At 56.8% G+C, this 55438-nt stretch carries 59 protein-coding genes (2 of these 59 cut by a window edge); 14 read left to right on the forward strand and 45 right to left on the reverse strand.

The genetic code is table 11. The annotated features are described in order from the left end of the window. The 15 genes from rplW to fkpA all read right to left on the reverse strand — a co-directional run. Nucleotides 1-146 carry the 5' portion of a 50S ribosomal protein L23 gene (gene rplW, locus ACLI4M_RS07830; RefSeq protein ID WP_048917637.1) on the reverse strand. It extends 157 nt beyond the left edge of the window, so only the first 146 of its 303 coding nucleotides appear in the window; the start codon lies at nt 144-146; its stop codon lies beyond the left edge, outside the window. Continuing rightward, the gene (gene rplD, locus ACLI4M_RS07835) at nt 143-748 is read right to left on the reverse strand and encodes a 50S ribosomal protein L4 (RefSeq protein WP_023656564.1); all 606 of its coding nucleotides are present in this window, start codon (nt 746-748) and stop codon (nt 143-145) included. Before rplD ends, rplW begins: the two co-directional genes overlap by 4 nt. 10 nt (nt 749-758) lie before the next feature. Then, nucleotides 759-1388 (reverse strand): 50S ribosomal protein L3, encoded by a 630-nt coding sequence (gene rplC / locus ACLI4M_RS07840; protein WP_048917638.1) that lies wholly within the window; start codon nt 1386-1388, stop codon nt 759-761. Nucleotides 1389-1420: 32 nt separating this feature from the next. Continuing rightward, on the reverse strand, nt 1421-1732 hold the full coding sequence (rpsJ, locus tag ACLI4M_RS07845; RefSeq protein ID WP_001181005.1) for a 30S ribosomal protein S10: 312 nt from the start codon (nt 1730-1732) through the stop codon (nt 1421-1423). Nucleotides 1733-2064: 332 nt separating this feature from the next. Next, nucleotides 2065-2547, reverse strand: coding sequence for a bacterioferritin (bfr, locus tag ACLI4M_RS07850; RefSeq protein ID WP_048917639.1), 483 nt, complete (start codon nt 2545-2547; stop codon nt 2065-2067). Nucleotides 2548-2633: 86 nt separating this feature from the next. Continuing rightward, nucleotides 2634-2828, reverse strand: coding sequence for a bacterioferritin-associated ferredoxin (gene bfd / locus ACLI4M_RS07855; RefSeq protein WP_048917640.1), 195 nt, complete (start codon nt 2826-2828; stop codon nt 2634-2636). Nucleotides 2829-2995: 167 nt separating this feature from the next. Then, nucleotides 2996-4180, reverse strand: a complete 1185-nt coding sequence (gene tuf, locus ACLI4M_RS07860; RefSeq protein ID WP_133622231.1) for an elongation factor Tu — start codon at nt 4178-4180, stop codon at nt 2996-2998. A 68-nt stretch (nt 4181-4248) separates the two neighbouring features. Beyond that, the gene (gene fusA, locus ACLI4M_RS07865; RefSeq protein ID WP_048917641.1) at nt 4249-6363 is read right to left on the reverse strand and encodes an elongation factor G; all 2115 of its coding nucleotides are present in this window, start codon (nt 6361-6363) and stop codon (nt 4249-4251) included. Between the two features lie 93 nt (nt 6364-6456). After that, complete coding sequence (gene rpsG, locus ACLI4M_RS07870) at nt 6457-6927, reverse strand: 30S ribosomal protein S7 (RefSeq protein WP_004160604.1); 471 nt, start codon at nt 6925-6927, stop codon at nt 6457-6459. Between the two features lie 96 nt (nt 6928-7023). Beyond that, a complete protein-coding gene (rpsL, locus tag ACLI4M_RS07875) occupies nt 7024-7398 on the reverse strand; it encodes a 30S ribosomal protein S12 (RefSeq protein WP_003852912.1) in 375 nt (124 codons plus the stop codon). A 126-nt stretch (nt 7399-7524) separates the two neighbouring features. Then, complete coding sequence (tusB, locus tag ACLI4M_RS07880) at nt 7525-7812, reverse strand: sulfurtransferase complex subunit TusB (protein WP_048917642.1); 288 nt, start codon at nt 7810-7812, stop codon at nt 7525-7527. Nucleotides 7813-7819: 7 nt separating this feature from the next. Next, nucleotides 7820-8179 carry a sulfurtransferase complex subunit TusC gene (gene tusC / locus ACLI4M_RS07885; protein WP_048917643.1) on the reverse strand — a complete coding sequence of 120 codons (360 nt, stop codon included), beginning with the start codon at nt 8177-8179 and terminating at the stop codon, nt 7820-7822. Then, nucleotides 8179-8565: a sulfurtransferase complex subunit TusD gene (tusD, locus tag ACLI4M_RS07890; protein ID WP_133622566.1), complete on the reverse strand. Its 387-nt coding sequence runs from the start codon at nt 8563-8565 to the stop codon at nt 8179-8181. Before tusD ends, tusC begins: the two co-directional genes overlap by 1 nt. After that, the gene (locus ACLI4M_RS07895; RefSeq protein ID WP_048917645.1) at nt 8565-9287 is read right to left on the reverse strand and encodes a helix-turn-helix transcriptional regulator; all 723 of its coding nucleotides are present in this window, start codon (nt 9285-9287) and stop codon (nt 8565-8567) included. Before ACLI4M_RS07895 ends, tusD begins: the two co-directional genes overlap by 1 nt. Nucleotides 9288-9491: 204 nt before the next feature. Beyond that, entirely contained in the window at nt 9492-10325 is an 834-nt protein-coding gene (gene fkpA, locus ACLI4M_RS07900) for an FKBP-type peptidyl-prolyl cis-trans isomerase (protein WP_048917646.1), read from the reverse strand. Nucleotides 10326-10615: 290 nt separating this feature from the next. On the opposite strand from fkpA, the gene ACLI4M_RS07905 reads away from it, so the two are divergent. Beyond that, a complete protein-coding gene (locus ACLI4M_RS07905; RefSeq protein WP_048917647.1) occupies nt 10616-10834 on the forward strand; it encodes a protein SlyX in 219 nt (72 codons plus the stop codon). Nucleotides 10835-10982: 148 nt separating this feature from the next. Here the strand turns inward: ACLI4M_RS07905 and slyD are convergent, their stop codons facing one another. The 4 genes from slyD to kefG form a co-directional block, all read right to left on the reverse strand. Beyond that, nucleotides 10983-11531, reverse strand: coding sequence for a peptidylprolyl isomerase (gene slyD / locus ACLI4M_RS07910; protein ID WP_048917648.1), 549 nt, complete (start codon nt 11529-11531; stop codon nt 10983-10985). Nucleotides 11532-11670: 139 nt separating this feature from the next. Then, nucleotides 11671-11871 (reverse strand): YheV family putative zinc ribbon protein, encoded by a 201-nt coding sequence (locus ACLI4M_RS07915; RefSeq protein ID WP_166643205.1) that lies wholly within the window; start codon nt 11869-11871, stop codon nt 11671-11673. Between the two features lie 106 nt (nt 11872-11977). Beyond that, the gene (gene kefB / locus ACLI4M_RS07920) at nt 11978-13783 is read right to left on the reverse strand and encodes a glutathione-regulated potassium-efflux system protein KefB (RefSeq protein ID WP_133622565.1); all 1806 of its coding nucleotides are present in this window, start codon (nt 13781-13783) and stop codon (nt 11978-11980) included. Continuing rightward, nucleotides 13784-14335, reverse strand: a complete 552-nt coding sequence (kefG, locus tag ACLI4M_RS07925) for a glutathione-regulated potassium-efflux system ancillary protein KefG (protein WP_133624996.1) — start codon at nt 14333-14335, stop codon at nt 13784-13786. Nucleotides 14336-14460: 125 nt separating this feature from the next. Between kefG and ACLI4M_RS07930 the strand changes: the two genes are divergently transcribed. Further along, nucleotides 14461-16362 (forward strand): ABC transporter ATP-binding protein, encoded by a 1902-nt coding sequence (locus ACLI4M_RS07930; RefSeq protein ID WP_133622564.1) that lies wholly within the window; start codon nt 14461-14463, stop codon nt 16360-16362. A 230-nt stretch (nt 16363-16592) separates the two neighbouring features. Here ACLI4M_RS07930 and ACLI4M_RS07935 read toward each other — a convergent pair whose 3' ends face one another. Together ACLI4M_RS07935 and prs are read right to left on the reverse strand one after the other, a co-directional pair. Next, on the reverse strand, nt 16593-18080 hold the full coding sequence (locus ACLI4M_RS07935) for a nicotinate phosphoribosyltransferase (RefSeq protein WP_133622563.1): 1488 nt from the start codon (nt 18078-18080) through the stop codon (nt 16593-16595). Beyond that, the gene (gene prs / locus ACLI4M_RS07940; protein WP_133622562.1) at nt 18070-18945 is read right to left on the reverse strand and encodes a ribose-phosphate diphosphokinase; all 876 of its coding nucleotides are present in this window, start codon (nt 18943-18945) and stop codon (nt 18070-18072) included. Before prs ends, ACLI4M_RS07935 begins: the two co-directional genes overlap by 11 nt. A gap of 213 nt (nt 18946-19158) precedes the next feature. Between prs and ACLI4M_RS07945 the strand changes: the two genes are divergently transcribed. Next, a complete protein-coding gene (locus tag ACLI4M_RS07945; protein WP_099754844.1) occupies nt 19159-19884 on the forward strand; it encodes an NUDIX hydrolase in 726 nt (241 codons plus the stop codon). Here ACLI4M_RS07945 and tauD read toward each other — a convergent pair. From tauD to ACLI4M_RS07970, 5 genes are all read right to left on the reverse strand, one after another. After that, nucleotides 19881-20720 (reverse strand): taurine dioxygenase, encoded by an 840-nt coding sequence (gene tauD, locus ACLI4M_RS07950; protein WP_133622561.1) that lies wholly within the window; start codon nt 20718-20720, stop codon nt 19881-19883. The genes ACLI4M_RS07945 and tauD overlap by 4 nt on opposite strands. Beyond that, complete coding sequence (gene tauC / locus ACLI4M_RS07955; protein WP_048917656.1) at nt 20717-21544, reverse strand: taurine ABC transporter permease TauC; 828 nt, start codon at nt 21542-21544, stop codon at nt 20717-20719. The genes tauD and tauC overlap by 4 nt, the downstream gene beginning before the upstream one ends. Beyond that, nucleotides 21541-22308, reverse strand: a complete 768-nt coding sequence (tauB, locus tag ACLI4M_RS07960; protein WP_048917657.1) for a taurine ABC transporter ATP-binding subunit — start codon at nt 22306-22308, stop codon at nt 21541-21543. Before tauB ends, tauC begins: the two co-directional genes overlap by 4 nt. A gap of 10 nt (nt 22309-22318) precedes the next feature. Further along, on the reverse strand, nt 22319-23296 hold the full coding sequence (tauA, locus tag ACLI4M_RS07965) for a taurine ABC transporter substrate-binding protein (RefSeq protein ID WP_048917658.1): 978 nt from the start codon (nt 23294-23296) through the stop codon (nt 22319-22321). Between the two features lie 259 nt (nt 23297-23555). Further along, on the reverse strand, nt 23556-24158 hold the full coding sequence (locus ACLI4M_RS07970) for a LysE family transporter (RefSeq protein ID WP_133622560.1): 603 nt from the start codon (nt 24156-24158) through the stop codon (nt 23556-23558). Nucleotides 24159-24216: 58 nt separating this feature from the next. On the opposite strand from ACLI4M_RS07970, the gene ACLI4M_RS07975 reads away from it, so the two are divergent. From ACLI4M_RS07975 to ACLI4M_RS07985, 3 genes are all read left to right on the forward strand, one after another. Beyond that, complete coding sequence (locus ACLI4M_RS07975) at nt 24217-25233, forward strand: hydrolase (protein WP_133622559.1); 1017 nt, start codon at nt 24217-24219, stop codon at nt 25231-25233. Beyond that, nucleotides 25233-25466: a YheU family protein gene (locus ACLI4M_RS07980; RefSeq protein WP_048917661.1), complete on the forward strand. Its 234-nt coding sequence runs from the start codon at nt 25233-25235 to the stop codon at nt 25464-25466. Before ACLI4M_RS07975 ends, ACLI4M_RS07980 begins: the two co-directional genes overlap by 1 nt. Nucleotides 25467-25594: 128 nt before the next feature. Continuing rightward, a complete protein-coding gene (locus ACLI4M_RS07985) occupies nt 25595-26464 on the forward strand; it encodes a phosphoribulokinase (RefSeq protein WP_048917662.1) in 870 nt (289 codons plus the stop codon). Nucleotides 26465-26480: 16 nt separating this feature from the next. On the opposite strand, the gene ACLI4M_RS07990 is transcribed toward ACLI4M_RS07985, so the two are convergent. Both ACLI4M_RS07990 and ACLI4M_RS07995 read right to left on the reverse strand, forming a co-directional pair. Then, nucleotides 26481-27653 carry an amidohydrolase gene (locus ACLI4M_RS07990; RefSeq protein ID WP_133622558.1) on the reverse strand — a complete coding sequence of 391 codons (1173 nt, stop codon included), beginning with the start codon at nt 27651-27653 and terminating at the stop codon, nt 26481-26483. Then, nucleotides 27650-28852, reverse strand: coding sequence for an MFS transporter (locus ACLI4M_RS07995; RefSeq protein WP_413449786.1), 1203 nt, complete (start codon nt 28850-28852; stop codon nt 27650-27652). Before ACLI4M_RS07995 ends, ACLI4M_RS07990 begins: the two co-directional genes overlap by 4 nt. A gap of 500 nt (nt 28853-29352) precedes the next feature. On the opposite strand from ACLI4M_RS07995, the gene crp reads away from it, so the two are divergent. Both crp and ACLI4M_RS08005 read left to right on the forward strand, forming a co-directional pair. After that, a complete protein-coding gene (crp, locus tag ACLI4M_RS08000) occupies nt 29353-29985 on the forward strand; it encodes a cAMP-activated global transcriptional regulator CRP (protein ID WP_048917664.1) in 633 nt (210 codons plus the stop codon). A gap of 58 nt (nt 29986-30043) precedes the next feature. Continuing rightward, nucleotides 30044-32125, forward strand: coding sequence for a YccS/YhfK family putative transporter (locus tag ACLI4M_RS08005; protein WP_133622557.1), 2082 nt, complete (start codon nt 30044-30046; stop codon nt 32123-32125). Between the two features lie 98 nt (nt 32126-32223). Here the strand turns inward: ACLI4M_RS08005 and argD are convergent, their stop codons facing one another. The 3 genes from argD to ppiA form a co-directional block, all read right to left on the reverse strand. After that, the gene (gene argD, locus ACLI4M_RS08010) at nt 32224-33441 is read right to left on the reverse strand and encodes a bifunctional acetylornithine/succinyldiaminopimelate transaminase (protein WP_133622556.1); all 1218 of its coding nucleotides are present in this window, start codon (nt 33439-33441) and stop codon (nt 32224-32226) included. A gap of 86 nt (nt 33442-33527) precedes the next feature. Beyond that, the gene (locus ACLI4M_RS08015; protein ID WP_048917666.1) at nt 33528-34097 is read right to left on the reverse strand and encodes an aminodeoxychorismate synthase component II; all 570 of its coding nucleotides are present in this window, start codon (nt 34095-34097) and stop codon (nt 33528-33530) included. Between the two features lie 82 nt (nt 34098-34179). After that, the gene (gene ppiA, locus ACLI4M_RS08020; RefSeq protein ID WP_048917667.1) at nt 34180-34752 is read right to left on the reverse strand and encodes a peptidylprolyl isomerase A; all 573 of its coding nucleotides are present in this window, start codon (nt 34750-34752) and stop codon (nt 34180-34182) included. A gap of 274 nt (nt 34753-35026) precedes the next feature. On the opposite strand from ppiA, the gene tsgA reads away from it, so the two are divergent. Then, nucleotides 35027-36211: an MFS transporter TsgA gene (tsgA, locus tag ACLI4M_RS08025; RefSeq protein ID WP_048917668.1), complete on the forward strand. Its 1185-nt coding sequence runs from the start codon at nt 35027-35029 to the stop codon at nt 36209-36211. 60 nt (nt 36212-36271) lie between these two features. Here tsgA and ACLI4M_RS08030 read toward each other — a convergent pair whose 3' ends face one another. The 13 genes from ACLI4M_RS08030 to pilM all read right to left on the reverse strand — a co-directional run bounded on the left by ACLI4M_RS08030 (nt 36272) and on the right by pilM (nt 47613). Continuing rightward, nucleotides 36272-37549 (reverse strand): cytosine deaminase, encoded by a 1278-nt coding sequence (locus ACLI4M_RS08030; protein WP_133622555.1) that lies wholly within the window; start codon nt 37547-37549, stop codon nt 36272-36274. A gap of 136 nt (nt 37550-37685) precedes the next feature. Further along, on the reverse strand, nt 37686-38690 hold the full coding sequence (gene trpS, locus ACLI4M_RS08035) for a tryptophan--tRNA ligase (protein ID WP_048917670.1): 1005 nt from the start codon (nt 38688-38690) through the stop codon (nt 37686-37688). 17 nt (nt 38691-38707) lie between these two features. Next, entirely contained in the window at nt 38708-39385 is a 678-nt protein-coding gene (locus tag ACLI4M_RS08040; protein ID WP_048917671.1) for a phosphoglycolate phosphatase, read from the reverse strand. Then, entirely contained in the window at nt 39369-40055 is a 687-nt protein-coding gene (gene rpe / locus ACLI4M_RS08045; RefSeq protein WP_048917672.1) for a ribulose-phosphate 3-epimerase, read from the reverse strand. Before rpe ends, ACLI4M_RS08040 begins: the two co-directional genes overlap by 17 nt. 37 nt (nt 40056-40092) lie before the next feature. Then, nucleotides 40093-40914, reverse strand: a complete 822-nt coding sequence (dam, locus tag ACLI4M_RS08050; protein ID WP_048917696.1) for an adenine-specific DNA-methyltransferase — start codon at nt 40912-40914, stop codon at nt 40093-40095. 126 nt (nt 40915-41040) lie between these two features. Then, nucleotides 41041-42042, reverse strand: a complete 1002-nt coding sequence (locus ACLI4M_RS08055; protein ID WP_133622554.1) for an SPOR domain-containing protein — start codon at nt 42040-42042, stop codon at nt 41041-41043. 93 nt (nt 42043-42135) lie between these two features. Continuing rightward, entirely contained in the window at nt 42136-43224 is a 1089-nt protein-coding gene (gene aroB / locus ACLI4M_RS08060) for a 3-dehydroquinate synthase (RefSeq protein ID WP_048917674.1), read from the reverse strand. Between the two features lie 52 nt (nt 43225-43276). Further along, nucleotides 43277-43798: a shikimate kinase AroK gene (aroK, locus tag ACLI4M_RS08065; RefSeq protein WP_048917675.1), complete on the reverse strand. Its 522-nt coding sequence runs from the start codon at nt 43796-43798 to the stop codon at nt 43277-43279. 393 nt (nt 43799-44191) lie between these two features. Beyond that, complete coding sequence (hofQ, locus tag ACLI4M_RS08070) at nt 44192-45436, reverse strand: DNA uptake porin HofQ (protein WP_133622553.1); 1245 nt, start codon at nt 45434-45436, stop codon at nt 44192-44194. After that, nucleotides 45354-45758 (reverse strand): DNA utilization family protein, encoded by a 405-nt coding sequence (locus ACLI4M_RS08075; protein ID WP_133622552.1) that lies wholly within the window; start codon nt 45756-45758, stop codon nt 45354-45356. Before ACLI4M_RS08075 ends, hofQ begins: the two co-directional genes overlap by 83 nt. Then, entirely contained in the window at nt 45748-46245 is a 498-nt protein-coding gene (locus ACLI4M_RS08080) for a hypothetical protein (protein WP_133622551.1), read from the reverse strand. Before ACLI4M_RS08080 ends, ACLI4M_RS08075 begins: the two co-directional genes overlap by 11 nt. Next, a complete protein-coding gene (locus ACLI4M_RS08085) occupies nt 46238-46786 on the reverse strand; it encodes a PilN domain-containing protein (RefSeq protein ID WP_133622550.1) in 549 nt (182 codons plus the stop codon). Before ACLI4M_RS08085 ends, ACLI4M_RS08080 begins: the two co-directional genes overlap by 8 nt. Next, nucleotides 46786-47613 carry a type IV pilus biogenesis protein PilM gene (gene pilM / locus ACLI4M_RS08090; protein ID WP_133622549.1) on the reverse strand — a complete coding sequence of 276 codons (828 nt, stop codon included), beginning with the start codon at nt 47611-47613 and terminating at the stop codon, nt 46786-46788. Before pilM ends, ACLI4M_RS08085 begins: the two co-directional genes overlap by 1 nt. Nucleotides 47614-47730: 117 nt before the next feature. Here pilM and mrcA point away from each other — a divergent pair, with 117 nt between their 5' ends. Next, nucleotides 47731-50280: a peptidoglycan glycosyltransferase/peptidoglycan DD-transpeptidase MrcA gene (mrcA, locus tag ACLI4M_RS08095; RefSeq protein ID WP_048917681.1), complete on the forward strand. Its 2550-nt coding sequence runs from the start codon at nt 47731-47733 to the stop codon at nt 50278-50280. Nucleotides 50281-50314: 34 nt separating this feature from the next. Here the strand turns inward: mrcA and nudE are convergent, their stop codons facing one another. After that, nucleotides 50315-50881: an ADP compounds hydrolase NudE gene (nudE, locus tag ACLI4M_RS08100; protein ID WP_099753502.1), complete on the reverse strand. Its 567-nt coding sequence runs from the start codon at nt 50879-50881 to the stop codon at nt 50315-50317. A 403-nt stretch (nt 50882-51284) separates the two neighbouring features. On the opposite strand from nudE, the gene ACLI4M_RS08105 reads away from it, so the two are divergent. The 4 genes from ACLI4M_RS08105 to pckA form a co-directional block, all read left to right on the forward strand. Next, complete coding sequence (locus tag ACLI4M_RS08105) at nt 51285-53420, forward strand: intracellular growth attenuator family protein (protein ID WP_133622548.1); 2136 nt, start codon at nt 51285-51287, stop codon at nt 53418-53420. 144 nt (nt 53421-53564) lie between these two features. Further along, nucleotides 53565-53966, forward strand: a complete 402-nt coding sequence (gene hslR, locus ACLI4M_RS08110) for a ribosome-associated heat shock protein Hsp15 (RefSeq protein ID WP_133622547.1) — start codon at nt 53565-53567, stop codon at nt 53964-53966. A gap of 25 nt (nt 53967-53991) precedes the next feature. Continuing rightward, on the forward strand, nt 53992-54870 hold the full coding sequence (gene hslO, locus ACLI4M_RS08115) for an Hsp33 family molecular chaperone HslO (protein WP_048917685.1): 879 nt from the start codon (nt 53992-53994) through the stop codon (nt 54868-54870). Nucleotides 54871-55243: 373 nt separating this feature from the next. Next, a protein-coding gene (gene pckA / locus ACLI4M_RS08120) for a phosphoenolpyruvate carboxykinase (ATP) (RefSeq protein WP_133622546.1) crosses the window boundary here: on the forward strand, nt 55244-55438 show its 5' portion. Its footprint extends 1425 nt past the window's final position; only the first 195 of its 1620 coding nucleotides appear in the window; the start codon lies at nt 55244-55246; the stop codon falls past the right edge of the window.

The raw sequence follows: 55438 nt of genomic DNA on the forward strand, positions 1-55438 counted from the left end.
TTCTGTACAGCGGCTTTGATTTCTGCTTTGGTCGCGTCAGTCGCAACTTTGAGAACGATGGTGTTAGTTTTTTCCATCGCAGCAGATGCTTTTTCAGATACGTGCGGCGCGCGCAGTACTTTCAGCAGACGTTCTTCACGGATCATGCCAGCATCTCCTCAACTTGCTTAACTGCATCAGCAGTCATAACGACTTTGTCGAAGGCGATCAGGCTAACTGGGTCGATACCCGCTGCATCACGTACGTCAACCTTGTACAGGTTGCGAGCGGCCAGGAACAGGTTCTCTTCCAGTTCGCCAGTGATGATCAGCACGTCTTCCAGAGCCATGTCTTTCAGTTTTTCTACCAGCAGCTTCGTTTTAGGAGCTTCCAGAGAGAACTGCTCGACAACGATCAGACGATCTTGACGTACCAGTTCGGACAGGATGCTTTTCAGCGCGCCGCGGTACATCTTTTTGTTAACTTTTTGACTGTGGTCCTGTGGCTTCGCAGCGAAGGTCACACCACCTGAACGCCAGATTGGGCTCTTTACAGAACCTGCACGCGCACGGCCGGTGCCTTTCTGGCGCCATGGCTTTTTGCCTGAACCAGTTACTTCAGCACGAGTCTTCTGAGCACGAGTACCCTGACGAGCACCTGCTGCATAAGCAACAACAACCTGGTGTACCAGCGCTTCGTTGAAATCACGACCGAAGGTAGTTTCGGAAACAGTCAGCGCGCTTTGCGCGTCTTTCAATACTAATTCCATTGCTATCCCCTTACGCCTTCACAGCTGGTTTAACGATAAGGTCGCAACCGGTAGCACCGGGTACTGCACCTTTAACCAGCAGCAGGTTGCGCTCAGCGTCAACACGTACAACGTCCAGACTCTGAACAGTTACACGCTCGTTGCCCATCTGGCCTGCCATTTTCTTGCCTTTGAACACTTTGCCCGGAGTCTGGTTCTGACCGATAGAACCCGGTACGCGGTGTGACAAGGAGTTACCGTGAGTAGCATCCTGAGTACGGAAGTTCCAGCGCTTTACAGTACCGGCAAAACCTTTACCTTTAGATGTTCCAGTCACGTCAACTTTTTTCACGTCAGCGAAAATGTCAACATTAATGCTCTGACCTACAGTGAACTCTGCGCCTTCAACGGTGCGGAATTCCCACAGACCACGGCCAGCTTCAACGCCAGCTTTAGCAAAATGACCTGCTTCAGGCTTAGTTACACGGTTTGCTTTTTTAGCACCGGTAGTTACCTGGATAGCAGTGTAACCGTCGTTTTCCAGGCCTTTGACCTGAGTAACGCGGTTTGCTTCAATTTCGATCACGGTTACAGGGATAGAAACGCCATCTTCTGTGAAGATACGGGTCATACCCACTTTTTTACCGACTAAACCAATCATTGTTTCAACCTCTCAATCGCTCAATGACCTGATTAACCCAGGCTGATCTGCACGTCAACACCTGCAGCCAGATCCAGACGCATCAGAGCATCAACCGTTTTTTCGGTTGGCTCAACGATGTCAACCAGACGCTTGTGAGTGCGAATCTCATACTGATCGCGCGCGTCTTTGTTGACGTGCGGGGAGATCAGAACGGTAAAGCGCTCTTTGCGGGTCGGCAGCGGGATAGGACCACGTACCTGCGCACCAGTGCGCTTGGCAGTCTCTACGATTTCCGCAGTTGATTGATCGATCAGACGATGATCAAACGCTTTAAGACGGATACGGATTCTTTGGTTCTGCATGAGACCAGAGCTCCAATTATTTATAAACGAAAAGAATTACTACTCGCATCCATTACGATTGATGGAGGAGTGTAATCGTTGAGCACATAACCCGCATATCGCGAGTATTGTTGGCGAGCACTTTCGCACTTGCCTGCGACTCATATTGAATCGCGCCTGACCATATTGGCAGGCCCGCGTATTATACGTACATCAGGGGGGAAAGCAACAGCGTTGTCGCTTTTGTTAGCGGAAGGAGAAAACGGGAGAAGAGATCGCAACCACCCTGCCCTGCCAGTCCAGGTGCTTTATGGCCAGGGTGACTGCGTGCCACTGCTTAAAATAACCACAAATTACGCCTGCGCCTGCTCTTTGAGCTGGCTTTGCAGATAGTTCTGGATGCCCAGCTTTTTCACCAGCTCTAATTCAGTTTCTAACCAGTCGATGTGGTGTTCTTCATCGGCAAGAATTTCAATCATCATATCGCGGCTAACATAGTCGTGGACTTTATCGGCGTAAGCGATAGCTTCACGCAGATCCTTTGCCCCTTCCAGTTCCAGCGCGAGGTCGGATGCCAGCATCTCTTCGACATCCTCTCCAATACGTAACCGTCCCAGATCCTGCAGGTTCGGTAGCCCTTCGAGAAACAGAATGCGCTCAATGTACTTATCAGCGTGCTTCATCTCATCAATGGACTCGTGGTATTCCACATTGTTCAGCCGCTGCAGGCCCCAGTTTTTAAACATGCGTGCATGCAGGAAATACTGATTGATGGCCACCAGTTCATTTCCGAGCAGTTTGTTGAGATGAGTTATGATCTTACTATCGCCCTTCATGTTGTATCCTCCGCTTCCAGGTTATAAAAGCGTAAGGTTAGTAAGGGCATTAGTCAAAAAAGTGGCGAAGAAATGCGCACTAAATGTCAGGCTATTTCTTTATACTGCGGCACGTGCTGCAATTCGCTTTCCATAATCTCGCGCGCGGCACGAATACACTTCCCGCACTGTTTGCCGACCGGTACCAGCTGGCGTAGCTGCTGAAGAGATTTGGGCTGATAGCGACGGACGACTTCGCGCAGAGTTTTATCACTGACTGCATTACACAAACAAACGTACATACACCAACCTCAGAACATTTTCCGACCAATAGTGTAAATACGAATCGTTATTATTACAATGGTTATTAGCTCACCACGCCCACTCTTTCACCCATAAAAAAAGAGCGCCGAAGCGCTCTTTTCTCTTGCTCTGGCAGAGCGAACTCCGCCAGTTCAAATCATCACAATTAAGCGATAACTTTAGCAACAACACCAGCACCAACGGTACGGCCGCCTTCGCGAATTGCGAAACGCAGACCGTCGTCCATTGCGATTGGTTTGATCAGTTCAACAACCAGTTTGATGTTGTCGCCTGGCATTACCATCTCAACGCCTTCTGGCAGTTCGATGGTACCGGTCACGTCAGTTGTACGGAAGTAGAACTGTGGACGGTAACCTTTGAAGAATGGGCTATGACGGCCGCCTTCTTCTTTAGACAGAATATAAACTTCTGACTCGAACTTGGTGTGTGGCTTGATTGAGCCTGGCTTAGCCAGAACCTGGCCGCGCTCAACGTCTTCACGCTTAATACCGCGCAGCAGGATACCACAGTTCTCGCCTGCACGACCTTCGTCCAGCAGCTTACGGAACATTTCAACGCCGGTACAGGTAGATTTCACGGTGTCTTTCAGACCCACGATCTCAACTTCTTCACCTACTTTAACGATACCGCGCTCTACACGACCGGTCACAACAGTACCACGGCCGGAGATGGAGAATACGTCTTCGATAGGCAGCAGGAATGGCTTGTCAATCGCACGCTCTGGCTCTGGGATGTAGCTATCCAGGTAACCAGCCAGTTCGATGATTTTCTCTTCCCACTGAGCTTCGCCCTGCAGGGCTTTCAGTGCAGAACCGCGCACGATTGGCAGGTCATCACCAGGGAAATCGTAAGCAGACAGCAGCTCACGCACTTCCATTTCTACCAGCTCCAGCAGCTCTTCGTCATCAACCATGTCACATTTGTTCATGAACACGATGATGAAAGGAACGCCAACCTGACGACCCAGCAGGATGTGCTCACGAGTCTGTGGCATTGGGCCATCAGTCGCAGCAACAACCAGGATCGCGCCGTCCATCTGAGCAGCACCGGTGATCATGTTTTTCACATAGTCGGCGTGGCCTGGGCAGTCAACGTGCGCGTAGTGGCGAGTTGGGGTGTCATATTCAACGTGAGAAGTGTTGATGGTGATACCACGTGCTTTTTCTTCTGGCGCGTTATCGATCTGGTCGAACGCACGAGCAGAACCGCCGTAGGTTTTAGCCAGAACGGTGGTGATAGCAGCAGTCAGGGTAGTTTTACCGTGGTCAACGTGGCCGATAGTACCAACGTTGACGTGCGGTTTGGAACGTTCAAATTTCTCTTTAGACACGACGATATTCCTTACTTTAATGCTCTCACCCTTTGGTGAGAGCATAGGATCAATATTTAAACTGTAGCTTATTTGCTACGAGCTTCAATTACGGCCTGAGCGACGTTGTTCGGCGCATCATCATACTTCAGGAACTCCATGGAGTACGAAGCACGGCCTTTCGTCAGAGAACGCAACTGAGTCGCGTATCCGAACATTTCAGACAGCGGAACCTCAGCGTGAATCTGAACGCCAGTAGCGTTAGATTCTTGTCCTTTGAGCATACCACGACGACGGCTAAGGTCACCGATAACGTCACCGGTATTCTCTTCAGGAGTCTCTACTTCAACCTTCATGATTGGTTCAAGCAGTACCGGCGTTGCTTTCTTAAAGCCGTCTTTGAACGCAATAGAAGCCGCCAGTTTAAACGCCAGTTCTGAGGAGTCAACATCATGGTATGAACCAAAGTGCAGACGAACGCCCAGATCTACTACAGGGTAACCAGCCAGTGGGCCTGATTTCAGCTGTTCCTGAATGCCTTTGTCAACCGCAGGGATGTATTCACCAGGAATCACACCGCCTTTAATATCGTTGACGAATTCGTAACCTTTAGGGTTAACGCCCGGCTCCAGTGGGTACATGTCGATAACAACATGACCGTACTGACCACGACCACCAGACTGCTTGGCGTGTTTACCTTCGATATCGGTAACTTTCGCACGAATCGCTTCGCGGTAAGCAACCTGAGGTTTACCGACGTTGGCTTCAACGTTGAATTCACGCTTCATGCGGTCAACGATGATGTCCAGGTGCAGCTCACCCATACCAGCGATGATAGTCTGGTTAGTTTCTTCGTCAGTCCATACGCGGAATGACGGGTCTTCTTTAGCCAGACGACCCAGAGCCAGACCCATTTTTTCCTGGTCAGCTTTGGTTTTCGGCTCTACAGCGATGGAGATTACCGGCTCAGGGAATTCCATACGCTCCAGAATGATGACGTTGTCCGGGTCACACAGGGTGTCACCAGTGGTCACGTCTTTCAGACCGATCGCTGCGGCGATATCGCCTGCACGAACTTCTTTGATCTCTTCACGCTTGTTGGCGTGCATCTGTACGATACGGCCCAGACGCTCACGAGCAGATTTAACCGGGTTGAACACGGTATCACCTGAGTTTACTACACCAGAGTAAACGCGGAAGAAGGTCAGGTTACCCACGAATGGGTCGGTAGCAATTTTGAACGCCAGAGCAGCAAACGGCTCTTTGTCATCTGAGTGACGAACAGCTGGAGTGTCTTTACCATCGTCCAACATACCGTTAATCGCAGTAACGTCGGTCGGTGCTGGCAGATACTCAACAACCGCATCCAGCATCGCCTGAACACCTTTGTTCTTAAATGCAGAACCACAGGTAACCAGGATGATTTCGCTGTTCAGAACGCGCTTACGCAGAGAAGTTTTGATCTCTTCTTCAGTCAGCTCTTCGCCGCCAAAGAATTTCTCCATCAGCTCATCAGAGCCTTCAGCTGCGGCTTCAACCAGCTTGCCACGCCATTCTTCGGCCAGTTCCTGCATATCAGCTGGAATATCTTCGTATTCGAAGGTGACGCCCTGATCGGCTTCGTTCCAGTTGATCGCTTTCATTTTCACCAGGTCAACAACACCGGTGAATTTCTCTTCTGCGCCGATAGCCAGCTGCAATGGCACCGGGTTTGCACCCAGGCGCTTTTCCATCTGGTCAACAACTTTCAGGAAGTTTGCACCCATGCGGTCCATTTTGTTAACGAACGCAATGCGTGGAACTTTGTATTTGTTAGCCTGACGCCATACGGTCTCAGACTGCGGCTGAACGCCACCAACTGCACAGTAAACCATTACCGCGCCATCAAGCACACGCATAGAACGCTCAACTTCGATGGTGAAGTCAACGTGTCCTGGGGTGTCGATGATGTTTACGTGGTGTGGTTCAAACTGCTTAGCCATACCAGACCAGTAACAGGTGGTCGCAGCGGAAGTGATGGTAATACCACGTTCCTGTTCCTGCTCCATCCAGTCCATGGTTGCTGCGCCGTCATGTACTTCACCGATTTTGTGGTTTACACCGGTGTAGAACAGAACACGTTCGGTAGTTGTAGTCTTACCGGCGTCGATGTGCGCACTGATACCGATGTTACGGTAGCGTTCAATGGGTGTTTTACGAGCCATTTGATTCCTCTGATTCTTAGACGTTCTAAGTTAAAAAAGCCCAGCAGGTAAGTCACTGGGACGCCCGCTGGGTTTATAACAACTACAGAGCTGTTACCAGCGGTAGTGAGCGAACGCCTTGTTGGCTTCGGCCATACGGTGAACGTCTTCACGTTTCTTAACTGCAGTACCTTTGTTTTCTGCAGCATCAGAAAGTTCGTTCGCCAGGCGCAGAGCCATAGATTTATCACCGCGTTTACGAGCAGCTTCTACGATCCAACGCATTGCCAGAGCATTACGACGAACCGGACGGACTTCAACTGGTACCTGATAAGTAGAACCACCAACGCGACGGGATTTAACTTCCACGGTTGGGCGGACGTTGTCCAGGGCTACTTCAAATGCTTCCAGCTCGTTTTTACCAGAACGCTGAGCCAGGGTCTCCAGCGCGTTATAAACGATAGTTTCAGCAGTAGATTTTTTACCATCTACCATCAGGATATTTACAAATTTGGCCAGCAATTCTGATCCGAACTTAGGATCTGGCAGGATTTTACGCTGACCAATGACGCGACGACGTGGCATGGAAATACTCCGTTGTTAATTCAGGATTGTCCAAAACTCTACGAGTTTATTATGACATTTAAGATAAAACGTTTGGCCTTACTTAACGGAGAACCATTAAGCCTTTGGCTTCTTCACGCCGTACTTGGAGCGAGCCTGCTTACGGTCTTTAACACCTGAGCAGTCCAGCGCGCCACGAACGGTGTGGTAACGCACACCTGGCAAGTCTTTTACACGACCGCCACGGATCAGGATCACGGAGTGTTCCTGCAGGTTATGACCTTCACCGCCGATGTAGGAGGTAACTTCAAAACCGTTGGTTAAACGAACACGACATACTTTACGCAGTGCGGAGTTCGGTTTTTTAGGGGTAGTAGTGTATACACGAGTACATACACCACGTTTCTGCGGGCAGGCTTCCAGCGCAGGCACGTTGCTCTTTGCAACTTTGCGTACGCGTGGTTTGCGAACCAGCTGGTTAACTGTTGCCATTAAATAGCTCCTGGGATTTAGCTTTTGCTTCGTAAACACGTAATAAATCGCCTCGCGGAATCACGAGGCCGCAGAATTTTAAGGCTGAGACCAAAAGGTGTCAAGAAATAACCAGGATTACTACTGTCACCAGGTCATTTGCTGCGGGTTCTTTACAACCAGCGCAACGAAGTCAGTATAGCCTACCGTCGTCACATTGGTTGAAATTTGAGCAGATAAACCACGCGCCTCGACATCTTCCTGCAGCACGTAGAGTGAGATGGGGGCATTAAGCAAGGCTTCAAGGGCAGGGCTGCCTTCCAGAGCCGCAATCACCCCATCCTGAAGTAGCAGCACATCATCGCCGTCAGCCAGCAGGCGCAGCAACGCAGCGACATCGCAGCGAAAAGGTGAAGTCATCAGGGTATGCAGCATGGTTTCCTCAGAAGGTAATCACCCGGTCGTAGTTATCCAGGGTTTGACGCAGGTCAGCAGGCGTTAAAATCTCAGCAGGCAGCACGCGGGCCGCGTCGGCAGCAATGCCTCGTTCTGCTAACGCCGCAGCGCACAGATAGCAGCGCTCGACGTCATACATCGGCAGCACGCCAAAGGTCGCGATATAGTTGCGCGCCAGAATCTGCTGCGGCTGCTGGCCCGCGGTGAGCTGCAGTACGCCATCGCTGACAAAGAACAGCGCGATATCCTCGCTGAGTGCCGACGTCGCCAGCACAGCATCCAGCCCTTCCCGCCCGGCACTGCTGCCATGGGGCGCCTGAGTAAACACGAAAGCGATACGATTCATCAGAACTGCACCATGCGGTCACAGCTGAGGGCGGCTTCAGCCAGTGCACCCAACCCGCTGAGTTGAAAACCTGTGGCGAGATTCGCCACAGGCAGGCCAAGGCTGGCGGCTTCGTGCTGATCGGCCACGCCACGGCGCAGCGCTGCCGCCACACAGATATTCAGCGCCACGCCGTGCTCTGTGTGCAGCTGCTGCCAGTGACGGGTCAGATCGGTTTCATCGCTGGCCGGGGCATTCAGCAGGCTGGCATTCAGCACCCCTTCACGATAGAAAAACACGCTTTCCAGTTCATGGCCCTGCGCCAGCAGCTCGCGGGCAAACAGCCAGGCGCTACTGGCCTGCTGTGTGCCATAGGCCGGGCCGGTCACCATCAGGCAGAAACGCATTACTTATCCTGGCCGTGGAAATCGCCATTTTTGAACTGGCGAATGTAAAGATAGACCGTGTGCTTGGAGATATTCAGGCGATCCGCCACCTGGTTAATCGCATCTTTGATATCAAAGATGCCTTTCTCATACAGATTGAGCACGATTTGGCGATTCTTGGCGTTGTTGGACACATTGCGATCGGCGCTGACTTCTTCAATCGAGAATTCCAGCGTCTGCATCACCAGGTCTTCCACCGAGGAGGCGAAATTGACTGAGGAGGCCACTTCCTGCGTTTCAGGCGGCATGAAAGTCGCCATAATCTGCGAGAACGGGACATCAAGGTTCATATTGATGCACAGCAGGCCGATCACCCGCTGTTCGCGATTGCGGATAGCAATAGTCACCGACTTCATCAGCACGCCGCTTTTGGCACGGGTAAAGTAGGCTTTCGAGACATTACTGTCAGCACCCGTCATATCGTGCAGCATGCGCAGCGCGAGATCGGTGATTGGCGAGCCTATTTTGCGCCCGGTATGTTCACCGTTGGCAATACGCACCGCCGAGCACTTCAGGTCTTCCAGCGAGTGCAGCACGATCTCGCAGTGCGAACCGATAAGCATCGCCAGGCCATCAACAACAGCTTCGTAAGATTTGAGAATTTCGAAATCCCCGGCGGTGAATGGGTGCTGTTCAAGCAGCTCCAAATCCGCGACGTCACCGGAGAACAGTGAATTAGACATTGACGACACCACCCTTTGACCAGAGCCTGTCACACGGCGCAAGGGCAGACTCATTCTTATTAAATGCGCGCCGGATAGTCTAGCAAATATGGGAAAGGCGTGTCCCAACCTTTGTCGTGAAATGCAATCTAACGCAAAAAGCAGGGAAATAGCTGTGCAGGTGGGGGAAACAAAACCGCCACCCGAAGGTGGCGGTGGCAGGCATTACTGCTTAGCTTTGGCATCACCAGCGGCTGGTGCAGCCGGGGCTGGTGCGGCATCGGCTTTCGCCGCCGCTTTGATGTCCAGCAGCTCAACGTCGAATACCAGCGTGGAGTTAGCCGGAATACCCGGAACGCCATTTTTGCCGTAAGCCAGGTTCGGTGGGATCACCAGCTTAATTTTGCCGCCTTTCTTCACGTGCTTCAGGCCTTCAGTCCAGCCAGGGATAACACCATCCAGACGGAATGACAGCGGCTCGCCGCGGGTGTAAGAGTTATCGAACTCGGTGCCGTCGATCAGCGTCCCTTTGTAGTTCACTACAACGGTATCGCTGTCAGTCGGCGCGCTGCCGGTTCCTTCTTTCTCTACCTGGTAGAGCAGACCGGATTCGGTTTTCTTCACGCCTTTCTCTTTAGCGAATTTAGCCGCGTAAGCGTCACCTTTGCTGGCGTTTTCTGTCGCATCTTTTTCCATCTTCGCCTGAGCGGCACCCTTCACACGGCCTTCGAAGGACTGCAGCGTCTGCTCGATCTCCTGGTCAGAGAGTTTGCTCTTACCAGCAAACGCATCCTGAACGCCGGCGATCAGCTGAGTTTTATCCAGGGTGATGCCCAGTTTTTCCTGTTCCTTCAGGGAGTTCTCCATGTAGCGGCCCAAAGATGCACCCAGCGCATATGCAGACTGCTGGTCGTCATTTTTGAAGGCGGCATTTTTAGGAGCCTGCTGCGGTGCTGCTGCTGGCTTAGCCTGAGCGGCGTCGGCAGCCATTGCCAGCGGGGCATTCAGCGCAACGGCCATCGTGGTAGCTAACAATGTGACTTTAAACAGTGATTTCATCCATTTCTCCAAAACCGAAGCATCTCACCTCGGGAATCGTTTGCAGGCCTGCGGCCTGAAATATAACTGGGGGCGAGCTGAAAAAATAGTCTCGCCATGACAAAGTGAAGTTAACTTCCGACCACGTGTTCGCCCGAAAGTTTCACCACAGGAATGGAGTCAGTTAAAAGACTTTTCAACCTCTGGCGGCTAATTTACGCCGTTTCGCCTACTTCTGCCCGCATTTTACCGTTAGAATCGGGCAATTCGCCAGGAGTGGGCCTGGCCCGGTAGTAACAAGAGGAAACAGAATGCAACAATCACTGCTGGAGCAGCGACTGGAGATGCTGGAGAGCAAACTGGCGTTTCAGGAAATGACCATTGATGAGCTGAACCATACGGTGGTACAGCACGAACTGGAGATGGCGCGCGTGCGTGAACAGATGCGCCTGCTGACCGACAAACTTAAGGCTGCCGCGCCGTCACTAATGGCCGATCAGTCCGAAGAAACCCCGCCTCCGCACTACTGATCCCCGGTCGAGGTATGCCTCGACCCTACATGCCCGACTCGCGGTCGCTTAACCCGCAGCAACCGTAAAAAACAAAAAGGCCACCCGCAGGTGACCTCTGACTCGTAGGGGGCGACCTTTTTTCCGGTCGCCCCTGCACGGTTATCGATCAGTGGCTGCAGCCGCAACCGCCAGTACCACAACCGCCCTGACCGTGGTCATGGCCGTGATCGTGGTCATGGTGATGACCGTCTTCGCCGTGAACGTGGCCGTGGGCCAGCTCTTCTTCGGTCGCAGCACGGATCGCCACAACTTCAACATTGAAGTTCAGGTTCTGGCCAGCCAGCATGTGGTTACCATCAACCACGACGTGGTCGCCGTCTACTTCAGTGATTTCAACCGGTACCGGGCCCTGATCGGTTTCTGCCAGGAAGCGCATGCCAACCTGCAGTTCGTCAACGCCCATAAATACGTCTTTCGGTACGCGCTGCACCAGGTTCTCATCGTATTCGCCGTAGGCATCGTTTGATGCGATATTCACATCAAACTTGTCGCCAGCTTCACGATTTTCCAGCGCCTTCTCCAGCCCGGAAATCAGGGAACCATGACCGTGCAGGTAGTCCAGCGGTGCGCTCACCGGGGATTCATCAACCAACACACCATCTTCTGTACGGACCTGGTATGCCAGGCTGACCACGAGGTCTTTTGCTACTTTCATGATTACTCCTAACCGTTGAGAGCGTTGAGCCCTTAATTCGCTGGCTGTTTTACCAACGCTAAGGGCTCTAAGTGGCGCCGATTGTATCGAATTTCAACCCGGCTGTACTGTACAGCTTAAAAAAAGCTGTGCAATTACGCTACTCGGGATGAAAAATTCCGATCACCTGCTCATTGCTGCGCACCTGTTCGCGCGCCTTTTTGTCGGCTTCACGCATCTGATGACCGCATTTCACACACTCGACCACATCGATATTATTTTCCCGCCACAGGGCGAGCGTGTCGCGAGCCTGGCATTTCGGGCAGGTCGCGCCAGCGATAAAACGTTTACGCATCATAATCACCATTAAATTCCGCAGGAGCTGCCGTTACATTTCGGTCAGCCCATTGTGCCGGAAGCAGGGCGACCGGAAAAAAAAACCGCCCCCAACGGGCAGATTGATTGCATTAATCTGCCTCATCCCAGCCGTCGTACTGCCGCTTCTCGTGCTGCATTTCAGCCTGGAAGATATCTTCCAGCTCGCGCCGCGCCTCTTTCACTCTGGAGATCTGCTGGCTGTCGCTGTGATTCGGCATCAGCTCACGCAGCATGCGCATATCCAGGCGGCGGAAGTGCTGCTGCGCGCGGAACGCCTGATGCGGGTGCATCCCCAGCGTCATCAAGGTTTTGCGCCCCAGCTCCAGCGCACTGCTGAAGGTTTCACGGGAAAACTGCGAGACGCCAGCCTGCAGCAGCTCGTGCGCCTCAACGCGGCCCCGGGCGCGCGCCAGAATTTGCAGATGCGGGAAATGGTGCTGGCAGAGGTGAACAATCTCCATCGCATCTTCCGGGCCGTTACAGGTTATCACGATCGACTGCGCGGTTTCTGCTCCGGCGGCACGCAATAGCTCCAGTTCGGTAGCATCACCGTAATACACCTTGTAACCATATTTGCGCATCAGGCTGACCGCACTGATATCGCGTTCCAGCACCGTAATGCGCTTTTGGTTAGCCATCAGCAGGCGCGCCACTACCTGACCGAATCGACCAAAGCCGACCACGATCACCTGCGGTTTATCATCTTCAACAAACGGCTTCTCGGCGGAGTCATCCACTTCATTGAAGCGGCGTTCAAGGATTTTATCCACGCCCTGCATCAGCAGCGGCGTGGTCATCATCGACAGCGTCACCGTTACCAGCAGCAGCGGCATCTGATCTCCGCTGAAAAGCTTCGCAGAAGAAGCGGCAGAGAACAGCACGAAGGCAAACTCACCGCCCTGGCTAAGCACCGTGGAGAACTGCAGCCGTTCGGAGCTGCGCAGGCCGTAGATGCGCGACAGCAGATACAGCACCGCCACCTTCACCGCGACCAGAATCACCACTCCGGCGAGGATCTCAATAATATGGGTATAGAGCACGCCGAGGTTAAGCGCCATGCCGACCGAAATAAAGAACAGCCCCAGCAGCAAGCCTTTAAACGGATCAATCGCGATTTCCAGCTCGTGCCGATATTCACTTTCCGCCAGCAGGATACCGGCAATAAAGGTACCGAGCGCCATCGACAGCCCGAGCGCATCCATAAACAGCGCCGAGCCAAGCACCAGCAGCAGCGCCGCGGCGGTGAACACTTCGCGCACGCCGGAAGCGGCAATAAAGCGGAAAATCGGCCGCAGCAGATAGCGCCCGCCGATCAGCATGCCGCCAAAGGCCAGCACCTTCATGCCCACCTTCATCCAGTCGGCATGACCGCTGTCGCCGCCGGCCAGTAACGGCACCAGCGCCAGCGCCGGGATCACCGCCAGGTCCTGGAACAGCAGCACCGAGAAACCGAGCTGCCCGGATTCATTGTGGTTCATGCCTTTATCGCGCATCAGCTGTAAGGCCATCGCGGTGGATGACATCGCCAGCCCGATGCCGCCGATAGCGGCCGCCTGCCAGGAGAAGTCGGTCAGCAGCAGCAGGCCGCCGAGCACCGCGGCGCTCAGGATCACCTGCGCCGCACCGACGCCAAATATTGAGCGCCGCAGCTCCCACAGTTTCGACGGTTTCAGCTCCAGCCCGATGATAAACATCAGGAACACCACGCCAAGCTCGGAGAAGTGCAGGATCTCGTCTACGTCGCTGATAAAGCCCAGTCCCCAGGGACCAATGGCAATCCCCGCGAGCAGATACCCCAACACCGCACCGATGCCAAGACGGGCCGCAATCGGCACCGCAATCACCGCCGCAAACAGGTAAACAACACCGGCGGTCAGGAGGCTTTGTCCTTCCATCTAAACTCCTCCATGGGGCAGCGGATTGGCCAGCCAGTCGCCATAGGCGCGGGCATAATTGTTCATCACGTCGGTAGACTGGCGGCGCGCCCAGTAGATAATCATCGGCGTCAGCCAGTGCATGCTGCACATCTGCGCCGTCAGTTCGAACGGGCGCATAATGTCCGACATCGGATAACGGTTCAGCCCCTCCTGATGGTAGGCGGCCTCCGGTTCACCGGTGGTGATCACGCTGCGCCAGTATTTTCCTTCCAGCACGTTACCGCCCACGCCGCTGGCAAAGCCGCGCGACAGCACGCGATCCAGCCACTCTTTCAGCAGCGCCGGGCAGCTATAAGTGTAAAGCGGGTGCTGGAAAACAATGATTTGATGTTCACGCAGCAGCTGTTGCTCGTGGTGAATATCGATAAAAAAATCCGGATAGTGTGCATACAGGTCGTGGACCGTCACATTGTCCAGATTTCTGGCCGGCTGAAGCAAAACGCGATTGGCAATCGAATCCTGAGACTCCGGGTGGGCGTACAACAGCAGGACTTTAGGCGGCTGCGACATCATTCCCCTCCAAATCGTCGTCATGGCGGGTGATTTCCGCTACCATGCTCGACGCAACGGAACTGTTTGATTCCGAAAACTGATTATGATGGCTTAATTTAACATACTCTGAACTTACGGCGCTTATGATTGTATTCTCTGCATTACAAATCCGTCGCGGTGTCCACGTCCTGCTCGACAACGCGACCGCAACCATTAACCCCGGCCAAAAAGTAGGCCTGGTGGGCAAGAATGGCTGTGGCAAATCGACCCTGCTGGCGCTGCTGAAAAACGAGATAAGCGCCGACGCGGGCAGTTTCAACTATCCGGGAAACTGGTCACTGGCGTGGGTCAATCAGGAGACCCCGGCGCTGGATATTCCCGCCATTGAGTATGTTATCGACGGCGACCGCGAATTTCGTCAGCTTGAGTCTGAATTAGCGCACGCGAATGAGATAGACGATGGTCACGCCATCGCCACGCTGCACGGCAAGCTCGATGCGGTGCAGGCATGGACCATTCAGTCACGCGCTGCCAGCCTGCTGGACGGCCTTGGATTTACCCAGGAACAGCTGCAGCGCCCGGTCAGCGACTTCTCGGGCGGCTGGCGCATGCGCCTTAACCTCGCCCAGGCGCTGATTTGCCGTTCCGACCTGCTGCTGCTCGATGAGCCAACCAACCACCTCGATCTTGATGCGGTGATTTGGCTGGAGCGCTGGCTGAAAAGCTATACCGGCACGCTGATCCTGATCTCCCACGACCGCGACTTCCTCGATCCGGTGGTGGATAAAATTCTGCATATCGAACAGCAGTCAATTTTTGAGTACACCGGCAACTACAGCTCGTTCGAGATCCAGCGCGCCACTAAACTCTCGCAGCAGCAGTCGATGTTTGAAAACCAGCAGCTGAAAGTCGCGCACCTGCAAAGTTTCATTGAGCGCTTTAAGGCCAAAGCCACCAAGGCAAAACAGGCTCAGAGCCGTATTAAAATGCTGGAGCGCATGGAGCTGATCGCCCCGGCGCACGTCGACAACCCCTTTACCTTTAGCTTCCGCGCACCTGAAAACCTGCCGAACCCACTGCTGAAGATGGAAAAAGTCAGCGCCGGTTATGGCGATCGTAAAATCCTTAACTCGATCAAGCTCAACCTGGTTCCCGGCTCGCGCATTGGCCTGCTGGGGCGCAACGGCGCGGGTAAATCCACGCTGATCAAACTACTGGCGGGCGAGCTGGCGCCACTACAGGGCGACATTGGCTTAGCGAAAGGCATCAAGCTCGGCTACTTCGCTCAGCATCAGCTGGAGTTCCTGCGCGCTGACGAATCGCCGATCCAGCATCTGGTGCGCCTCGCGCCGAAAGTGCTGGAGCAGCAGCTGCGCGACTACCTCGGCGGCTTTGGCTTCCAGGGCGATAAAGTCAGCGAAGAGACCCGCCGTTTTTCCGGCGGCGAGAAAGCCCGGCTGGTGCTGGCGCTGATCGTCTGGCAGCGCCCGAACCTGCTGCTGCTGGATGAACCCACCAACCACCTTGACCTTGATATGCGCCAGGCGCTGACCGAGGCGCTGATTGACTTTGAAGGCGCGCTGGTTGTTGTCTCGCACGACCGCCACCTGCTGCGTTCGACCACCGACGATCTCTACCTGGTACACGACGGGAAAGTGGAAGCATTTGAAGGCGACCTGGAAGATTATCAGCAGTGGCTGAGCGACCTGCAGAAGCAGACAGTGGCCGATGCCGCGCCAAAAGCCGACAGCGCCAATAGCGCTCAGGCACGCAAGGACCAAAAGCGCCGGGAAGCGGAGCTGCGCACCCAGACTCAGCCGCTGCGCAAGCAGATTGAGAAGCTGGAAAAGCAGATGGAGAAGCATAACGCCGAGCTGAGCGCGGCCGAAGGGAAGCTCTCCGACAGCGCCATCTACGATCAAGCACGCAAAGCCGACCTCACTGCGGCGCTGCAGCAGCAGGCAACGGCGAAATCGGCCTTAGAAGAGTGTGAGATGGAATGGCTGGCAGCGCAGGAAGAGTTAGAGTCGATCATCAACGCCTGATGCAGCAGTTCGGGCGCGGCATGCCACGCCCCTGCGACACTGATTTATTGGGGTGGCGCACTGTGGAACACCGCCGGGCGCGGCATGCCACGCCCCTGCGACACTGATTTATTGGGGTGGCGCACTGTGGAACACCGCCGGGCGCGGCATGCCACGCCCCTGCGACACTGATTTGCCGGAATAGCGCATTCGTAGGGGTCGGGCATGCCCGACCCGAATCCCGCATCCCGCTACTGCGCTGCCAGACGCTGACGCAGCGTGGTCAGATCCTCCACGTTATACAGCTTTCCATCCAGGAAACGCATTTTCAGTTCCCCGCCCTGCTCCTGCTGCCAGCTCTGACCGTCCAGCAGCCGGTATTTCCCTTCATCATCTTTTTCCACCCGTAACAGACCGCGCGCAGAGTTTTTCATGCCGTTGTCGGTTTTCGGCTGTTTGAAGATCTCACGCCCCTCTCCGTGCACTTCGCCATACGTCGCTTTCATGGCGAAACCAAAGGTGTCACGCGTGTTGTACTGGTACGTATAAGACCCGACGCCGAACACCACATTGCTGCTGGCAAAGCCTTTGGCCTCCAGACGACTCAGGATCTGATTGGCACGCTCGAGGGTAATCGAGTCGCCGTAGATCAGGCCCACGTGCGGGTCCAGCACCTTGTAGCCCCTGGCATTGACCGTGCCGCCGAAGATCTCCCACAGCACTTCGACCGACCCTTTCTGCTGTGCGCTACGAGCCGGATCGCGGTCGGCATCGTCGCCGCTGCCGCACAGTATTTCCACCGGGTCACCGCTGTCAGGGCGGAACACCAGACGGCCTTCACGCGCCACGATCTCGGGTTTGAGCTCACGGCTGTATTCGGTCAGCACCTTCCAGTAATCCCAGGTATCCGACACCACCGACACAAACCCGGTCGGATAAAGTTCCGTCAGCAGACGACGGAAGGTCGCGATCTCACCCTGCTGCTCCCCCATGCACATCACGCTGTGCTCGGTGGCGGGAATACTCCCGGCAATAAACGTCCCTTCTGCCGGGCGGTAATATTGTTGTGCATAGAGGACAGAAGGCAGGCTGTCAGTTCCGGTAAAACTCAGCAGGTGGCCAACCCCCGACTGTGCAGCATCATGCAGGCCGGACATGCCGCGAAATGAGAAGTCATGACACTGAAAATCAACATGTGTCATATCGTCACAGGTACGTTCCGCCCACAGCTGACAAATCTGGCGATAGTGGTGCGCCACGGTCGCATTGGTGGAGGACTTCCACAGCTCTGCCGACATCACGCTCTCAAGGTAGTTAACCAGCCAGAAAAACTCATCCACGGTATTGGTGATGGTCAGTACCGGAATTTTCATCGACACTTTACTGCCCTCGTCCAGGCTTTTGATCGCCAGCGGCAAATAGCCCAGGCGATGCAGTGCGCGGATATGCTCCACGCTGACGCTATTTTTACCCAGGTAGCTGTCCATCAGCTGCTGATACTCGCCCACTACCTGCTCTTCCGGCTGAGCAAAAAATTTGTCATTAAACAAATCGACCATAAACCACTGTAAAAAACCCTGCAGGCCGAAAAACACCTGGGCATCATCCGCCAGCGGCGAGTGGAAATACCGGTTCCCACGCGGGGTAAAGTTGCTGTACACGCGGTTGGTTCCCGCCGGGTACTGTTCGCGATGTGAGGTTTTGTAGCCGTCGATAGCCAGAATCGGATTAATTTGCATGGGATGCTCCTTCACTGCGGTAAATGGTGTCGATATCAATCAGCTCTACACGCTCCTGCGCTAATTCTTCCCCGGCCAGTGAGGTGGTGGTCCAGATACGGTCGATACCCTGGCTCAACAGGTGATCTACCCCTTTACTGAACAGGCCATGCGTGACGTACAGGCTGACCGAACGCGCACCGGCAGCACGTAGCACCGCAGCCGAACCGATAAAGGTGCCGCCGGCATCGCAGAGGTCGTCAGCGATCAGCACATCCCTGTTGGCTACGTCACCTTTCAGCAGTTCGAATCCACTCAGGGCGCCGGTAGCAATATCGCGATGCTTACCGAGAATGCCGTATTCGGCGGCGTTGACCTGCTGCGCCAGCGCATGCACCTTCTTCAACGCGCCGGCATCGGGCGCAACCAGCATCATGCCCTGCGCCAGTTCATCCCTCAGCGTTAGGCTGTGGATCAGAGCGCGATGCTGTGGGATCGCCACCAGACGGTCAACAACGCCTGCGGCCACATCGCTGTGCGGGTCAACGACCACCACCCGGTCAAAGCGCAGTTGATTGAGAAAACCGGCAAACACCTTCAGCGCAAAGCTCTCGCCGTCACGCAGGGTACGGTCCTGGCGGGCATAGGGCAGCCACGGCAGCTCAAGCGTGGTCTGGCGCAGCAGGCAGCGCTGGCGCACCGCATCCAGCAGCTGCGCGACCAGCATCAGGTCATCCAGAGTCTGCATCGCACTGGCACGCAGCGTCAGGGTGGTGGCCTGCGGATCAAGCGGCGACAGCACACGTCCCCAGATCGCACCGTCAGGAAAACGGCCGCTTTCCAGCGCGGCATCCTGACCATCAAGGGTTAATTGCAGTTTCATCATCGCAGACTCCTTTTGATTTATTAATGTCTCAAGGACACTTATATAATTGTCCAAGAGACACTTATTCACAAGCAAAAAATAACCCACGAAAAGAAAATCTTTTAACACTATGATTTTAAATAAAATAAATCTCATGAAAAATGATGGCGTTATTGAATCATGACGTCGGGGCTGGTAGTGTGTCCCAGCGACACTTCCTGCAGGAACCCTATGATGTCATCTGAACAAGCGTATCTGGACCAGTACGATGCCTCGCGCTATGCATCGCCGATTGTCACCGTGGACAGCGTGCTGTTTACCCTGTGGCAGGGGCAGCTGTGCGTGTTACTGGTACAACGTGCTAATCATCCGCAGCGCGGATGGTGGGGGCTACCGGGAGGGTTTATTGATATGCAACAGGATGAATCCACGCGCGACACGGCGCTGCGTAAACTGCGTGAGAAGACCACCGTCAATCCGCCCTGGCTGGAACAGCTGGCAACATTCTCAGGGGCGCACCGTGACCCGCGAGGCTGGAGTCTGACCAGCGCGTGGTATGCCCTGATTGCCGCAGAAAACTGTCAGGCGGAAAGTGATGACGTCAGCGATGCCCAGTGGCAGCCGCTCGACGGTCTGGCACAGCGCAGCGATATCGCTTTTGACCATCAGCAGATTATTGCTGAAGCGCTGCAACGGCTGCGGCAGAAGACGCTCTATTCTCTGCTACCGGTCTACTGCCTGCCCGCCGCCTTCACTCTGACCCAGTTGCAGGAAGTCACTGAGACGATACTGGACCGACCGGTGCAGCGCAAAAGCTTGATCCGCCGCTTTGAGGCTTCAGCGATGTTTGAAGAGACCGGCGACAGCGTTGCCACCGGCGCCCGCAAGGCAAAGCTGTATCGCCTGAAACCTGGCGCGGATATCCATCATTTTTCACGTAACCTGATGAGTGACGATTAAAACGGCTTATCCCCTAAGATCGTCGCCCGGTGCATTATCCGCCGCGCGGGCAGATAATCTGCATTGGCGTAATGCTGCGTCACGCGGTTATCCCAGATCGCCACATCGCCCACCTGCCAGCGCCAGCGTACCTGGAATTCCGGCTTAGTGATGTGGGCAAACAGGAAGTTCAGCAGCGCCTCACTCTCCTTCTCTTTCAGCCCGACAATGCGCGTGGTGAAACCTTCGTTAACGAATAGCGCCTTTTTGCCGCTCACCGGATGGGTGCGGATAACCGGATGCAACAGCGGCGGATTCTTCGCTACCGCCTGCTGCCAGCGCTGGTGCTCCTCTTCACTGCCGCGGTATTTGAACTCCTGGAACGATTTCTTGAAGTCATGCTCGGCCTGCAGGCCGCTCAGCAGTACTTTTAGCGGCTCCGACAGCGCCTCATAAGCCGCAATGCCGCTGGCCCACAGCGTGTCACCGCCGCTTTCCGGCAGCTGCTTCGCCGCGAGGATCGCGCCCGCAGGCGGCGTTTCGATAAAGGTCACATCGGTGTGCCAGGTGTCGTTATCAGGCGGATTATCGTTATGGGTATCCAACACGATAACCTCCTCCACCCCCGGCGCATGCGGATACACCGGGTGGATATGCAGGTCGCCAAAGCGCGCGGCCAGCTGGCGCTGCTGCTGAGGCGTTAGCGGCTGATTACGCAGGAACAGCACCTGATGGCGGATCAACCCGTGATAAAGCTGCTCAAACTGCGCGTCGCTCAGCGGGCGGCTGAGGTCAAGCTCGCTCACTTCGGCGCCGATATACGGTCCCAGCGCCTGAATTTTAATGCGTTCGTTCATTGTTGTACTCCATGCCAGGGGGTTAAGCGGCGCTGTAAGGCGCGTAGCCCCAGCTCCAGCGCAAAGGCGATTAGGGCGATAACGGCAATGCCTGCCAGTACCACGTCAGTCGCCAGGAATTCACCGGCCGACTGCACCATAAAACCCAGACCGCGCGTGGCAGCGATCAGCTCAGCGGCCACCAGCGTGGACCAGCCGACGCCAAGACCAATGCGCAAACCGGTCAGAATTTCCGGCAACGCGCCGGGCAGCACCACAAACCACAGCACCTGCCAGCGGCTGGCGCCGAGCGAACGGGCAGCACGCAGCCGCACCTGCTGGGCACTCTTCACGCCCGCCAGCGCCGACATCGCCACCGGGGCAAAAATGGCCAGGTAGATCAGCAGAATCTTCGAGGTCTCGCCGATGCCAAACCAGATCACCATCAGCGGCAAATAGGCCAGCGGCGGCACCGGGCGGTAGAGCTCAATCAACGGATCGAGGATGCCGCGCACGGTATCATTCAGCCCCATAAAAATGCCGACCGGCACGCCGATAATCACCGCTGCCGCTAGCGCAATCACAATGCGCGTCAGGCTGGCGGCCAGATGCTGCCACAGCGTGGCATCCATAAACCCGGCCGGGCTGGCGATGGTCAGCAGCTGGTGCAGCACCTGCTGCGGCGGCGGCAGAAACAGCGGCGCAATCAGTTTAAGCGCCGTCACGGCCCACCAGACGGCCAGCAGCACCAGCAGCGTGCTGAGGCTGAGCGTCAGATGGCGCGACAGTGGCCAGCGCAGACGCAGTTTGCGCGTGCGGCTCTTCTCATTCACCAGGGAACTCATGCAAACACCTCACGCTGCTGGAACACCCGGCTGAGCACATATTCGCGGCGTTCAATAAAGTCCGGGTCGGATTTAATCGCCCGGCAGCCTTCCCCGGCCGCATAGCGGCGACCGAAGTCGAGCGCCAGCCGTTCGACGATACGCCCCGGCCCCGGCGACAGCAGGATAAGTTCGCTGGCAAGAAACACCGCCTCTTCAATATCGTGGGTAATCAGCAGGATCTGTTTGCCGCTGTCGCGCCATAGGGTCAGCAGCAGCTCCTGCATCTGTTCACGGGTAAAGGCATCGAGCGCGCCGAAAGGCTCATCAAGCAGCAGCAGGCGTGGATCGGCCGCCAGCGCGCGCGCAATACCCACGCGCTGACGCATGCCACCGGAGAGCTGCCAGATAAAGCGTTTCTCCGCCCCCTCCAGCCCCACCTGCTTCAGCACGCGTCTGGCGACGGCGCGGCGCTCGTTTTTCTCCACGCCGGCCAGCTGCAGGCCAAACGCCACGTTATCCAGCACGTTGCGCCACGGCAGCAGCCCCTCATGCTGGAACACCACGCCGCGATCCGCCCCCGGTCCATTCACCGGCTTGCCGTCCAGCGTGATGCTGCCGCTGTCCGCCGGAATAAACCCGGCAATCAGGTTGAGCAGCGTGGTTTTGCCACAGCCGGACGGACCTAAAACCACCACCAGCTCTCCGTTGCCGATCGACAGGTTGATGTCCTGTAATGCCAGCTGGCCTGCATAGCTGGCGCGAAGATGAGACACGGAAAGCATTGGCGATCTCCTACTGGGCGAGAGGTTTAACAAAGCGATCGGTGACAAAGCTGCTGTAGTCATGAGTGACCTGCGGCACTTTGCCCTGCTCCTTGAGGAACGTCGCGGTGTCGACAATCGCCTGATTCACCGGCCCGTTAAGCTGCGTCACCTGCTGCTGCGCGGTCAGATAGGTATTGCCCTCCACCAGCCCCGGTACCTGCGCCGTAGGCACGCCGCTCAGGCGCGACAGCTTGCTGAGATAGTCGTCCTGCTTGAGCCACTGCTGCGGGTTATCGAGGTAAGCTTTCTGCGCATCCAGCGCGCTGCGGGCAAACGCCGTCACCACTTCCGGGTGCTGCTGCGCAAAGTCTTTGCGCACTACCCAGACATCGAGCGTTGGCGATCCCCATTTTCCGACCTCGGCGGAGTCGGTCAGCACCTTGCCATCCTGCTCCAGCTGATTGACGGCGGGCGCCCAGACGTAGGCACCGTCGATATCCCCGCGCTGCCAGGCGGCGATAATCGCCGGCGGCTGTAAGTTAATGATTTGTACCTGGCCCGGCTTAATGCCCCAGTGCTTCAGCGCGGCGAGCAGGCTGTAGTGGGTGGTGGAGATAAACGGCACCGCAATGCGTTTGCCGATCAGGTCTTGCGGATCCTTAATACTTTTCTTCACCACCAGCGCTTCAGAGTTACCCAGCTGGGAAGCGAGCAGGAATACCTCAATCGGCACCTGCTGGCTGGCCGCAACCGCCAGCGGGCTGGAGCCGATATTGCCGATCTGCACGTCGCCAGAGGCCAGCGCGCGCACCACGCTGGAGCCGCTGTCAAACTTACGCCAGTCGACTTTCGCCCCGCTCTCTTTTGCAAAGGTGTTGTCGGCCTGCGCGACCTTCGCCGGTTCCGCCGAGGTTTGATAAGCGATGGTGACATCCACCGCCTGTGCGCCGAGTGCCGTCAGCGACAGTGCTGCCGCCAGAAGTGAAAGTGTGAATTTTGCCGCCATAGCCCGCTCCAGAGAGTATTGTTATTGGGTGTACCCCCCCTTTGTAACCGGGCGCGACTATCGTAATAAAGTAATTAAAAATTATCTTTTATAGCAAAAGCTGCTTAGGAGAAATTGCGGATTCGTTAGCTGAAAAATGGATTTAGGCAGGATGTTAAGGCCGGGCCGGGCATGCCGCGGCCCCTACGGCCGCCATATGCACAGGGGTCGCCATCTGTGTAGGGGCGAGGCACGCCTCGCCCGCGGTTGATTGCGGAGGTCAGTGCCAAATCAGCAGCACGCACGCCGCCGTCAGCAACCCCATAAACACATTGAAGATAGTCCAGGCGCGGCGGCTGCGCAGGATGCGGCCAATCAGCGTGCCGAAGCCTAACCAGATCACTCCTGACACCAGATTCACCAACGCCATGGCGAAGCTAATCGCAATCACTGAGTTTTTATAAGCTTCACCCGCCAGGCTAAAACTGGCGACCGCGCCAAGCGCCATCAGCCAGGCTTTCGGGTTGATCAGCTGCAGCAGGCCGCCCTGCCAGAACGGCATCGGCGTGGCCGGACCCGCGCCGGTTTCCAGCTTCTCATACTCGGCGGTACCGATTTTCCATGCCAGCCACAGCAGATAGAGGCTGCCGGCAATTTTCAGGAACAGGTGCAGCGAGGGATAAAGCAGGATCAAACCGCCAACGCCAAAGGCCACCATCAGCAGCATCACCTGCATGCCGATCATGATACCGATCAGCAACATCAGGGAGCGCAGGAAACCAAAATTAGCACCGGAGGCGGTGAGTAACATATTATTAGGGCCTGGCGTGATAGCAGCGACCCAGAGAAAGCCCAACATTGACAAAAACAGACTCAGTTCCATAGAAAGGGTGCTCCTCACCCACGGCAAATAGACAACCCGACGAAGCTAACAGCGAGCCATGGATCCTACAAGCTCTGACCACATGAATTTTAGTCACCTGACCGATACGGCTTTTCGCCCGCTGGCCGGTGGCAGCAATCCGCATCTGCAAACCATTCTGCCGCGTCTGGTGCGCCGCCGCATAACGCTACAACCGCACTGGCAGCGGCTTACCCTGCCAGATACTGATTTTGTCGATCTGGCGTGGAGCGAAGACCCGGCGGGTGCCCGGCATAAACCGCGCGTGGTGCTGTTTCACGGTTTAGAGGGCAGCTTTAACAGCCCCTACGCGCACGGTCTGCTCCAGGCGTGGAAGGATCGCGGCTGGCTCGGCGTGGTGATGCACTTTCGCGGCTGCAGCGGTGAACCAAACCGTCTCAACCGCATTTACCACTCGGGCGAGACGGAAGACGCCAGCTACTTTTTACAGTGGCTGCGCGACGAATGGGGCAGCGTCCCCACCGCGGCAGTGGGGATCTCACTCGGCGGCAATATGCTGGCCTGCCTGATGGGCAAACAGGGCGATGAGTGCCTGCTGGATGCGGGGGTCGTGGTCTCCGCACCGCTGATGCTGGAGCCGTGCAGCCTGCGGCTGGAGCAGGGTTTTTCCCGCGTCTACCAGCGCTATCTGCTGGGCCTGCTGAAACAGAACGCCGCCCGCAAACTGCAGGCCTGGCCGGGCACGCTGCCGGTCGATCTGGCACAGCTGAAATCCCTGCGCCTGCTGCGCGACTTTGACGATGCGATCACCGCTCGCGCCCACGGCTTCAACGATGCCACCGACTACTACCGCCGCTGCAGCGCCATGCCGCTGTTACCCGGCGTGCGCAAACCGCTGCTGATTATTCACGCCAAAGACGACCCGTTTATGACCCCGGAAGTGATCCCCGATGCTGCCCTGCTGCCCTCCTGCGTGGAGTATCAGCTGACGCAGCACGGCGGGCACGTGGGATTTGTAGGTGGAACGCTGCGTAAGCCACAAATGTGGCTGGAACAGCGCATTCCGCAATGGCTTTCAACCTGGCTGGACAACTGATGATTATTCCCTGGAAAGACCTGGATAGTGAAACCCTCGACAACCTGATCGAGTCTTTTGTGCTGCGCGAAGGTACCGACTATGGCGAGCATGAGCGCTCGCTGACGCAAAAAGTGGCCGACGTGCGCCGCCAGCTGACCAGCGGCGAGGTGGTGCTGGTGTGGTCCGAGCTGCATGAATCGGTCAATATCATGCCGCGCGGGCAGTTCCGCGCCGGTGCGGAAGAGCAGTAGCGCTGAAGCTGCAAATTGTGGCGGGGCGTTGCTTTTTTGGCATCAATACGCGGCGGAGATGACTTTTCCCGGCGAAACATGATACCTATGATCAGCTTGTCAGACCTTTCTTCAGGGAGTTGTACGCCATGTCAGCCAAATTTCCGGTTATCGCCGTCACCGGTTCCAGCGGGGCGGGAACCACCACCACCAGCCTGGCCTTCAGGAAGATCTTCCAGCAGCTTGACCTGCGCGCTGCCGAAGTTGAAGGCGACAGCTTCCACCGTTTTACCCGTCCGGAAATGGACATGGCGATCCGCAAAGCGCGCGATATGGGCAAACACGTCAGCTATTTTGGCCCGGAGGCCAACGACTTTGGCCTGCTGGAGCAGACGTTTACCGAGTATGGCCTCAGCGGTACAGGTCAGTCGCGCAAGTATCTGCACACCTACGATGAAGCCGTGCCGTGGAACCAGGTTCCGGGCACCTTCACGCCCTGGCAGCCGCTGCCTGGCCCAACCGACGTGCTGTTCTATGAAGGATTGCACGGCGGCGTCGTCACTCCGCAGCACAACGTGGCGGATAAAGTGGACCTGCTGGTCGGCGTGGTGCCGATCGTCAACCTGGAGTGGATCCAGAAACTGGTGCGCGACACCGGCGAACGCGGCCACTCGCGCGAAGCGGTGATGGACTCGGTGGTACGCTCGATGGAGGACTACATCAACTTCATCACGCCGCAGTTCTCCCGCACCCATATTAACTTCCAGCGCGTGCCGACGGTGGATACCTCAAACCCCTTTGCCGCACGCGGCATCCCCTCGCTTGACGAGAGCTTTGTGGTGATCCACTTTCAGGGGCTGGAAGATATCGACTTCCCCTACCTGCTGAGCATGTTACAGGGGTCGTTTATCTCACACATTAAGACTCTGGTGGTGCCGGGCGGCAAAATGGGGCTGGCGATGGAGCTGATAATGGGGCCGCTGGTTAAACGTTTGATGGAAGGTAAAAAGATCGTTTGAGCGGCCCCGGCAGGCGTTACTGCATTAATATCTGATGGATAAAGCCAACGTGCAGGCGCACGCCTATTGCCAGCACGTCCTCATCGAGGCGGAAGTGCGGGTTGTGCAGATTCCATATCGCCCCTTTTGCCTTATTACCGCTACCGACCCAGACAAAACAGCCCGGCACCACCTTCTGATACGCGGAAAAATCCTCACAGCCGAACATCGGATGCGGCAGGATTTTTAACGCCTCATCGCCCAGCGTGCCGACCACCGTATCGCGGGCAATGCGCGTGGCCTCCGGATGATTGACGCCAATGGCGTAGCCCGGCGTCCATTTCAGCGCAAAGCTTCCTCCGGCTGCGGCGGTGATGCCCTCGATCATTTTCTCCATCATCTGCGGGATTTCACTACGCGCACGGTTGCTTAGCGTGCGCAGCGTGCCGCGCAGGTGGGCGCTGTCGGGAATGACGTTATAGCCACCATCAGCGATAAAGCTCGCCACGCTCAGCACCGCCCGATCGTTGGGATCCAGCCTGCGCGACACGATCTGCTGTAGCGCCTGTACCACGCCGGATGCCAGCACCACCGGGTCGACGCTCTCCTGCGGCAGCGCGGCATGTGAACCTTTCCCCTGAATCATCAGATCGAAATTATCGCTGGCGGCGCTGAAAACGCCTTCGGTCAGTCCGGCCGTCCCGGTGGGGAAATTCGGCATGACGTGCAGCCCGAAGATCTTCTCAACGCCGTTGAGCACGCCGTGTTTGATCAGCTCCTGCGCGCCACCCGGCGGCACTTCTTCCGCGTGTTGGAAGATAAAGCGCACGGTGCCGCTTAGCTGCGCCTGCTGATGGCATAGCACCCAGGCCGCACCGAGCAGCATGGCGGTATGCGCATCGTGCCCGCAGGCGTGCATCACCCCGTTGTTTTGCGAGGTAAAGGGTTCATTGTTGAGTTCGGTGATCGGCAGCGCATCCATATCGGCACGCAGCGCGACGCATGGGCCGCTGCGCGCGCCCGGCAGTTCCGCCACCACGCTGGTTGGCGTTGGCCGTTTAATTTTTAACGGGCCAAACTTCGCCAGTTCAGCAGCGACATAATCTGCGGTGCCATGCTCATGGAATGAGAGTTCGGCATTGGCATGAATATGACGCCGCCACACCAGCACTTTGTCGGTGATTTCCTTGCTTAACGTTTCAGTGTTCATGATAACTCCGGGTTTAAGGAAGAGAGGTAAGCACGCCGGCTGCCCGGCAGAAGAGCCAGTCCCGCCAGCAGTATCGCTATCATCAGAAACAGAAAGGCACCAAGGTAAGTGCCATGGCCAGCGGCCACTAAATAGCCCATCACAATCGGCCCGACGAAGCCGCCCAGTACTCCTCCGGCATTCAGTAAACCGATAATCGAGCCGGTCACCGCGAGCGGAAAACGCTTCATCGGCAGCGTAAAGGTGGTGATAAAGGTGCCGATAAGGGCCGCATTGGTAATACAGAGGCCGATTGTGCTCATCAGCACGCTGGAGGAGAGGTAAATCATCAGCATCCCCGCCGCCGCAATCAGCGACGCCAGGCAGATTACCCAGGGTTCACGCCCGGCCAGATAACGCCCCACCAGCCAGCCGCCAGCCACCGATGTCAGTGCGCTACCAACCCCGGAAATGCTCATCATCTGCCCGACGGCGGAGAGCGGCAGTCCGCGATGAGTGAGAAAGCTGGGCAGCCAGCTCACCAGGCCGTAAACCGGCACATTCAGCAGAAAGTTAGTGCAGAACAGCTGCCATAAAAGCGGCTGGCGTAGCGCACTGTGCAGGCCGACTTCGCCAGCTGGAATGAGGATCACCCGCGGCGAGCGCGGCAACAGCAGCACCATGCTCGCGGCTACCATCAGCACCAGCACGGCCAGGATCATATAGGCGTGATGCCAGTTCATTTTATCCAGCGCCCATACCGCCAGCAGCGGCCCGATGGCCATCGCCAGCCCGGAGGAGGAGAGCAGCAGCGACTGGGCGAAGGTGCGGTGATGCAGCGCAAAATTGGCACTTACGGCTTTCGCGCTGGCGCTTGGATAACCCGAGTGGCCGATCCCCGCCATAAAACGAAAGCTCAGCAGCAGAGCAAAGGTGACACCGAGCCAGCCAAACAGCAGCGCACACAGCCCAAGCAACGACAGCGAGAGCACCAGCATGCGCCGGTAGCCTATGCGATCGTTTAACCAGCCGGCGGGAAACTGAAACAGCGCATAAGCGAGGAAGAAGATGCCACCGATATATCCCACCTGCTGCGGCGCGAGATGGAACTCCTGGCGAAGGGGTAATAGCACAAAGCCCATCACCGTTTTATCCAGATAGACAAGGACATAGCCCATAAACAGCAGGCAGAGCATTAATGCATGCGAAGTCACTTTCATAACGCGATCCTGTAATAAATCTGAAGAATCAATCTGTTAGATTTGAATTCCACAATCGGTTATAAATTGAACCATAGCAATTCATCCATCGTTGCACTTAACATGCTGATAACATTTTTTTTACGCACACACCGGCATAAATTCTGAAAATTAATCTTTTCTTTATGATTAATATCAATAATTTATTGGTATATTGCCGCATGCTGTTGCGCAGCCAGGTCCCCTTTCAGGACTTTTTCCCACTATGCTGAAGCGAGACAACAGAAGACAGTGCGTGCAAGCTGTGCTACAAACAAAGCTGTAATATTTCGTCGGCACTTCGATGCACGAGAAATACGGGACGACAAAACGAGCCAAGCTCTGATCAGAGGCCCGGAAAAATTTTCCTATGGGAACGCTTGAATATTTCTACGCCTGACAGGGAATACCCCCCTGTGCACCCTAAGCATTGCAAAATGACGGGTGACATTAGGCTCGATTACAACAGAGGATAATAGCGAATGGTTCTCGGCAAACCGCAAACAGACCCGACTCTCGAATGGTTCCTGTCACATTGCCATATTCACAAATATCCATCCAAAAGCACGCTGATCCATCAAGGTGAAAAAGCGGAAACCCTCTACTACATCGTCAAAGGCGCGGTAGCGGTGCTGATCAAGGATGAAGAAGGCAAAGAGATGATCCTCTCTTACCTCAATCAGGGTGATTTCATCGGTGAACTGGGCCTCTTTGAAGAGGGTCAGGAGCGTAGCGCGTGGGTACGTGCGAAGAGCGCCTGTGAAGTGGCTGAAATATCTTATAAAAAATTCCGTCAGCTGATTCAGGTGAATCCTGACATCCTGATGCGCCTCTCATCACAGATGGCGCGTCGCCTGCAGGTGACGTCTGAGAAAGTGGGCAACTTAGCTTTCCTCGACGTGACGGGCCGCATTGCGCAGACGCTGCTGAACCTGGCGAAACAGCCGGATGCCATGACCCACCCGGATGGCATGCAGATTAAGATTACCCGCCAGGAGATTGGCCAGATTGTCGGCTGCTCTCGTGAAACCGTCGGCCGTATTCTGAAAATGCTGGAAGATCAAAACCTGATCTCTGCACACGGTAAGACTATCGTCGTTTACGGCACACGCTAACCGGCGCTGAACTCACGGCGCGACATCCCTGTCGCGCCTTTTTTATTTGGTGCAGCGCATGTGGCGGAGAATCATCTATCACCCCGAAGTAAACTATGCCCTGAGACAGACGCTGGTGCTGTGTCTGCCGGTGGCGATTGGCTGGCTGCTGGGCGACCTGCAACGCGGCCTGCTGTTCTCTTTAGTGCCCGCCTGCTGCAACAACGCCGGTCTCGATACCCCCCATAAACGCTTCTTCAAACGCCTGATCGTTGGCGGCAGCCTGTTTGCCTTCAGCAGTTTCCTGATCCAGTTTGCGGGCGCTGAAGGCGTTCCGCTGCCGGCGATCCTGCTGGTGATGGCGCTGCTGCTTGGCGTCACCGGGGAGATCAGTCCGCTGCACGCCCGCCTGCTGCCTGCTTCGCTGATTGCCGCCATCTTCACCCTCAGCCTCGCCGGGCGCATGCCGATGTGGGAACCCCCGCTGCTGTATATCCTCGGCACCGTCTGGTACGGCGCGTTTAACTGGTTCTGGTTCTGGCTGTGGAAAGAGCAGCCGATGCGTGAAACGCTCAGCCTGCTGTATCGCGAGCTGGCTGACTACTGCGAAGCAAAATATACCCTGCTGACCAAACTCACCGATCCACAAACCGCCCTGCCTCCCCTGCTGGCACGTCAGCAAAAAGCGGTCGATCTGATCAACACCTGCTACCAGCAGATGCATATGCTTTCTGCCAACCGCGACAGCCATTATCAGCGCCTGACGCGGGCTTTTCAGGTGGCGCTGGATTTACAGGAGCACATTGCCGTCAGCCTGCATCAGCCGGAAGAGGTGCAGAAACTGGTGGAGAAAAGCCACGCCGAGGCGGTGATCCGCTGGAATGCGCAGACCATTGCTGCGCGGCTGCGGGTACTGGCCGATGATATTCTCTACCATCGCTTCGCCGAGCGTTTCACCATGGATAAACAGCTGCAGGCGCTGGAGAAGATCGCCCGCCAGCACCCGGATAACCCGGTCGGTAACTTCTGCTACTACCACTTCAGCCGCATTGGCCGCGTACTGCGCACTCAGCACCCGCTCTACCGCCGCGACCTGATGGCCGACCGTCAGCGCCGCCTGCCGCTGCTGCGGGCGCTGAAGAGCTATCTGTCGCTGAAATCGGCCGCGCTGCGCACCGCTGCGCGCTTCGCGGTGATGCTGACCTTTGCCAGTTCGCTGGCGCTGTTCTTCAACCTGCCGAAACCGTACTGGATCCTGATGACCGTGATGTTCGTCAGCCTGAACGGCTATAGCGCCACCCGCGTGCGCATCCAGCACCGAGCGCTCGGCACGCTGGCCGGGCTGGCGGTTGCCGCCGGGACGCTGGGCATGCACGTGCCGGAGCCGTGGATACTGAGCATCATGCTGGTGATTACCCTGGTGAGCTATCTGTTTATCCGCAAGTTTTATGGCTGGGCCACGGTAGGCTTTACCGTCACGGCGGTGTACACGCTGCAGCTGCTGTCGCTGAACGGCGCGCAGTTCCTGCTGCCGCGCCTGATGGATACGCTGATGGGCTGCCTGATTGCCTTTGGCGGCATGATCTGGCTGTGGCCGCAGTGGCAGAGCGGGCTGCTGCGCCAGAATGCGCACGATGCGCTGGAGACCTACCAGAGCGCGTTACAGCTACTGCTGGGCAACGAACAGGATGCGGTGAAGCTGGCGTATCAGCGCATGGAGGTAAACCAGGCGCACAATGCGCTGTTTAACTCGCTGCATCAGGCGATGCAGGAGCCGGGCTTTAACTCCAGCTATCTGTCCGATATGCAGCTGTGGGTGACGCACAGCCAGTTTATTGTCGAACATATCAACGCCATGACTATCCTGGCACGCGAACACACCATGCTGACGCCGACGCTGGCGGAGCGCTATTTACAGTCGTGTGAGATTGCGCTGCAGCGCTGTCAGCAGCGGCTGGAGTATGACGGGCCGAGTTCAGAGACTAACGTGCTGGAGGTACCGGAAGATTTTCATCAGGGGCCGGTGACCATTATGGAGCGCCATGTGAAGCGCATTCTGGGGCATCTTGGCGTGATGTATACCATTTCATCACTGACCTGGAGCCAGCGCCCGCATCATGGCCGCTGGCTGTCACGACGCCTGAGGAAATCCTCAAAATAACGTAGCGGCGGACCCTTTATTTCGGTCCACCCGCCAGCAGCATGCCCATCATCAGCAAGGGGCGACCGGAAAAAAGGTCGCCCCCTACGATCAAGCGATCACCTCAGCACCTTTTCTATCGCCGTGGCAAACCGCGCCATGCCTTCGGCGATATCGGCCGGTTCAATGACCAACGACGGCGCAAAACGCATCACGTCGGTGCCGGCAACCAGTACCATCACCCCTTCAGCTGCGGCGGCATTGAGGATATCGCGCGCTTTGCCCGCATGCTGCGGCTTAAGCGCGGCACCAATTAACAGCCCCTGCCCGCGAATATCGCTAAACAGATCGAAGCGGGCATCCAGCGCTTTTAACTGCTCGACAAACAGCTGGCGGCGTTCGGCGACCCCGTTGAGCACTTCCGGCGTATTGATAATATCCAGCGCCGCTTCCGCCACCGCACAGGCCAGCGGATTGCCGCCATAGGTGGTGCCGTGTACGCCTGGGGCCATCACCGAAGCAATCTCGTTGGTGGTCAGCATTGCGCTCACCGGGAAACCGCCGCCCAGCGCCTTGGCTGTGGTGACGATATCCGGCTTCACGCCGTAGTGCTCATGGGCAAACAGCTTGCCACTGCGCCCCATGCCGCTCTGCACTTCATCCAGCACCAGCAGTGCCTGATGCTCGTCACACAGCTGACGCAGCCCCTGTAGAAACTCCTGGGTCGCAGGGATCACGCCACCCTCACCCTGGATTGGCTCAACGACAATCGCGCAGGTGTGATCGTCGATCACCGCTTTCACCGCCGCCAGATCGTTGAACGGCACATGGACGATATCCGCCGGTTTCGGCCCGAAGCCATCGGAATATTTCGGCTGTCCGCCGACCGATACGGTGAAGAGCGTGCGGCCGTGGAAGGCGTTATGGAAGGCGATGATTTTGCTTTTGAACGGGCTATGGCGCTTGGTGGCGTAGTAGCGCGCCAGTTTGAATGCCGCTTCGTTGGCTTCCGCACCGGAGTTGGCAAAGAACACGCGCTCGGCAAAGGTGGCGTTGATCAGCTTAGAGGCCAGGCGCAGCGCCGGCTCGTTGGTAAACACGTTGCTGGTGTGCCACAGGGTTTCCCCCTGGGTTTTTAACGCCTCCACCAGCGCAGGATGACAGTGGCCCAGCGCGGTCACCGCGATGCCGCCGGAGAAGTCGATATACTCTTTGCCCTGCTGGTCCCAGACGCGGCTGCCTTTGCCTTTCACCGGCACAAACTGCGCTGGTGCATAAACAGGCAAAATCACCTCATCAAATGTCGCCCGCGTTACCGCTAATTTTTCCGCTGCCATTCACTACCTCGCCATTGAGTCATTTCAGGAATGTGAAATTATAGTCATAAAATATGCATAAAAAATCACAACAAGGCAACCATTAATCAGCCTTTGAGGAAATTAGCCAGTAGCTGATGCCCCTGCTCGCTGAGGATGCTCTCCGGGTGAAACTGTACGCCTTCCAGCGGCAGGGTGCGGTGACGAAAGCCCATGATCTCATCCGGCTGGCCGTCGCGCAGCGTCCACGCGGTCAGTTCAAACTGCGCGGGCAGGCTCTCAACGATCAGCGAATGGTAGCGGGTAACGGTCAGCGGATGATTAAGCCCGGCAAACACGCCGCCATCGTTATGCTCAATCGCGCAGGTTTTGCCGTGCATCACCTGGCGGGCGCGCACCACGCGAGCACCAAATGCCTGGGCGATGGCCTGATGCCCCAGGCACACCCCGAGTATCGGCAGCTGGCCCGCAAAGTGGCGAATAGCCTCAAGGGAGATCCCGGCATCATCCGGTGTGCAGGGTCCGGGGGAGATGACCAGCCGTTGCGGTGACAGCGCGCTGATTTCAGCCAGGGTGATGTCGTCATTGCGCCGCACCAGCACCTCCGCCCCCAGTTCTGAAAAATATTGGTAAAGGTTCCAGGTAAAGGAGTCGTAGTTGTCGATTAGCAGCAGCATGGGGGATCCCCAGGAGAAAATAGCAGAAGGAAAATAGCTGGGCCGCCAGCAGGCGGCCCGGGCAAAGCTGACCGTCAGATAATTATGGCAGCACTTTGGCAGAGAGGATGACGACCGGTTTTTCCGGCACATTCTGGTATGGACCGAAGGTTTTGGTCGGTACCTGAGCAATCTTATCGGCAACGTCCATACCTTTAACCACTTTACCAAATACTGCGTAGCCAAAATCGCGCTGGCCGTGGTCGAGGAAAGCGTTATCCGCCACGTTGATAAAGAACTGGCTGGTGGCGCTGTCTTTATCCGCAGTGCGGGCCATGGAGATAGTGCCGCGCTTGTTTAACAGGCCGTTATCCGCCTCATTCTTGATGGGCGGTTTTGGCTGTTTCTGCTGCATATCGGCAGTGAAACCGCCGCCCTGCAGCATGAAGCCTGGGATCACGCGGTGAAAGATGGTGTTGTTATAAAAACCACTGTTCACGTAATCCACAAAATTAGCCACCGATACCGGTGCTTTCTGGTTATTCAGTTCCAGTTCAATACTGCCTGCTGAAGTGGTCAGCAGCACATGCGTGTCCCCCTTCGCAGCAACAGCGGCGGCAGAGACAGTAGACAGTGCGAGAACTGTCGCCAGCGCGGTCAAAGTACGTTTCAACATGAAAAATTCCTTACTGAGGGCAACAAACCAAAAAAACTCTGCTGATTGTAAAGAGGCACTTACCAACGCGCCAGCGTTTTACCTTTATTTACTCATTAATCTTATGACGCAACCGCTTCCGCATAGGGAAAATTAGTGATTAAGATCACGTTATGAATGAAATATGAAAATATTTGTTTCAGTAAAGATTTAAGCAGATCACGAATCTGGTTAAACTTCTCCCGTTTATCACGGGCACTCCGCCGGTGACCTTCTTTATCAACAGGTTTCCACTATGACAAATCGCGATCGAATTGGGCTTACCTGGATCAGCTTCTTCTCTTACGCGCTGACCGGTGCAGTGGTTATCGTTACCGGTATGGTGCTGGAGAATATCGCTGCTTACTTCCAGCTGCCCGTGGCTCAGATGAGCAACACCTTCACCTTCCTTAACGCCGGGATCCTGCTGGCGGTATTCCTGAATGCCTGGCTGATGGAGATCGTGCCGCTGAAGCGCCAGCTGATCTTCGGTTTCGTGTTGATGGTACTGGCGGTGCTGGGCCTGATGACCAGCCACAGCCTCACCGTCTTCTCGCTGTGTATGTTCGTGCTGGGCGTGGTAAGCGGGATTACCATGTCGATTGGTACTTTCCTGATCACTCACCTGTATGAAGGGCGCCAGCGCGGTTCACGCCTGCTGTTTACCGACTCCTTCTTTAGCATGGCCGGGACGATTTTCCCGATCATTGCCGCGGCTATCCTTGCCCGCTCCCTGCCGTGGTACTGGGTTTATGCCTGCATCGGCGTAATCTACGTGGCGATCTTCGTTCTGGCGCTGTGCTTTGAATTCCCGGTTCTCGGAAAGAAAACCGCCAGCGGCGCGCCAGTCAACAAAGAGAAATGGGGCGTCGGCGTGGGTTTCCTCGCCATTGCTGCCCTGTGCTACATCCTCGGCCAGCTGGGCTTTATCGGTTGGGTGCCGCTGTACGCGACCAAAAATATGGGCATGGATATCGGCCAGGCCGGTAGCCTGGTAGGCAACTTCTGGACCGCCTATATGATCGGCATGTGGGCCTTCAGCGCCATTCTGCGCTTCTTCGACCCGCAGCGTATCCTGACCGTTCTGGCGCTGGCAGCGACCGCACTGATGTACTGGTTTATCAGCGAAACTGACGCCTCAATGCTGAAGTGGATCATGATGAGCCTGGGCTTCTTCTCCAGCGCTATCTACACCACCATCATTACCCTCGGCTCGCTGCAGACCAAAGTGGCCTCGCCTAAGCTGGTCAACTTTATCCTCACCTGCGGTACCGTTGGCACAATGCTGACCTTCGTGGTTACCGGCCCTATCGTAGACAGCCACGGCCCGCACGCCGCGCTGGCAACCGCAAACGGCCTGTACGCCGTGGTGTTTGTTATGTGTCTGCTGCTCGGCTTCGTCAGCAAGCACAAGCTGCACGGACATATGGGTTCGCATTAATTCACGCCTGAAACCTTTCATACGGGGCGACCGGAAAAAATGGTCGCCCCCTACCGTTGTCTATCGTTTGAAATCCACCTTCTCGCTCTCAGCAAGATGAATGGTGCTGGCGGCAGGCACGGTCTCGGCGATGACCTTGCCGTGACGGATAGAGTAGCGCACCGGCACCTGACGGCGCAGGGCATCGAAGCCGCTGTCGGCAGGCAGGATCACCAGGTTAGCGCTGTTACCGCTCTGAATGCCGTAATCCGGCAGCTGTAGCGCTCTGGCGCTGTTAGTGGTGATAAGCTTGATGCCGGAGTCCAGCTGGTCGTAACCCATCAGCTGGCAGACGTGCAGCCCCATATGCAGCACCTGCAGCATGCTGGCTGTACCCAGCGGATACCAGGGGTCATACACATCGTCATGGCCAAAACAGACGTTGATACCGGCTTCCAGCATCTCCTTCACCCGCGTAATCCCCCGGCGCTTTGGATAGCTGTCAAAGCGCCCCTGCAGATGGATATTCACCAGCGGATTAGCCACAAAGTTGATCCCGGAGAGCTTCAGCAGGCGAAACAGCCGTGAAGTGTAAGCTCCGTTATAGGAGTGCATCGCGGTGGTATGGCTGGCAGTGACGCGCGCGCCCATCTTCTCGCGGTGGGCCAGGGCCGCCACGGTTTCAACAAAGCGCGACTGCTCGTCGTCGATTTCATCACAGTGTACGTCCACCATGCGCTGATACTTCTGCGCCAGCGCAAAGGTCTTATGCAGCGATTCGACGCCGTATTCGCGGGTAAACTCAAAATGCGGGATGGCACCAACCACGTCCGCGCCCAGCTGCAGTGCCTGTTCCAGCAGAGCTTCACCATCAGGATAAGAGAGGATCCCCTCCTGCGGGAACGCCACCAGCTGAATCTCTACCCACGGCGCCATCTCCTGCTTAACTTCCAGCATCGCTTTCAGCGCGGTCAGCGTCGGGTCGGAAACATCGATATGGGTACGCACGTGCTGAATGCCATTAGCAATCTGCCACTTCAGCGTCTGACGGGCGCGCTGTTTAACATCCTCATGGGTCAACAGTGCCTTACGCTCCGCCCAGCGCTCAATTCCTTCAAACAGGGTGCCGGACTGGTTCCACGCCGGTTCTCCCGCCGTCTGGGTGGTATCAAGATGGATATGCGGTTCAATAAAGGGGGGAATGGCCAGGCCGCCTTCGGCATCCAGCGCGGCCCCGCCTGCGATGTTTTGTGGCTGCGGCGCAACGCGGGCGATTTTGCCCTGCTGGATCTCAATCTGCCACAGCCCTTCACGCCACGGCAGGCGCACGTTGTTAATCCACTGTAATTCGGCTTGCATGGAAACCCTCCGTTATCAACGATATGCTTTTAACCATATCACTGTTCACGGCGGGAGCAGGAAATCTTCGGGAAAGGAATTTATCGGGGGCGGGATCTGGCGTAGGGGTCGGGCATGCCCGACCCACGGAACGATATTATGGCTGTGCCACGAAGCCGACGGCCTCATACACTTTCTTCAGCGTTTCCTGCGCCTGAGCACGGGCTTTTGCCGCACCGTCACGCATCACCTGGTCGAGGAACGCTTCATCGTTGCGGAAGCGGTGATAGCGCTCCTGCAGCTCGCCCAGCATCTGCGATACCGCATCCGCCACGGCACCCTTCAGGTGACCATACATCTGGCCCGCGAATTCAGCTTCCAGCTCGGCAACCGGCTTACCGGTGACGCCTGACAGGATATCCAGCAGGTTTGACACGCCCGGCTTCTCTTTCACATCGTAGCGCACCACCGGTGGCTCATCGCCGTCGGTCATCGCACGTTTAATCTTCTTCACCACCGACTTCGGATCTTCCAGCAGGCCGATAACGTTATTGCGGTTATCGTCAGACTTGGACATCTTCTTGGTCGGCTCCAGCAGCGACATCACGCGCGCGCCAGATTTCGGAATAAACGGCTCAGGCACTTTGAAGATTTCGCCGTACAGCGCGTTGAAGCGCGAAGCGACATCGCGGCTTAGCTCCAGATGCTGCTTCTGGTCTTCACCGACCGGTACCTGCGTGGTCTGGTACAGCAGGATATCGGCCGCCATCAGCACCGGGTAATCAAACAGGCCGGCGTTGATATTCTCTTCATAGCGCGCGGACTTATCCTTGAACTGAGTCATGCGGCTCAGCTCACCGAAGTAGGTGTAGCAGTTGAGGATCCAACCCAGCTGGGTGTGTTCCGGCACATGCGACTGAACGAAGATGGTGCTCTTCTGCGGGTCAATCCCGCAGGCGAGGTAGAGTGCCAGCGTATCCAGCGTCGCTTTGCGCAGCGCGACCGGATCCTGGCGCACGGTGATGGCATGCAAATCAACGATGCAGTAGATACAGTGATAGTCATCCTGCATCTGGACCCACTGACGCAGCGCACCCATATAGTTACCGATGGTCAGTTCACCTGAAGGCTGTGCGCCGCTAAATACGATGGGTTTGCTCATGTTTCCGTCCTGAATAATTACAGCCCGAGTGCGGGCAACAAATCGTTAAAGTGATCGAGCGTGACGTCAGGCTGGCTGGTGGCGATGGGCTCGCCATAGTTGTAGCCGTAGGTCAGGCCGATGCAGGGACATCCTGCCGCCTGCGCCGCCAGAATATCATTGCGCGAGTCACCGACAAACACTAACTCGCCCGGCAGCAGGCCAAACGTGCCCAGCACCAGGAACAGCGGTGCCGGATGCGGCTTCTTAGCCACGACATCGTCGCCGCCGATAATCAGCGAAAAATAGTCAGCAATGCCCAGTGAAGCCAGCAGCGGCGCGACAAACGGGGTCGGCTTGTTGGTCACCAGCGCCATAGGCAGATTGTGTTTAGCCAGAGCGGCCAGCGTCTCTTTAACCTGAGGATAAAGCAAACTGCCCCCGTCAACGTGCGAGGCGTAGTGCTGGTCCAGCAGCACGCGTGCGTCACCGATCAGCGCAGGCGAAGGCGCGTGGCCCAGCGCCCAGGTCAACGCCCGCTCAATCAGAATATCGGCACCGTTGCCAATCCAGGTCGAAACGCGCGCAATCCCGGCTGCCGGCAGGTTCAGTGCGCTGAGCGCCCCATCCACCGCGCTGGTCAGCCCCGGTGCGCTGTCGGTCAGCGTGCCATCGAGATCGAAGGCCAGCGCCCGGATATTAGTGAAATGCCCCATGACGAGATTTCTCCAGTTCTGTCCGCATATCGTCGATCACTTTTTTGTAATCGGGATGACCAAAAATCGCCGAACCGGCGACAAACATATCGGCGCCCGCTTCTGCGATCGCGCCAATGTTGTCGACTTTGACGCCGCCGTCCACTTCCAGACGAATGTCGTAGCCGCTCTGGTCGATAAGTTTACGCACCTGACGCAGTTTGTTCAGCGTGCCGGGAATAAACGACTGGCCGCCAAACCCGGGGTTAACCGACATCAGCAGGATCACATCAAGCTTATCCATCACATAATCCAGAATGCTGAGCGGCGTGGCCGGATTCAGCACCAGGCCTGCTTTACAGCCGTGTTCTTTGATCAGCTGTAACGTGCGGTCAACGTGTTCGGAGGCTTCAGGATGGAAGGTGATATAGCTGGCACCGGCTTTAGCAAAGTCAGGCACCAGGCGATCGACGGGTTTCACCATCAGATGCACGTCAATAGGGGCAGTCACGCCGTAATCGCGCAGGGCTTTCAGGACCATCGGGCCCATCGTAAGGTTCGGAACGTAATGATTATCCATCACATCGAAATGCACCACATCACCACCGGCAGCCAGTGCTTTAGCGGTGTCTTCGCCCAGGCGGGCAAAGTCTGCGGAAAGAATTGATGGGGCAATTAAAAACTGTTTCATCCGTTTCTCCCTGGTTGTGCCTGACGTCAGGCTCTCATCACCGGCCAGTATACAGCGCCAGCAGTTCATTAACCTTTAGGCGACTTCCGCCAATACTGCTGATTGAGCGGCGCACTTTGATTTCGTGCAGCTTGGTCGCCGCCTGATACCACTCGCGCGTTAGCGGAGTGTCATGGTTGGAGATCAGCACGGTAATGCTGTTCTCCTGCGCCAGCATAGTGGCCAGTTCGGCCAGATGCTGCTGCTCGCGCATGGTGAAACTGTTGGTGTGGTACGCGGTAAAGTTGGCCGTGGCCGACAGAGGCGCATAGGGTGGGTCGCAATACACCACCGCCCCCTGCCGCGCTTTCCCCAGCGTAACATCGTAAGATTCGCAGACAAAGGTCGCATGTTGTGCACGCTCGGCAAACCAGTAAAGCTCATCTTCCGGGAAGTAGGGCTTGCGGTAGCGGCCAAACGGCACGTTGAACTCACCGCTCAGGTTGTAGCGGCACAGCCCGTTATAGCAGTGGCGGTTGAGGTAGAGAAACAGCACCGCGCGGCGATAGGCATCAGTGCACTGATTGAACTCCTGGCGACAGGCATAATAGACCTCGGAGTCATTCCCCTGCGGCGTAAACAGCACGCGCGCATCGGCAACGAACTCATCCGCACGCTCTTTAACGATGTTATAGAGGTTGATCAGGTCGCTGTTAATGTCAGCCAGAATGTAGCGGGAATATTGGGTATTGAGGAAGACTGAGCCGGCACCGACAAACGGCTCGATCAGGCAATCCCCCTCCGGGAGATGGCGTCGAATATCATCGAGTAACGGGTACTTGCCACCAGCCCACTTCAAAAAAGCGCGATTTTTTTTCATGCCGTCGTTTATTACTTTACTCATCAGGCTGTGGTTACACCGACAGCATATCTGCGCTTTAAATGATCGACGTGCTTTTGGCACGCTCACACACTTGAGGAAATGCCGGGTTACCCCGGCAAAATATTACTTACCGGCTTCTTTTTTAACCTGACTGACCGGTTTCACCCATGGATTCTGGGCGCGAACTTCAGCGGGCAGCGAAGCAACAGCACGCTTAGCCTCGGCCGAGGTGCCATAAGAGCCACTGACCAGCACGTACCACGGCTGACCGTTGCGCGTTGTCTGGTACACATGGTAGCCGGATAAATTCTGTTTTTTCGCCCACGCATTCAGCGTGTCTGAGCGTGAAGCACTGCTCAGCTGCAGCGTGAAGTTGCCGCCTGGCGTGCCGCCACTGTGGCTGGCCGTTGCCGCTGGCTTGTTCTCTTTCACTGCGGGCTTGCTGGCGGTCGGTTTGTGCGCCGTTGCCGCTTTGCTGTCATGGGCCGCGGCGGCATGCGTTGTCTGGCGTGCAGGCTGATGGCTCGCCGCTGACGGTTTGTTGGTTACCTGGCGCGGGGTTTCACCACCGGGTGCCACCGTTGCAGCACCGGTAGGCAGAGACGAACCGCCCTGCCCGGCCTGCGCCGCTGCATCGACCTGACCCTGCTGATTGCTCAGCGCGTTGTTCAGATCGCCAGGCAATTCGACACGCTGCTGGTTGGCAGGCGTCTGCATCTGCGGCGCATCGGTTGGCGTTGGGGAGATAGGTGGCACGCTGACGTCCTGCGGTGCAGCAGGCTGGCCCGCGGCTGACGCACTGTTCTCCGTCGTGGCCGGCTGACCGGATTGCCCGCTCATGGAAGAGGAGCCAGACAGATCGATATTTTTCTCGCCGCCGCCGCTGCCGCCGCTGGTGGCCGGAGCCGCAGGCTGCTGCGCACTCTTCTCACTGCCGCTGTCCGGTGATTTCAGCGCCGAGCCGATGCCCAGCACTAACAGCAGCAGCACCAGGATCCCGATGCCCATCATCATATGCTGGCGGGAAACTGGCACTTTAGTCGCAGAAGACGCTTTGCGCGGCCGCGTAGGGCGGCGGTCGCTGGTGTCAGGTTTTAACTCGTCTTCCGGTTTAAACTCGTCCATTTAACCTCCTCCCATAGAGCGGCGTTGCCGTCCAAACCCTGTGGACGGTGATACATCTGTCAGTGTTGCCAGTGGCTGGCTTGCACATTGTTATCAGGACTTTTGGCAATCCTGAATGGATGCCAGCACCATATCATGTGGCACACCGCTACGCACTTCGGCTTTGCCGATTGCCAGTGGCAGTACCAGGCGCAGTTTTCCAGCCAGCACCTTTTTATCGCGCATCATGTGCGGCAGATAATCTTCCGCCGCCATGCTTTCTGGTCCGTTCACCGGTAAACCGGCACGCTGCAGCAGCGCGATAATACGGTCGGTATCCTGTGAGCTGAACTGCCCAAGACGCTCGGCGTTGCGTGCTGCCATCACCATCCCGGCGGCAACCGCTTCACCGTGCAGCCAGTTACCGTAGCCCATGTGTGCTTCAATCGCATGGCCGTAAGTATGGCCAAGATTAAGCAGCGCACGCAGACCCTGTTCATGTTCATCGGCAGCCACGACTTCGGCTTTCAGTTCGCAGCAGCGGCGAATACAGTACGCCATCGCTGCGCCGTCCAGCGCCAGCAGAGCATCAAGATTCTGCTCCAGCCAGTTGAAGAACTCACCGTCAAGAATAATGCCGTATTTGATCACTTCCGCCAGGCCTGAAGAGAGTTCGCGTGCAGGCAGCGTATTGAGGCAGTCGAGATCGACCACCACCGACGCTGGCTGATAAAACGCGCCAATCATATTTTTGCCGAGCGGATGGTTGACGGCAGTTTTGCCACCAACGGAAGAGTCGACCTGCGACAGCAGCGTAGTGGGCACCTGAATAAAGCGTACGCCACGCTGGTAGCTGGCCGCGGCAAAGCCGGTTAAATCGCCGATCACACCGCCACCTAAAGCAATCAGGGTGGTATCACGGCCGTGTGGCTTTGCCAGAAGTGCAGTAAATACCTGGTCCATTACCGCCAGCGTCTTAAACTGCTCGCCGTCCGGTAAAATCACCTGGTCTACCACCACGCCCACGCTTTCGAGGCGGGAACGCAGCGCGTCAAGATAGAGAGGAGCCAGCGTCTGGTTGGTCACCAGCATGGCCTGATCGCCCGCTTTAAGCGGCCAAAAAGAAGCCGGATCTGCAAACAACCCGGCGGCGATAGTAATGGGGTAACTGCGCTCCCCAAGAGTTACGGTAATCCTCTCCATGACGCTGTATCACCTTTTTTGCTGCGCCCACGCGGGGCCATCAGAGCGTTACTCAGCTCTTTTCCAACATATTGATAATCTGATTAGCGACCACTTTCGCACTCTGATCGTCAGTGCGAATGGTGACGTCGGCAATCTCTTCATACATCGGATTGCGTTCATCAGCTAATGCTTCCAGCACTTCGCGTGGTGGAGAATCCACCTGCAGCAGCGGACGTTTTTTGTCGCGCTGGGTACGTGCCAGTTGCTTTTCGATAGTCGTTTCAAGATACACCACTACGCCACGGGCGGAGAGACGATTGCGCGTTTCGCGCGACTTGACGGAACCGCCACCAGTCGCCAGCACAATGCCCTGCTTTTCAGTGAGTTCATTGATGATTTTTTCTTCGCGATCGCGGAAGCCTTCTTCGCCTTCGACGTCAAAAACCCAGCCCACATCCGCTCCGGTACGTCGCTCAATTTCTTGATCGGAATCGAAAAATTCCATATTGAGTTGTTGAGCTAACTGACGCCCAATAGTGCTTTTGCCGGCACCCATAGGCCCAACCAGAAAGATATTGCGTTTCTCTGCCATTTTTTCGGTATTACTAAGACAATTCGTTGATGATACCCCGCCTTAAACCAGGCAGGACATGAACTGAAACCTCATGAGCGATAGTGCGAGAGTCAGACTAAAAATTATCTCAACACTGAAGGTGTTTTGGCAACCGATTAAATTTACCTTGCCCATTGCACGCAATATTTTGGCGCGTTTCAGTCCGCTTCATTTATCAGCCGGATGTGGTTGCATCGGCTACGCCGCTTGCGCACGATAAAAAACGGTTAAAAAGCATTCGCTGCTGTGGGCACCTGGCCCATAATTCAAAATCGCTAAACCTTGTAAGCTAATTCCGCCCTTGCGTCAAACGCAACTGTGACCAATTCGGGAAAAAACATGCAGGTTCTGTCGTTTGCCGCCAAAAGCGCATTAGTCACTACGCACTAATCTCGGCGTGATAAAGATCACCAGTTCGCGCCTTTTTTGCTCACGCACGTCATGGCGAAAAAGGCCTCCGAGCAGCGGAATATCGCCAAGTACCGGCACTTTACTGCGCCCTGTCGCGCTCTGCTGCTGGAATATGCCGCCCAGCGCCAGCGTCTGACCATCCTTCAGGATCACCTGCGTGTCGATCTCCTGTTTATCGATGGTGAGTACTTCATTAACGCCGCTGCGCATGTTGCGCCCCGGCATATTTTGCGAAATGTGCAGTTTCAGCAAAATCCGACCATTGGCCTGCACCACCGGCGTCACTTCCATTCCCAGCATCGCTTCTTTAAATTCCATGGTGGTAGAGCCGCTGTTGCCGGTCGCCACCTCATAGGGGATCTCCGTGCCCTGCTTAATGCTGGCCGTCTGCTGATGCGAAGTAAATAAGCGCGGGCTGGCAATAATATCCGCCTGATGTTCACTCTCCAGCGCACTCAGCTCAAGATCCAGCAGGCGACCGTCGAGCCTGGCCAGCGTGAAGCCCACGCGCCCGGCCGGATGAGGCACCCCGAGATCGACCCGCAGCTGGCTGGTGCGCAGCGCGTTCGCTACCTGCTCTTCTCCGCTCAGCCCCCAGTTCACGCCCAGCTCGCGCAGGTTCTCTTCGCTGATGGTGACAATCTGCGCCGCCAGCTCAATCTGCTCTAGCGGCACATCCAGCTGGCGCACCCAGCGTTCAGCCTCTTGCAGTGCGCGATCGGTATCGCGCAGCAGCAGGCTGTTGGTGCGGCTATCCAGCGTAATGCTGCCGCGCGCCGTCATCAGCCGGGCGCGCTCATTTTGCAGGCTGGCGTTGACCGCTGCCGCATCCGCGTGCTGCAACGTCAGCGTCAGGTTGTGCAGCGGCAGATTTTGCTGTTGTTCCTCACGGCGGGCATCGGCTTTGCGCTGCTCCTCCTGCTGCCAGCTTTCGGGATACACCAGCAGCACGTTGCCCTGCTGCTGCGTGGTCAGCCGCCCCATTTTCATCACCAGAGAGAGCGCCTGCTGCCACGGCACCCCTTGCAACCGCAGCGAGAGGTTGCCCTCCACGCCGGGGGCCACCACCAGATTCAGCTGCTGATAGTCCGCCAGCGCCTGTAACACCTGGCCGATGGGCGCGTCATCGAACGCCAGTGACAGCGGCGCCTGCGCCAGTGAGAGCGGGCTGATCAGCACCAGCCAGAGGAAGAGCATCCTGTGCATTTTGTTGTCCTTTTAACGTCAGCTTTATGACGGGCGGGCAATCCTGTGAGGGGGAAAGCGAGGCGCTGAGCCAGTCGATAGCGGCAAGCTGCCACGCGGTCGCTGGCAGCGCGTCGCCGATCTGGCCGTGCAGCGTGCTGCCCTGCGGTGAACGCAGCCAGGCGTGGTAGTGGCCCGGTCGGCCAACGATGCCGAGCAGACGCCAGCCCGCGGGCGCATCACCGGTCGCTGGCTGGCAGCGGCTCTCCTGCAAAAAGAAAGGGTCGCGCGCGTGGCTGCCGCACGCCAGCAGTAACAGCAGCAGCGCTAGCTTAGGAAGCATCGTTTAGCTCCAGCACCAGATGCAGCTGCGCCCCCGCCCGCTTCAGGCGAAAGCGGGGTATTTCTACGCTCGGTTGCAGGGTGGTGAGATAGCCCAGCAGAGCGCCAAACTGCGCCCAGCTTAGCGTCAGGGCCAGCTCTCCGCCGTGCGCCGTGGGGTGCCAGTGCTCAAGCACCGCCCCGCTGTGCGCCAGCAGCCTGGGGAGTGAAAAGAGATGCGCCTTAGCGGGTTCGCTCTGCTGCTGGAGTTGGGCAATCTGCTGCTGCACTGTGCGCAACGCGGGTTGCAAACGCAGCGCGGAGATCTGACTGGAGTAACGCCGCGCCTGCAGACGCTGCTGCTGCTCCAGCGTCTGCTGCTGCCGCTGCGCCGGATGCAGCCAGCACAGCCACAGCAGGCCTGCCAGCAGCAGTGCCGCGAGCGTAAAGCTCACCACCCGCAGCCAGGGCTCGGCCTGCAGCCAGCCGGTCAGCCAGCGGTTAGTCATCCGCGCGTTCCTTCGCGCCAGGAAGCTGCGCCTGCAGGGTGAATTCCAGTGCACGTTCGCGGCTACGCTGTATCTGCCCCAGCGTCACCTGGCGAAAGATCGGCATATTCTCCAGCTGCTGGCGCAGCTGATGCAGGCTTTCGATGCGGCGACCGAAGCCGTTAATCTCAAGGCTATGCTCGCCTTTCACCATCTGCTGCAGCCAGAGATCGGCAGGGAATGCCGCGCCGAGCGCATTGGCAAACTGCTGCCAGCGCGCCAGCCGCTGCAGACGCTGCTGCCGCTCAGCCTGCCGACTTTGTAGCAGGGCAAGCTGCTGCTGTGCCGCCACGCTGCGGGCCTTCAGCTGCGTGGCCAGATTAAGCCCGGTTCGCCCTATCGCCAGCCCCTCCATCTGCTGCTGGTTGAGGCGGCGCTGCGCCACTCCGCCCAGCAGTAACCCCACCAGCATCAGCACGGCCCCCAGGGCCAGCAGGCCCCACAACCGCTTGCGCTGTCGCAGCGCCGCCTGTCGCCACGGCAGCAGATTTACCCATACCATCAGCGATCCTCCGGGCGCAGCGCCAGCCCGGTCGCCAGAGCAAACGCGCCTTCACACGCCGGCATCGGGGGCTGATAGCTCTGCAGCACGCTTAAAGGGGTAAGTAGCTGAGTGCCGGGCGGGCAGCTCTCCGCCAGCGCCGAGCTGTACCACAGCGTGCTGCTCTCCTGCAGATAACGCTGCTGCAGGATGGCGAAGTCCGGGGCATCGTCCAGCGGGCACCAGCCCCAGGGCTGCTCGCGATGCTGCGGTGCGAACCACAGCCAGTGGTCGCTGAGGCGATGTACCAGCGCGGCGGCAGGATCGAGCCGTAAATTGTCCGCCAGGGCGAACAGGGCGGCCGGGGTCAGCTCCAGCACCTGCGGAGTCAGGCCCGCCAGCTGCAGGCAGTTTTGCCAGCTGTGCAGCGCCTCCTGGCGCGCCGCCGTCAGGTAGACAGGCGCATCGGTTCCCCACCCGCGGCGGTAATCGAGCGCCAGCGCCTCCGGTGCAATTGGGAAAAATCGCCTCGCCGCCGCCGTGATGTAGCTGCTACGCTCTGGCTCGCGTAATTGCGTGGTGGGAAGAGCCAGCTGGCGCTGCATCACCAGCTGTGGCGGGAAACCGACGCGCAGTGAGATACGGGAAGGGAGCTGCCTGCGCCAGCGCTGCAGCAGTGCGACCAGAATGTCCTGCCGTTGCACCAGGCCATGACTTAACGTATCTTGCGGCAACGTATGCTGCCACCAGTGGCGCAGCTGCCAGCCGTTTCGACGGCGCTGGATGCCGAGGGCGCACAACTGCCCGTTTTGAATATCCAACCCAACTTGCCATGTCTGAAAAGCCATTGACGCGATCTCCTTATCGTCAGTTACAAAAGGACGTATCCAAGGTACTGGCTTGCCTTTATACTACCGCGCGATTGTTTATAAACTGCCCAATCGACTTTAAATGGGAAATATCAGGTGAAGTTCGTAAAGTATTTATTGATCCTTGCAGTGTGTTGCATTTTGCTGGGAGCAGGCTCGATCTATGGTTTATACAAATATATAGAGCCGCAGCTGCCCGATGTCGCCACGCTGAAAGATGTGCGTCTGCAGACGCCTATGCAGGTTTACAGTGCCGATAACGAGCTTATCGCGCAGTACGGTGAGAAACGCCGTATTCCCCTGACCCTGCAGGAAATCCCGCCGCAGATGGTGAAAGCCTTCATCGCGACCGAAGATAGCCGCTTCTACGAGCATCACGGCGTCGATCCGATCGGCATCTTCCGTGCCGCCAGTATTGCACTGGTTTCCGGCCATGCTTCGCAGGGTGCCAGTACCATCACTCAGCAGCTGGCGCGTAACTTCTTCCTCAGCCCCGAACGCACGCTGATGCGTAAGATCAAGGAGGCTTTCCTCGCCATCCGCATTGAGCAGATGATGAGTAAAGACGAGATCCTTGAGCTGTATCTGAACAAAATCTACCTCGGCTATCGCGCTTACGGCGTGGGGGCTGCAGCCCAGGTTTACTTTGGTAAGAATGTTGATCAGCTGTCGTTGAGTGAAATGGCGATGATCGCCGGCCTGCCTAAAGCGCCGTCGACCTTTAACCCACTTTACTCGCACGATCGTGCCGTACAGCGCCGCAACACCGTGCTGGCGCGCATGCTTGACCAGCATTACATCAGCCAGGCGCAGTACACAGAAGCGCGCAACACGCCGCTGGTGGCGAACTATCACGCGCCGGAAATCGCTTTCTCCGCACCGTACCTGACCGAAATGGTGCGCCAGGAGATGATTAAACGTTATGGCGAAAACGCCTATAACGACGGCTACAAGGTTTACACCACCGTGACCCGCAAGCTGCAGCTGGCGGCGCAGGACTCGGTGCAGGACAACGTCATTGCCTATGATATGCGCCACGGCTATCGCGGCCCGTCCAGCGAACTGTGGAAAGCCGGCCAGCCAGCGTGGGATCACGCTCAAATCCTGAAAACGCTGAAAGCGCTGCCGGTTTACGGCCCGCTGTTCCCGGCGGTAGTGACCGCCAGCAGCAGTGATGAAGCTACCGTGGCGATGCGTGACGGCAGCAACATCGCGCTCAATCTGGCTGCGGTGCGCTGGGCGCGTCCATACAAGTCCGACACCTTACAGGGCGCCACTCCGCGCTCGGTTAGCCAGGTACTGCAGCCGGGCCAGCAGATCTGGGTACGCAAGGTCGACAACGACTGGCAGCTGGCTCAGGTGCCGGACGTCAACTCTTCGCTGGTATCGCTCGACCCGCATGACGGCGCAGTACGCGCGCTGGTTGGCGGTTTCGACTTCAATCTGAGCAAGTTCAACCGCGCAACCCAGGCGCTGCGCCAGGTCGGTTCAAATATCAAACCGTTCCTCTACACCGCCGCCATGGATCGTGGCCTGACGCTGGCGTCGATCCTCAACGATGTGCCGATTTCCCGCTGGGATGCCGGTGCCGGTGCCGACTGGCGCCCAAAAAACTCGCCTAATAGCTATGCCGGCCCGATTCGCCTGCGTCAGGGGCTGGGTGAGTCGAAGAACGTGGTGATGGTGCGCGCCATGCGCGCCATGGGCGTCGACTACGCCGCGGAATATTTACAGCGCTTTGGCTTCCCGGCTCAGAACATCGTGCACACCGAATCGCTGGCGCTCGGCTCGGCGGCCTTTACGCCGCTGCAGATGGTGCGCGGGTACTCGGTGATGGCTAACGGCGGCTTCCTGGTAGACCCGTACTTTATTACCCGCATCGAGGATGAAGAGGGGAATAAAGTCTTTGAAGCGAAGCCAAAAGTGGCCTGCCCGGAGTGCAATTTGCCGGTGATCTACGGCGAAACCAAAAAAGCGGTGGCGCTGAGTGAAGACAGCGTGGAAAACGTCGCAGTTTCGCAGGAAGGCACTAACCCTGTCGTGCCGAAACCGGAGCTGGAGCAGGTTCCTCAGCATAAGCAGGACGAACAGCCGGAGTATGCGCCGCACGTGATTAACACGCCGCTGTCGTTCCTGATCAAGAGCGCGATGAACTCCAACATCTTCGGCGAACCGGGCTGGATGGGTACCGGGTGGCGCGCCGGGCGTGACCTTAAGCGTAATGATATCGGCGGTAAAACCGGTACCACTAACAGCTCGAAGGATGCCTGGTTCTCCGGATACGGTCCTGGGGTGGTGACATCCGTGTGGATCGGCTTTGACGATCACCGCCGCGATCTGGGGCGCACCACGGCTTCCGGAGCGATTAAAGATCAGATCTCCGGCTATGAAGGCGGCGCCAAGAGCGCACAGCCAGCCTGGGATGATTACATGAAAGCGGCGCTGGACGGCGTTCCGCTGCAGCCGCTGACGCCGCCGGAAGGGGTGGTGACGGTGAAGATTGACCGCAGCACCGGCAAGCTGGCGAACGGCGGCGGCAATACCCGCGACGAATACTTTATCAACGGCACCCAGCCGACGGAGTATTCAGTGCATGACGTCGGCACCACGCTGATGGATAACGGCGAAAGCCACGAGCTGTTCTGATACAAAAATGCCGGGCAATCGCCCGGCATTTTTTTTAATACGTTACCCTGCCCTGCTTCACCAGCCACTCGCGCACCAGGAACAGCGCGCTGACGTTGCGCGCCTCGCGGAAATCCGGCTCCTCCAGCAGCGCCAGCAGATTGTTCAGCGGCCAGCGCATCTGCGGCAGCGGTTCAGGCTCGTCACCCTCCAGCTTTTCCGGATAAAGCCCTTCCGCCACCACGATATTCATCTGACTGGAGAAATAAGACGGCGCCATGGTCAGTTTACCCAGCTGCTCCAGCTGATGCGCGCCAAAGCCCGCCTCCTCTTTCAGCTCGCGGTTAGCAGCGTCAAAGGGTGTTTCACCCGGGTCGATCAACCCTTTCGGGAAGCCCAGTTCGTAGCTCTCCAGCCCGACCGCGTACTCCTGGATCAGGATCAGATGATCATCAATGATCGGCACGATGAGCACCGCTTCCCGGCCTGAAGATCGCATGCGCTCATAGACCCGGCGCTGGCCGTTGCTGAACTCAAGGTCGACCGATTCCACCGTGAACAGTTTCGATCGCGCTGCGACCTCAACATTAAGGATGGCAGGTTTTTGTAATTGTCTGGTCATAAGGGCCCCAGCGAAAAGCCAAAAAGTGAGCGTCATCCACCCGGCGAATTCAGGTGCTGACCGTGTTATTGTCCATTGTGCGGTAGCCGCCGCAGGAAACCAATCATCGCATGAATCATTTTACTTATTTATAACAAATCATTGTAAACATGAGAAAAATCTTTTAAAGAATGTCAATTATCAGACTAATAAATAGGAATATGCCGATACTTAAGTGGCCAAATGCCTGGTAACATCTACATCGGCCATGGTATACAATTATTCTAATTTTATGATTTTTAGCGCTATTTTTAATCACACAGCTGACAGCCAGCACTGTTTAAACTCGCCACAATTGGGTTAGATATGACACAGTCTTACGCGAGAACGTCGACAGGAGCATTGTGGCAGGAATGAGGGAAGCATGAGCACAATAGTCATCATATTGGCTGTAATGCTGGCCTGCTCGGTAACGGCAGGTTGTTTCTTTTGGTACGCTATGCGGCATCGCCCGCCGTTGGCGAAACCACTGCCATTCATAAGTCCCCCCTATCGCAAGCTGAGCAACGAAGAGCGCGCGGCGGTTGAACGCTACGTGGCGCAGTTGGGCAGCCAAAATCAGACTCTGCCCAGCGGAGCCAGCAGTTCGCCCGATCAGCTGGTGCTCACCTCGCAAAGCAACAATGTCTACCCCGTCACCCGCTCGATTACCCGCTACGGCCTCTCTACCGATGAACCCCACAAATGGCGCTACTACCTTGATGCCGTCGAAGTGCATTTGCCGCCGCTGTGGGAACAACATATCGCGGAAGAGAACTATGTTGAGCTGATCAAAACGCAAACCATTCCGTTGGTGATCTCACTCAATGGTCACTCGCTGACGCAGTACAGCTGGGAAGCGCCCGCGCTGACGCCAATGGTGCGCGCCACCGGGCAGAATGCCTCTATCCGTAAGGAAGAGGGCGAAAATATTGAGCTGCTAAGCGTGCGCAAAGAGAGTGCAGAAGAGTACGCGCTGAGCCGACCTGACGGCACGCGTGAAGCGGTCGCTATCTGTATCGCGCTGCTGCTGTTCTTTATCAGCCTGGTCGGGCCGATAGTGTTGATGCCCTGGCTGATGCTGGCGGGCGTTGCCATCATCGCGGTCAGTGCCTGGTTTATCTATCGCCGCCCAGGCGAAAATGATCTGCGCGAAATTCACTGCCTGCGCGGCGCGCCGAAGCGCTGGGGACTGTTTGGCGAATCTAATCAGGGGCAGGCCAGCAATATCTCGCTCGGCATTATCGACTTAATCTACCCGCCGCACTGGCAACCCTATGTCGCCCAGGACCTTGGCCAGACCACCGAAATTGATATCTACCTCAACCGTCAGGTGGTGCGCCAGGGGCGCTTCCTCTCGCTACAGGATGAGGTGCGCAACTTCCCTGTCCAGCGCTGGCGTAAAAACGTCGTGCTGGCGGTGGGTTCGCTGATCCTGCTGGCGCTGCTGATAAGCTGGATCCCGCTCAGCATGCCGCTGAAACTTAGCCTGGCGTGGATCAAAGGCACGGAAAGTTTGCAGGTTACCCAGGTCAGCGAGTTGGAAAAAGCCCCGCTGCACGTCGGTGACAGCCTGAAGGTAAACGGCAGCGGAATGTGTTCGATCCCGGCGACCTACCAGGGCAACCGTAGCTATGCGTTTATGCCGTTCGACTGTTCGGCCATGTACTGGAACAATGCGGAACCGCTGCCGCTGCCGCAGTCCGATATTATCGATAAGGCAACGGCGCTGCTGGACACCACCAGCATGCAGCTGCACCCGCAGTCCAGTACCGACCCGAAACTTAACCCGCAGCTGGCGACCGCCATTCAGAAGTCGGGCATGATCCTGCTGGATGACTTCTCCGATATCGTGCAGAAAACCCAGGATCTGTGCAGCCAGGAGCAGGACTGTGTGCGCCTGAAAAATGCGCTGGTCAACCTGGGGAACGCGAAAGACTGGCAAACGCTGGTGCACCGCGCTAACTCCGGCGCGCTGAACGGCATGAACGTGCTGCTGCGCCCGGTCAGTGCAGAAGCGCTGGAAAATCTGGTCAATACCGCCACCTCTTCCTTCTTCTACCGCGAAACGCGCCGTGCGGCAGAAGCGCTGAACAGCCCTCCCCCGGGTGGCTTCCTGATCCTCAGCGATGAGGGCCGTCAGTTCGTCAATCAGCCAGCACCGGCGGTCTCACTGTTTGATTACAACGCGCCGGACCAGTGGCCGGAACTGCAGCGGCTCTCCGGCATGCTGCTGCACACTCCGTTTAGCGCCAGCGGCATTATTACCAGCATCACCACCGATGCCAACGGCACGCGCCACATCGCTCTGCACAGTGAACCGGATAGCCTCACCCTGTGGCGCTATCTTGCCAGCAGTCTGTTACTGCTGGTGCTGGCGCTGAGCCTGGTGATTAACAGCCTGCTGGCGCTGCGCCGCATGCATCGCCACCGCGTGCGCCTGATGGAAATTCATCAGTATTATGAGAAGTGCTTTAACCACTCGCTCAGCGACATCCAGACCGTGCGGCCGATGTTCTGAGCATCGCCGCATCTGTGCTATTTTTAAGGCTGAGACTCTCCGCTTTACCTGCCTGAACACGTTGCGCGTGAGTATCCGCCGCAGCGCGCCTTGATTTATGGCGTTAGCCCCATATATAAGGTGAATCCAAAAAGGAACCCAGCGATGAAAGAGAAACCCACAGAAGGGGTGCGGCTTGATAAATGGCTCTGGGCCGCCCGCTTTTATAAAACCCGTGCTGCGGCACGCGAGATGATTGAAGGCGGCAAGGTGCATTACAACGGCCAGCGCAGTAAACCCAGCAAGCTGGTTGAAGTCGATGCTGAGCTGGTGCTGCGCCAGGGTAATGACCAGCGCACCGTGGTGATCGAAGGCATCAGTGATAAGCGCGGTCCGGCAGCGATTGCCCAGCAGCTGTATCGCGAGACGGCAGAAAGTATTGAAAAACGGGAAAAGGTCGCGCAGGCACGCAAAATGAATGCGCTCAGTATGCCGCACCCGGACCGACGCCCGGATAAAAAGGAGCGTCGCGACCTGATGAAATTTAAAAATTCTGGCGACGAATAACGCGCCATTAAAGAGAGAAAAACTTATGTCCCAGCAAGACCAGATGCACCGCTTCCTGTTTGAAAATCACGCCGTGCGTGGCGAACTGGTAGGTATTTCCCAGACCTGGCGCGAGATTATCGACGGCCACGACTACCCACAGCCGGTGCAGCAGGTGCTTGGCGAACTGCTGGTAGCGACCAGCCTGCTGACCGCCACCCTGAAGTTTGACGGCGACATCACGGTCCAGCTGCAGGGTGATGGCGCACTGAATATGGCGGTTATTAACGGTAATAATCAGCAGGAGATGCGCGGCGTGGCCCGTATGCAGGGCGAGATTGCTGACGGCAGCAGCCTGAAAGAGATGGTCGGTAACGGCTACCTGGTGATCACCATCTCGCCAAAAGAGGGTGAGCGCTATCAGGGCGTGGTTGGGCTGGAAGGCGAAACGCTGGCAGAGTGTCTTGAGGACTACTTCATGCGCTCTGAGCAGCTGCCAACCCGTCTGTTTATCCGCACCGGCGAAAGTGAAGGCAAAGCGGGCGCAGGCGGCATTCTGCTGCAGGTGCTGCCCGCGCAGGATGCCAGCCTGGATGAGTTCAACCATCTGGCGACGCTGACAGAAACCATCAAGACCGAAGAGCTGCTGGACCTGCCGGCGAACGAGGTGCTGTGGCGCCTGTTCCACGAGGAAGAAGTCACGCTGTTCGAGCCGCAAAACGTCTGCTTTAAATGCACCTGCTCGCGCGAGCGCTGTGGTGATGTGCTGAGCACGCTGCCGCCGGAAGAAGTGGATCAGATCCTGCAGGAAGACGGTGAGATCGACATGCACTGTGACTACTGCGGCAACCACTACGTCTTTGACAGCGTAGACATCGCGGCCATCCGTAATGATTCAGCTGCCGGTGACCAACAGGTTCACTGATCCCTTCGGGCCAGGTCTTCCTGGCCCTGCACTCTCCTGCTGTGCATAACAAACTTCTCGTAGCAAAAAAATGCGATACTTTCTATCGCCAATATGCCGAGTTTTCAACCATTTCATGCGCAATTCCACGATATTTATCACTGGCTTATCGCACTTACTTTAGTTAATAAATGAAACAAATCACGCCGCTTTACAGCGAATCGCGTGTCGCCTCTCATTTCTTCCTTTTGCCTCTTTCTCTGTCGTCTGACAGGTGTAAACTGCGCGCGATCGTCACGGTGCCAGCCGCCCGAATGTGCCAGGCATTACGGCAAAATCGTCGAAACACCCCTACATCTGCAGCAGTACAAAAAACCGACAAAGGAGCAGTAACATGCGCGCTAACGACCTGACCAAGCAGGACCTCGTTGCTTATGGCATCACTGATACGGTTGAGGTAGTTCATAACCCCGATTATGACACGCTGTTTAAGGAAGAAACCCAGCCCGGTTTACAGGGTTTTGAACGCGGAATAGTGACCCAATCAGGCGCGGTTGCCGTCGATACCGGTATTTTTACCGGCCGCTCG

It is taken from the genome of Erwinia sp. LJJL01 (assembly GCF_047300805.2).
Classification (GTDB): Bacteria; Pseudomonadota; Gammaproteobacteria; order Enterobacterales; family Enterobacteriaceae; genus Erwinia; species Erwinia aphidicola.

What these genes read in the sequence shown, in the direction of transcription:
- rplD (WP_023656564.1), bottom strand. Translation starts at nt 748, where the DNA reads ATGGAATTAGTATTGAAAGACGCGCAAAGCGCGCTGACTGTTTCCGAA.
- rplC (WP_048917638.1), bottom strand. Translation starts at nt 1,388, where the DNA reads ATGATTGGTTTAGTCGGTAAAAAAGTGGGTATGACCCGTATCTTCACA.
- rpsJ (WP_001181005.1), bottom strand. Translation starts at nt 1,732, where the DNA reads ATGCAGAACCAAAGAATCCGTATCCGTCTTAAAGCGTTTGATCATCGT.
- bfr (WP_048917639.1), bottom strand. Translation starts at nt 2,547, where the DNA reads ATGAAGGGCGATAGTAAGATCATAACTCATCTCAACAAACTGCTCGGA.
- bfd (WP_048917640.1), bottom strand. Translation starts at nt 2,828, where the DNA reads ATGTACGTTTGTTTGTGTAATGCAGTCAGTGATAAAACTCTGCGCGAA.
- fusA (WP_048917641.1), bottom strand. Translation starts at nt 6,363, where the DNA reads ATGGCTCGTAAAACACCCATTGAACGCTACCGTAACATCGGTATCAGT.
- rpsG (WP_004160604.1), bottom strand. Translation starts at nt 6,927, where the DNA reads ATGCCACGTCGTCGCGTCATTGGTCAGCGTAAAATCCTGCCAGATCCT.
- rpsL (WP_003852912.1), bottom strand. Translation starts at nt 7,398, where the DNA reads ATGGCAACAGTTAACCAGCTGGTTCGCAAACCACGCGTACGCAAAGTT.
- tusB (WP_048917642.1), bottom strand. Translation starts at nt 7,812, where the DNA reads ATGCTGCATACCCTGATGACTTCACCTTTTCGCTGCGATGTCGCTGCG.
- tusC (WP_048917643.1), bottom strand. Translation starts at nt 8,179, where the DNA reads ATGAATCGTATCGCTTTCGTGTTTACTCAGGCGCCCCATGGCAGCAGT.
- tusD (WP_133622566.1), bottom strand. Translation starts at nt 8,565, where the DNA reads ATGCGTTTCTGCCTGATGGTGACCGGCCCGGCCTATGGCACACAGCAG.
- ACLI4M_RS07895 (WP_048917645.1), bottom strand. Translation starts at nt 9,287, where the DNA reads ATGTCTAATTCACTGTTCTCCGGTGACGTCGCGGATTTGGAGCTGCTT.
- fkpA (WP_048917646.1), bottom strand. Translation starts at nt 10,325, where the DNA reads ATGAAATCACTGTTTAAAGTCACATTGTTAGCTACCACGATGGCCGTT.
- ACLI4M_RS07905 (WP_048917647.1), top strand. Translation starts at nt 10,616, where the DNA reads ATGCAACAATCACTGCTGGAGCAGCGACTGGAGATGCTGGAGAGCAAA.
- slyD (WP_048917648.1), bottom strand. Translation starts at nt 11,531, where the DNA reads ATGAAAGTAGCAAAAGACCTCGTGGTCAGCCTGGCATACCAGGTCCGT.
- kefB (WP_133622565.1), bottom strand. Translation starts at nt 13,783, where the DNA reads ATGGAAGGACAAAGCCTCCTGACCGCCGGTGTTGTTTACCTGTTTGCG.
- kefG (WP_133624996.1), bottom strand. Translation starts at nt 14,335, where the DNA reads ATGTCGCAGCCGCCTAAAGTCCTGCTGTTGTACGCCCACCCGGAGTCT.
- ACLI4M_RS07930 (WP_133622564.1), top strand. Translation starts at nt 14,461, where the DNA reads ATGATTGTATTCTCTGCATTACAAATCCGTCGCGGTGTCCACGTCCTG.
- ACLI4M_RS07935 (WP_133622563.1), bottom strand. Translation starts at nt 18,080, where the DNA reads ATGCAAATTAATCCGATTCTGGCTATCGACGGCTACAAAACCTCACAT.
- prs (WP_133622562.1), bottom strand. Translation starts at nt 18,945, where the DNA reads ATGATGAAACTGCAATTAACCCTTGATGGTCAGGATGCCGCGCTGGAA.
- ACLI4M_RS07945 (WP_099754844.1), top strand. Translation starts at nt 19,159, where the DNA reads ATGTCATCTGAACAAGCGTATCTGGACCAGTACGATGCCTCGCGCTAT.
- tauD (WP_133622561.1), bottom strand. Translation starts at nt 20,720, where the DNA reads ATGAACGAACGCATTAAAATTCAGGCGCTGGGACCGTATATCGGCGCC.
- tauC (WP_048917656.1), bottom strand. Translation starts at nt 21,544, where the DNA reads ATGAGTTCCCTGGTGAATGAGAAGAGCCGCACGCGCAAACTGCGTCTG.
- tauB (WP_048917657.1), bottom strand. Translation starts at nt 22,308, where the DNA reads ATGCTTTCCGTGTCTCATCTTCGCGCCAGCTATGCAGGCCAGCTGGCA.
- tauA (WP_048917658.1), bottom strand. Translation starts at nt 23,296, where the DNA reads ATGGCGGCAAAATTCACACTTTCACTTCTGGCGGCAGCACTGTCGCTG.
- ACLI4M_RS07970 (WP_133622560.1), bottom strand. Translation starts at nt 24,158, where the DNA reads ATGGAACTGAGTCTGTTTTTGTCAATGTTGGGCTTTCTCTGGGTCGCT.
- ACLI4M_RS07975 (WP_133622559.1), top strand. Translation starts at nt 24,217, where the DNA reads ATGGATCCTACAAGCTCTGACCACATGAATTTTAGTCACCTGACCGAT.
- ACLI4M_RS07980 (WP_048917661.1), top strand. Translation starts at nt 25,233, where the DNA reads ATGATTATTCCCTGGAAAGACCTGGATAGTGAAACCCTCGACAACCTG.
- ACLI4M_RS07985 (WP_048917662.1), top strand. Translation starts at nt 25,595, where the DNA reads ATGTCAGCCAAATTTCCGGTTATCGCCGTCACCGGTTCCAGCGGGGCG.
- ACLI4M_RS07990 (WP_133622558.1), bottom strand. Translation starts at nt 27,653, where the DNA reads ATGAACACTGAAACGTTAAGCAAGGAAATCACCGACAAAGTGCTGGTG.
- ACLI4M_RS07995 (WP_413449786.1), bottom strand. Translation starts at nt 28,852, where the DNA reads ATGAAAGTGACTTCGCATGCATTAATGCTCTGCCTGCTGTTTATGGGC.
- crp (WP_048917664.1), top strand. Translation starts at nt 29,353, where the DNA reads ATGGTTCTCGGCAAACCGCAAACAGACCCGACTCTCGAATGGTTCCTG.
- ACLI4M_RS08005 (WP_133622557.1), top strand. Translation starts at nt 30,044, where the DNA reads ATGTGGCGGAGAATCATCTATCACCCCGAAGTAAACTATGCCCTGAGA.
- argD (WP_133622556.1), bottom strand. Translation starts at nt 33,441, where the DNA reads ATGGCAGCGGAAAAATTAGCGGTAACGCGGGCGACATTTGATGAGGTG.
- ACLI4M_RS08015 (WP_048917666.1), bottom strand. Translation starts at nt 34,097, where the DNA reads ATGCTGCTGCTAATCGACAACTACGACTCCTTTACCTGGAACCTTTAC.
- ppiA (WP_048917667.1), bottom strand. Translation starts at nt 34,752, where the DNA reads ATGTTGAAACGTACTTTGACCGCGCTGGCGACAGTTCTCGCACTGTCT.
- tsgA (WP_048917668.1), top strand. Translation starts at nt 35,027, where the DNA reads ATGACAAATCGCGATCGAATTGGGCTTACCTGGATCAGCTTCTTCTCT.
- ACLI4M_RS08030 (WP_133622555.1), bottom strand. Translation starts at nt 37,549, where the DNA reads ATGCAAGCCGAATTACAGTGGATTAACAACGTGCGCCTGCCGTGGCGT.
- trpS (WP_048917670.1), bottom strand. Translation starts at nt 38,690, where the DNA reads ATGAGCAAACCCATCGTATTTAGCGGCGCACAGCCTTCAGGTGAACTG.
- ACLI4M_RS08040 (WP_048917671.1), bottom strand. Translation starts at nt 39,385, where the DNA reads ATGGGGCATTTCACTAATATCCGGGCGCTGGCCTTCGATCTCGATGGC.
- rpe (WP_048917672.1), bottom strand. Translation starts at nt 40,055, where the DNA reads ATGAAACAGTTTTTAATTGCCCCATCAATTCTTTCCGCAGACTTTGCC.
- dam (WP_048917696.1), bottom strand. Translation starts at nt 40,914, where the DNA reads ATGAAAAAAAATCGCGCTTTTTTGAAGTGGGCTGGTGGCAAGTACCCG.
- ACLI4M_RS08055 (WP_133622554.1), bottom strand. Translation starts at nt 42,042, where the DNA reads ATGGACGAGTTTAAACCGGAAGACGAGTTAAAACCTGACACCAGCGAC.
- aroB (WP_048917674.1), bottom strand. Translation starts at nt 43,224, where the DNA reads ATGGAGAGGATTACCGTAACTCTTGGGGAGCGCAGTTACCCCATTACT.
- aroK (WP_048917675.1), bottom strand. Translation starts at nt 43,798, where the DNA reads ATGGCAGAGAAACGCAATATCTTTCTGGTTGGGCCTATGGGTGCCGGC.
- hofQ (WP_133622553.1), bottom strand. Translation starts at nt 45,436, where the DNA reads ATGCACAGGATGCTCTTCCTCTGGCTGGTGCTGATCAGCCCGCTCTCA.
- ACLI4M_RS08075 (WP_133622552.1), bottom strand. Translation starts at nt 45,758, where the DNA reads ATGCTTCCTAAGCTAGCGCTGCTGCTGTTACTGCTGGCGTGCGGCAGC.
- ACLI4M_RS08080 (WP_133622551.1), bottom strand. Translation starts at nt 46,245, where the DNA reads ATGACTAACCGCTGGCTGACCGGCTGGCTGCAGGCCGAGCCCTGGCTG.
- ACLI4M_RS08085 (WP_133622550.1), bottom strand. Translation starts at nt 46,786, where the DNA reads ATGGTATGGGTAAATCTGCTGCCGTGGCGACAGGCGGCGCTGCGACAG.
- pilM (WP_133622549.1), bottom strand. Translation starts at nt 47,613, where the DNA reads ATGGCTTTTCAGACATGGCAAGTTGGGTTGGATATTCAAAACGGGCAG.
- nudE (WP_099753502.1), bottom strand. Translation starts at nt 50,881, where the DNA reads ATGACCAGACAATTACAAAAACCTGCCATCCTTAATGTTGAGGTCGCA.
- ACLI4M_RS08105 (WP_133622548.1), top strand. Translation starts at nt 51,285, where the DNA reads ATGAGCACAATAGTCATCATATTGGCTGTAATGCTGGCCTGCTCGGTA.
- hslR (WP_133622547.1), top strand. Translation starts at nt 53,565, where the DNA reads ATGAAAGAGAAACCCACAGAAGGGGTGCGGCTTGATAAATGGCTCTGG.
- hslO (WP_048917685.1), top strand. Translation starts at nt 53,992, where the DNA reads ATGTCCCAGCAAGACCAGATGCACCGCTTCCTGTTTGAAAATCACGCC.